This window comes from Streptomyces boetiae (assembly GCF_031845405.1).
Taxonomy (GTDB): Bacteria; Actinomycetota; Actinomycetes; order Streptomycetales; family Streptomycetaceae; genus Streptomyces; species Streptomyces boetiae.
Genome location: NZ_JAVREN010000027.1, coordinates 1 through 57,671, shown reverse-complemented (window position 1 = coordinate 57,671; position 57,671 = coordinate 1). Strand labels below are relative to the sequence as shown.

The following is a 57,671-nucleotide window of genomic DNA, read 5'->3' as shown; positions in this document are numbered from 1 at the left end:
CAGGTGGCCGATGTTGGTCTTCACCGAGCCGAGCGCGACCGGGCCCGCGCCGCTCTCCTTGCGGCCCTCGCCGAGCACGGCGGCCAGCGCGCGCACCTCGATCGGGTCGCCCAGCGAGGTGCCGGTGCCGTGCGCCTCCACGTACCCCACCTCGGCGGGGCGGACCCCGGCGACGTCCAGGGCCTTGCGGATGACGTCCTGCTGGGCGGGGCCGCGCGGCACGGTCAGGCCGGAGCTGCGGCCGTCCTGGTTGGTCGCGGTGCCGCGCACCACGGCCCACACGCGCTGCCCGGACTCGCGGGCCACGTCCGCGCGGCGCAGCACGACCACGCCGCAGCCCTCGCCGCGCACGTAGCCGTCCGCCGAGGCGTCGAAGGTCTTGCAGCGGCCCTCGGGGGAGAGCATCTGCGCCTTGGACAGCGCCACCGTCGTTCCCGGGGACAGCATCAGGTTGACGCCGGCGACGAGCGCGGTGTCGCACTCCCCGGCGCGCAGGGCCTGGGCGGCCAGGTGCAGGGCGACCAGGGAGGAGGAGCAGGCGGTGTCCACCGTCATGCTCGGGCCCTCAAGGCCCAGGGCGAACGACAGCCGGTTGGAGGCCATGTTCTGCGAGCCGCCGGTGGCGGCGTAGGCGTCGATGGCGGACACGTCGCTGGTCGACAGGCGCAGGCGCTCGAAGTCGCTGCCGCCCATGCCGACGAAGACGCCGGTGCGCGAGCCGCGCAGCGAGTCCGGGGCGATGCCGGCGTGCTCCAGCGCCTCCCAGGCCACCTCCAGAACGAACCGGTGCTGCGGGTCGACGCCAACGGCCTCGCGCGGCGGGATCCCGAACAGCCCGGCGTCGAACTCCCGTACCCCGTCGACGAATCCGCCGTGGCGCGAGTACGTCCGGCCCGCGGCGCCGGGATCGGGATCGTAGAAGTCGTCGACCTTCCAGCGGTCGGCGGGCACCTCCACCACGCCCGAGCGGCCGTCCACCAGCAGTTCCCAGAAGGACTCCAGGCCCACCGCGCCGCCGGGGAAGCGGCATCCCATGCCGACCACCGCGATGGGCTCGGTCAGCAGCCGCCGGGCGTCGGCGGCCTCGGCGCGCGCGGCCTTCAGCTCCACCAGGGCGCGGCGCAGTACCTCGGCCGAGCGCCCCGCGTCGGCCGTTTCCGCCGGGGCCGCCGCTTTCGTCGCCTGATTCGTCATGACATCTCCCGTGGGCTCGTCGTGGATTCCTGCGACTGCGACTGCTCCAGCTCCTGGTCGAGCAGGTCGAGGAGCTCGGCCTCGGAGAGGCCGTCGAGGGTTTCACCGGGTGCGGCCGGCTGGTCCGCCGCGTCCTGCGGCAGCGCCAGCACCGTCGTCAGCAGGTAGTCGGTCAGCGCGGCGATGGTCGGGTGCTCGAAGGCGGCGGTGGCCGGCAGGTCGGTGCCCAGCAGCCGGTCGACGCGCTTCTTCAGCTCGACGCTCATCAGCGAGTCCATGCCGGCGTCGGCGAAGCCGGCGTCCCGGTTGAGCCGCTGCTCCTCGTCGCGCCCGAGGACCGCGGCGACCTCCCGCTGCAGCAGGTCCTCCATCAGCCGCACGCGGGCCGCGCCGCGGGCGACCCGCAGGCCGCGCAGCACCTCCTCGTCGGCGGCTGCGGCGGCCTCGCGGCGGGTGCCGAGCTCGGCGAGCAGCGGCCGGCGGCGGCGGGCCTCCAGCACCGGGCGGAAGCGGTCCCAGTCGGCCGGGGCCACCGTCACCTGCCGGTGGTCGTGGGCGGCGAGCAGGCGTTCCAGCGCGGCGAAGCCGACCGGGTCGGGCAGCACGTGCAGGCCCATCGCCTCGAACTGGTGGAGGTATTCGCCGTCCACCAGGTCGCTGCCGCCCCACCAGCCCCAGTCGATGGCGACGCCGGGCAGGCCGCGGGAGGCGCGGTGGTGGGCCATGGTGTCGAGGAAGCCGTTGGCCGCCGCGTAGTGGCCGGCCAGCGCCGAGCCCCAGACGGCCGCGGCCGAGGAGAACATCACGAAGAAGTCCAGCCCGTCTCCGGCGGCGTCGCTGTCGGGGCCGGTCAGGGCGTCGAGCAGCAGGGTGCCGTCGACCTTGGCCCGGGTCATGTCGCGGAAGCGGTCCCAGTCCAGCTCGGCCACCGAGGAGGGGTTGAACGTGCCCGCGGCGTGGACGACGCCGCGGATCGCGGGCCACTCGGCGCCGGGCTCGAACAGCGCGCCCATGGAGGCGGGGTCGGCCACGTCCACGACGGGTGTGTGGACGGTGGCGCCCGCGTCGCGCAGCCGCTGGACGGCGGCGGTCACCGGGTCGGCGGGGTCCTCGGGCAGCGGGCGGCGGCCGGTCAGCACCAGGTGGCGGGCGCCGCGCTCCACCAGCCACTCCGCCACGCGCAGGCCGAGCGCGCCCCGGCCGCCGGTGATCAGGTAGCCGTCGGTGCCGGTGACGGGCGCGGAGGGGGCGGGGGCCAGGCGCTCGATCCGCGACAGGCGGGCGACCCGCCGGGCGCCGGCCCGGTAGGCCACCTGGTCCTCCTCGTCGGCCGCGAGGATCTCCGCGACCACCGCCCCGGCCTCGGCGGCGGGGTCGTTCGTCTCAGGGTCGAGGTCGACCAGGCCGCCCCAGATCTCGGGCTGCTCCAGCGCGACGACCCGGGCCAGGCCCCACACGGGGCTGTGCAGCGTGGCCACCGGGCCGCCGTCGATGCCCATCGCGCCGCGGGTCACCACCCACACCCGGGGCGGGTTGACGGGGTTGACCCGGCGCAGCCCGGAGGAGGCGGCCAGGAGCGGGCCGCAGGAGACGGCGAGCGCGCTCTCCACCTCCCGGCCCAGGTCCTGGCCGGCCGCGCCGCTGTACTCGCCGGCGGCGAGGGTGCCGCAGTGCACCAGGCCGCGCAGCGTGCCGACCTCGGCGACGGCCTCGGCCAGGGCCTGGCGCACCGTCTCCGGCGCCCGGGGGTCGAGCCGGTCCGGGCCGAGGACCACGCACTGCCCGCCGGCGTCGGTCAGCCGCGCGGCGACCTGCCCCGCCAGGCTCTCGCCGGAGGCGCCCTCCCCGGTGCCGTCCGCGACGATCAGCCAGCCGCCGTTCGCCGTCGCGGCGTTCGGGGCGGGCGGCTCGACAGCCGACGGCTGCCAGGTGATCTCGTAGGTGGCGTCGGCCAGTTCGGCCTCCAGCCGCCCGCCGTCCCCGCCCCGCTCCGCCGGCGGCTTCGGCAGCCAGTAGCGCCGCCGCTGCCAGGGGTAGGCCGGCAGCGTCACCCGCCGCCCGCTCGCCTCGGGGTGGAGCGCGACGTGGTCCAGCTCGTAGCCCAGGACGTGGAGCCGGCCCGCGGTGGCCAGCAGCGTGGCGCGGCTGTCGCGGCGGGCCCGCTGCGAGGGCAGGACGGTGTGCGCGGCGCCGGTCTCGGCCAGGGTCTGGGTGGAGGGCGTCGTCAGCACGGAGTGCGGCCCGACCTCCACGACCACCGTGTGGCCCGAGGGGGCGGCGGCCGTGCGCAGGGCCTCGGCGTAACGCACCGGGCGCACCATGTTCTCCGCCCAGTACGTCGCGTCCGGCGCGCCCTCGAACCGCTCGCCGGTCACGGTCGAGCACAGGGCCACCTCCGGCGCGGAGGCCTCCAGGCCCTCCAGCGCCCGCAGCAGTTCCGGCCGGGCCGGGAGCATGCGCCGGGTGTGGAAGGCGTACTCCTCCTGGATCCGCGCCCAGGGCGCGGGGCGCCCGCGGACGGCCGGCTCCAGGGCGTTGAGGGCGCCCGCGTCGCCGGCGATCACCACGCTGCGCGGGCCGTTGACCGCCGCGATCGAGAGCAGGTCGCCGTGGGGCGCGATCAGCTCGGCCGCCTCCTCGGGGGAGAGGCCGACCGCGACCATCGCGCCCGAGCCGCGGGTCGCCGCCATCACCTCGCCGCGGCGCACCACCACCGTCATGGCCTGGGTGAGGTCCAGGCTCCCGGCGGCGTAGGCCGCCCCGATCTCCCCGACGCTGTGGCCGACGACCACGTCGGGCGTGACGCCCCACTCCCGCCACAGCTCGGTCAGCGCTGCCTGCACGGCGACAATGCCGGGCTGGGCGTAGCGCGTGTCGGACAGCAGGGAGGTCTCGGCGGGCGCCCGCAGCGTGTCGAGCAGCGACCAGCCGGCGAGGTCGCGCACCAGCTCGTCGCAGCGGTGCAGCACCGCGGCGGCGGCCGGCTCGGTGAGCAGGCCGGCGCCCATGCCGGCCCACTGGCTGCCCTGGCCGCTGAAGGCGAAGACGAGGCGGCGGCGGTCCTCGGGCACCACCCGGCCGGTGGCCAGGGCCGCGTGCTCCTCGCCGCGGGCGGCAGCGGCCAGCGGCCCGGCGGCCTCGGCGGCCGAGCCGGCGGTGAGGGCCAGGCGCTCCACCATCGGGGTGCGGCGCACCGCGGCGTTGTACGCGACGTCCGCCCAGGCGGGGGCCCCGGCGCGGTCCTCGCCGTCCTCGCCGGCCAGCAGGTCGCCGTAGCGCCCGGCGAGCGCGGTCAGGGCCTCGGGCGTGCGGGCCGAGAGCACCAGCAGGGAGGCGCGGCCGTCCCCGGGGGCGGTCTCGGCCGGCTCGGGCTCCTGGGCGCGGGGCGGCTCCTCCAGCACCACATGGGCGTTCGTCCCGCTGAAGCCGAAGGAGCTCAGGCCCGCCACCCGCGGGGCGCCCTTCGCCTCCCAGGCGGTGGGCTCGGCCGGGATCTCCACCGGCAGCCGGTCCCAGGACACGTGCGGGTTGGGGGTGGAGACGTGCAGGTGGGGCGGGATCTCGCCGTGGTGCAGCGTGAGCGCCACCTTGATCAGGCCGGCCACGCCCGCGGCGGCCTCCAGGTGGCCGATGTTGGTCTTGGCCGAGCCGACCCGCAGCGGAGCGCCCGCCCCGGGCTCCGGACGCAGCACCTCCGCCAGGGCGTTGACCTCGATCGGGTCGCCCAGGGAGGTGCCGGTGCCGTGCGCCTCGACGTAGCCGACCGCGGCGGGCTCGGCGCGCGCGTCGCGCAGCGCCTCGCGGATCACGCGCTGCTGCGCCTGCCCGTTGGGGACGGTCAGGCCCGCGCTGGGGCCGTCCTGGTTGACGGCCGAGCCGCGCAGCACCGCCCAGACGCGGTCGCCGTCGGCCACCGCGTCCCGCAGGCGCTTGAGGATGACCACGCCCGCGCCCTCGCCTCGGCCGTAGCCGTCGGCGGAGGCGTCGAACGTCTTGCAGCGGCCGTCGGAGGCCAGGGCGCCGAGGTTGGCGAGGCTGGTGGTGGTCGACGGGGTCAGCATCAGGTTGACCCCGGCCACCACCGAAAGGTCCGACTCCCCGGCGCGCAGGCTGCGTATCGCGAGGTGGGTGGCCACCAGCGAGGAGGAGCAGGCGGTGTCGACGGCCAGGCTCGGCCCCTGCGTGCCCAGCAGGTACGACAGCCGCCCGGCGGCGACGCTGAAGGGCGTGCCGGTGGCGCTGTAGGCGTCGCCCTCGGTGCTGGGGTCGGCGGCGATCAGCTGGAGGTAGTCCACGGTGGTCATGCCGACGTACACCGAGGTGGGGGAGCCGGCCAGGTCCGTGGCGGGGTAGCCGGCGTCCTCCAGCGCCTCCCAGGCCACCTCCAGCAGCAGCCGCTGCTGCGGGTCCATGCTGCGGGCCTCGCGCGGGGTGATGCCGAAGGCCTCGGCGTCGAACAGGTCCACCGGCACGTCGAGGAAGCCGCCCCGGAAGACCTCGGGGGAAACGCCCGCGGCGCGGGCCGCCGCCGCGGCGACCTCGGCGTCCCAGCGGCCCGGGGGGACCGGCGAGGTAGCGTCGCGGCCCTCGCGCAGCAGGCGCCAGTAGCTGTCGAGGTCGTTGGCGCCGCCGGGGAGGCGGCAGGCCATGCCGACGATCGCGATCGGCTCGGCGGGGTCGGCGGCCGGGAGGGCGGGCGCCGGGGCGGCGGGGGCCGCGTCGGCCTGCGCCTTGCCGTCCGTGGCCTGCTCGCCCTCCAGCGCGACGAGGTACTGCGCCAGCCGGCGGATCGTCGGGTGCTCGAAGACGGCCGTGGCGGGCACGTGCAGGCCGTGCTCCTCCTCGAAGCGGGTGCGCATCGTCATGACCATCGCCGAGGTCAGGCCCAGGTCGAACAGGCCCGCGTCGGCGTCGAGTTCGTCGCCCTCGGGCAGGTCCATCACCGCGGCCAGCTCGTCGCGCAGCAGGGTGACCAGGGCGGTGACGGCCTGGGCGTCGCGGCGGCCCCGGCGCGCGACGGCGGGGCGCCGGGCCTCGCGGGCGGGGGCGTCCGCGGCGGGGGCCTGGGTCGCGGCGGTGCCGTTGGACGGTGCCGTGCCGTTGGTGTGCGCGCTGCCGTTGGAGTGCGCGGCGCCGTTGCTGTGCGCGCCGTTGGCCTGCGCGGGCGTGGCGCCCGGCGCCTGGCCGGGCAGGTCCAGCCAGTACGTCCGCCGCTGGAAGGGGTAGCTCGGCAGCACGGGCAGCGGACCGGCGGGACGCGGGCCGTTGACCCGGGACCAGTCCAGGCCGACGCCCGCGGCCCACACCCGCCCGGCCGCCTCCAGCAGGCCGCGCCGCGTGCCGCCTTCCATGACCACAGACGGGACGCAGACCGGCTGACGCTCGCCGGAGGCGGCGAGGATCAGCGGGAGCAGCCCGCCGGCGCCCAGCTCGATCACCACGCCGATCCGGCGGTCCAGCAGGGTCCGCGCGGCGTCCCCGAAGAGGACCGGCTCCCGGGTGTGGCGCACCCAGTAGTCGGCGGTGGTGACCTCGGGCCCGGCCAGCCGGCCGGTGGTGTCGGAGACGAACTCCGCGGTGGGACGGCGGGCGTTCACCCCCTCGAACGCCCGGGCAAGGGGCGCGAGAACGGGGTTCATCTGCGGGCTGTGGAAGGCGTGGGAGACCCGCAGCCGGGTGCCGCGCACGCCCTCCGCGGCCAGCTCCTCCAGCAGCGCGGTCACGGCCTTCGCCGGGCCGGCGACCACGGTCTCGCGGGCGCTGTTGCGGGCGGCGACGACGACCTCGCCGTCGCGCAGGGCCGCGCGGCCGAGCAGGTCCTCGGCCGGGCGGAAGACCGCGGCCATCGCGCCGTCGGAGGGCAGCTCGCCCATCAGGCGGGCGCGGGTGGCGACCAGCCGGGCGCCCTCCTCCAGAGTGAAGACGCCGGCCAGCACGGCGGCGGCGTAGGCCCCGGCGCTGTGGCCGACGACCGCGGAGGGGCGCACCCCGGCCGACTGCCACCACCGGCCCAGGGCGACGGCCGCGGTGAAGAGCGCGGGCTGGACCACGGAGGTCTCGTGGAGGGCCGCGGCGACGGCCGGGTCCCCGCTGTCGTCGAGCAGCGCGGAGAGCGGCAGCTCCGAGACGGGGCCGACCGTGGCGGCGACCGTGTCCACGACCTCGGTCACCTCGGGCAGCCGGCCGTAGAGCCCGGCGAGCGCGCCGGCGAGGCGCTGGCCCTGGCCGGGGACGACGAAGCCGACGCGGGGCGCGCCGCCGGTGCCGCGGCGGCCCCGGACCACGCCGGGGGCGGGGCGGCCCTCGGCCACGGCCCGCAGGCGTTCGGCGGCCTCCTCCGCGGTGGCGGCGACGACGGCGGCCCGGTCGGCCAGGTCGGCCCGGCCGACTCCGGCGGCCCAGGCCAGGGGGGCCAGCGCGGCCGGGGCGTCCCCGGCCTCCTGCCGGAGGAATGCGGCCAGCCGTTCCGCACCGGCGGCCACCGCGTCCGCGCGGTGGCCGGTGACCTTCAGAAGGAACGGTTCTTCGGTGGCCGTGTCCGAGGCGTCCGCCCCGGCGGCCTGCCCGGTGCCCGCGGCCTGAAGGGGCGGCGGGGACTCGATGACGACGTGGGCGTTGCTGCCGCCGAAGCCGAAGGCCGAGACCCCGGCGAACCGGCGTTCGGCCTCCCAGGGCGTCGGTGCCTTCGGCACGGTGACGGGCAGCCGGTCCCAGGGGATGTGCCCGTTGGGCGTGGTCAGGTGGGGGTGGGGCGGGATCACGCCGCGCTGCACCGTCAGCACGGTCTTGATGAGGGCGGCGATGCCGGCCCCCGCCTCCAGGTGGCCGATGTTGGCCTTGACCGAGCCGAGGGCGACCGGGCCGGCGCCGCTCTCCTTCCGGCCCTCGGCCAGGACCGCGGCCAGCGCGCCGACCTCGACCGGGTCGCCCAGCACCGTGCCGGTGCCGTGCGCCTCGACGTAGCCGACCTGGTCCGGGCGGACCCCGGCGACCTCCAGCGCGCGGCGGATGACCGCCTGCTGCGCCGCGCCGCGCGGGGCCGTGAGGCCGTTGCTGCGGCCGTCCTGGTTGGTGGCGGTGCCGCGCACCAGCGCCCACACCCGCTGCCCGGACTCCCGGGCCGTCTCCGCGCGGCGCAGCACGACCACGCCGCAGCCCTCGCCGCGCACGTAGCCGTCGGCCGCGGCGTCGAACGTGGCGGACCGCCCGGCCGTCGAGAGGAAACGCCCCTGGGAGAACGCCACGGTGACGCTGGGGGAGAGGATCAGGTTGACGCCGGCGACGATCGCGGTGTCGCACTCGCCGGAGCGCAGGGCCTGGGACGCCAGGTGGAGGGCGACCAGGGAGGAGGAACAGGCGGTGTCCACCGCCATGCTGGGGCCTTCGAGGCCCAGGGCGAAGGACAGCCGGTTGGCCGCCATGGTGAGGGCGACGCCGGTGGTGTACGAGCCGTCGATCGCCGTGACGTCGGTGGTCGACAGGCGTAGACGTTCGTAGTCGCTGCCGCTGATGCCGACGTAGACCCCGGTGCGGGAGCCGCGCAGCGAGTCGGGCGCGATGCCGGCGTGCTCCAGGGCCTCCCAGGCCACCTCCAGCACGAACCGGTGCTGCGGGTCCACCCCTACGGCCTCGTTGGGGGCGATGCCGAACAGTCCGGCGTCGAACTCCCGTACCCCGTCCACGAATCCGCCGTGCCGCGAGTAGGTGCGGCCCGGGGTGCCGGGCTCCGGGTCGTAGAAGTCCTCGCTCCTCCACCGGTCGGCGGGCACTTCCACGACTCCCGAGCGGCCGTTGACCAGCAGCTCCCAGAAGGCATCCACGCCCACGGCGCCGCCCGGGAAGCGGCATCCCATGCCCACCACGGCGACCGGGTCGTGCACCGTTCTCTCCGGTGAATGACTCATGCGTGCTCCCAATGCGGAAGAATGGGTAAGGGCGAACCAGGCCGGCATTCGGACGTGATCCACATCAGCCCGGGGCACGGGAACGACGCCGTTGGCGTTTCCGGTTCCAGCGTCATGAAATTCCCGCGCACCGATGTGCTCGGGGGGTGCAGGAATGCGGTGACGTGTGTTTCCATCCTGTCGAACAGGCGTGCATGGGCACACCCCTAACCGGCCCCTAGATGTGCCACGGGGGGCAACCATCCCGGGGCGGGCGCGCGGGCGCGGCCGGGGTGACCTCGGCGCCCGGCCCGTCCCGTACGGCCCTGTTCACCGGGCGGGCCCGAGGCGTTCACGGGGCGCTTGCGGGGGCGCCGCGCCGGGTGGGGCCGGCCGCGGCAGCCCTTAAGGGGTTTCCGCTCCGCCCGATCGGCGCCGCCCCGGGAGCGGCCAAGGGAAAGGGAATGTTGAATTCCAGTAAATTCAGGTAAAGCCTTTGCCGCCGGGGCGGCGGCGCGGATTCGGGTGCGCTCACACAGGGGAAGCCCCGCCGCCTGATCCAGGCGGCGGGGCTTCCTGCGGGCTGATCCGGGGGAAATCAGCCTGCGGTGACGGGCTCCTCAACGGTGGTTGGCGGAGCCTCGGGGTGGCTGACGCGGCGCGGCAGGAGGAAGCTGGCGACCAGCGCCACCGCGACCATGCAGATGGGAAGGATCATCGTGAGGCCGAAGGCGTCGCTCGCCTCCTGCTGGAAGGTCGGCGACATCTCCTCCGGCACCAGGTCGAAGAAGAGCGCGCCGACCGCGGAGACGCCGATCGCCGCGCCGACCTGCTGGACGGCGTTCAGCACGCCCGAGGCGGACCCGGCCTCGGTCACCGGCACGTCCGAGATGGCGTAGTCCACCACGAGCACCAGGGAGAGGCCGCCTCCGATGCCGCCGAGCACCATCGGCAGCGCGAGAATCCCGGAGCCGGCGTCCGGGCCGTACTCGTTCATGACCAGCATCATCGAGAACAGGGCCAGGATCATCACCAGCAGGCCCACCTGGACGACCCGGCGCCCGAAGCGGGGACCGAGGACGTTGAGCGCCAGGCCGCCGAAGATCGGGGCGACCAGGCCCCACCAGATGAGGGCCACGCCGGCCCGCATGATGCTGTAGCCCTCGTAGGTCTGGAGGTAGACGGTGAAGGCCAGGAAGAAGCCGTAGACCGTGGCGAAGCCGAGGACCAGGATCGTCAGGCCGCCGGTGAAGGAGCGGTGCCGGAAGAGCTGGATCGGCAGCAGGGGAGAGGTCGCCTGGCCGCGCTGGTGCATGACGAAGATGGCCAGGGCGGGCAGCGAGAGCGCCATGCAGATGAAGGTCCACAGGGGCCAGCCCTCCTCGTGGCCCACCGCCAGCGGGTAGAGCAGGAGGAGCAGCGCGACCGCGGCCAGGATCATGCCCGTGAGGTCGAGCCGGGTCGCCGTCTCGGACTTGGAGTCCGGCAGGAGGTAGACGGCGGCGATCAGGACGACGATGCCGACGGGGATGTTGACGAGGAAGATCATCCGCCACCCCATCCCGGCGATGTCGCTCTCGGTCAGCAGGGCCCCGAGAAACGGGCCGGTCATCGCGCTGATGGCGTACATCGAGGCGGCCACGGTCAGCGGCCTGGCCCGCTCGTGCGGGGCGTACATCACCTGGATCGTGGCGATCACCTGAGGCACCATCAGCGCCGCCGCGACGCCCTGGGCCACGCGGAAGCCGACGAGCTGCCCGCCGGTCTGGGCCACCGCGGTGAGCAGCGAGGTGAGCACGAAGAGCGCCAGGCCGATGATGAAGATGCGCTTGCGGCCGAAGAGGTCGCCCAGCCGCCCGCCCGTGATCATGCCGATGGCGAAGGGCAACGCGTAACCGGCGACGGTCCATTGCAGCGCCGAGCTGCTGGCGTCGAGATCCGCCTGGATCTCGGGGAGCGCCACGTTGACGATGCTGGTGTCGAGCAGGTCCATCAACATGCCGACGACGAGCACGGTGAGGGCGGCGGCGCGCCGTTTGGCCGGCGCCCCCGCTGTGCCCTGATCGCCCAGTTCTGCCTGTGCCACTGTTACCTCGCGTTCCTTGGTGCGTCGTGCGCCACGGGGATTTCGGGGGGCGGCCGGTGCCCGCGGGGGAGGCCTGGCAGGTCGTTCGGGGACCGCTGCCGGGAGGGCCACCGGTCCGTCACCGCCGCCGGCACTCGGGCTTCGTCGGCCTGTCGACCCCGGTCATTTCTCGCGGACCGGTCCAGCTCAGTCGGGTTGACGGCGTCAACCTAGCAGCCTCGGTTGACGCCGTCAACCCGGGTCATTCGCCCATACCGCGTGGTACCGTCGCCATGTGCCTCCCCCGACACGCAAGCTGCTGATCACTGCGGCGACCGATCTCCTCGACGCGGGTGGGCGAGAGTCCGTCACCCTGCGAGAGGTCGGCCGGCGCGCCGGCGTGTCCCACAACGCCCCGTATAAGCACTTCGCCAACAAGGAGGCGCTGCTCGCCGGCGTCGCCGCGGAGGAGCTGACGAAGCTGAGCGAGTCCCTGGCCGCGCTGCGGGAGGGCAGCCGGCCCGAGGGCGAGGTGCTGCGCGCGGCCCTGGGGGAGTACATCTCCTGGGCGCTGGCCTATCCGGCCCGGTACCGGCTGGTCTTCGGCGTCTGGTCCGCCCCCTTCGAGGACCTGGCCGTGGCCGCCGGGTCCAGCTACCGCACGCTGATGGCCATCGTCGAGGCCGCCCAGCGGGCCGAGCAGCTCCCGCCCGGCGACACCCAGCGGATGACGGCGCTGCTCCAGGCCCTCATCCACGGCGCGATCGACCTGACGATGATCGGGCACCTCGCGATCGGGGGCAAGGGGAACGCCGACGCCGACGGCCTCGTCGACGACCTCCTGCACCACCTGCGCGTCTCCGCCGCGGCCGTTCCCGCCGTCTGACCCCCCTCGGCCGCCCCGCGCCGGCCTGACGTTCCGTCCCGCTTTCCGGAGGCGAACGTCCCGGCTTCCCGCTCGTCCAACGCGCGACGGGCGACCGGGGGTTGATGCCCCCGGCCGCCCGCCGTTCAACGCTCCGGTCACCTCACGCGGTGACCGGCCCCGATTGCGGTCCGCGTGGCCGCCGCCCGCCGGGCCCCTCCGCCCCGCGCTGCCCCGGGCGCCGGCCGGCCGTCACCAGGTCACCGGCAGCCGGTCCAGCCCGCCGATCCAGCGCTCCTCCATGTTGATGCGCAACTCCTCGAGCGGCACGGCCAGTTCGAGGGTCGGGAAGCGCTGGAAGAGCTGGCTGAAGACGGCCCGCAGCTCCGTCCTCGCCAGCGCGTTGCCGACGCAGTAGTGCAGGCCGTGCCCGAAGCCCACGTGGGAGGCATCCGGCTTGCGGAAGATGTCGAAGCGCTCCGGGTCGGGGAAGACCCGGTCGTCCATGTTGCCCACGCTCGTGGAGATCAGGAGGCAGTCGCCCTTCGCGACCGTGACGCCCCCCATCTCGAACTCCTCGCGCGCGTACCGGATGAAGTGGTCGTCCACCGGGCTGCTGCGCCGCAGGATCTCCTCCACGGCCTGGTCCACCAGCGAGGGGTCCTCCACCAGGGCCTTGCGCTGCTCGGGGTGGCGCAGCAGCAGGAGCGTGCCGTAGTCGATCCGGCCCACGGTGGTCTCGTGCCCGCCGAAGACCAGATGCGCCGCCATCTCGGCGATCTCGTGGTCCGTCAGCAGCTCCAGGTTCTCCGCCGCGGCGATGGAGATGAGGTCCGAGACCAGGTCGTCCTGGGGGTCCTTCCGCCGCCGCCCCACCAGGTCGGCGGTGTAGGCCAGCATCTCCATGGCGGCCTGGGCGGCGTCAGCCTGGTCGTTGCTGCCGAAGCGCGCCGACCACCCGCGGAACGTGTCCCGGTCGGGGCCGGGGACGCCGATCAGCTCGCAGATCACCGTGATCGGCAGCGGGATGGAGAAGCGGTCGTGCAGGTCCACCGGGGGCGTGAGCCGTGCCAGCTCCTCCAGCATGGACGCGGCCAGCTCCGTCACGTGCTCCTTCAGCAGGCGCATGCGGCGGGCCGAGAACGCGGGCACCAGCACCTTGCGCTGGATACGGTGGAGGTCGGGCTCCGTCTCGAACTCGCCGTGAGGGCGCCCGAAGAGCAGCGACTCCGAGACGAGCGAGGCGCTCTCGGGGTCGTGGTGCGAACGCCCGAGGCGGGCGTCGCCGAACAGTTGCTTGATGACGTCGTAGCGCGTCGCCAGCCAGGCCTCGTCACCCATCTCGGTGCGGACCTTGACCAGGGGCGCGCGGTCCCGGAGGACCTTGTACTGGGGAGAGATGTCGAGCACGTTGGAGCGCGGTAAGGGAAGCTGCGGTAATTCCGTTTCCTTTGCCATGGTTCACCTTTCGGTGCTCTCCGACCGTTCGTCATGTCGCCCGCGGGCGCGACGACGTTGGGCGCCCGCGTGACACGGGAGGAGAGGGGCGGGTGAAACGGCCGATGCCGGCGAGGCCGGACCGCGCGCCCCGCCGGGCGCGCGCGTTCGGTCCCCTGGACAAGGTGCCCCCAGCGGCCACGACCGCTGTCCCACCGCCCCCCGGCTCCCGGTCCTGCGGCACCTCGGTGCCGCTCCCCTATGCTGCGGGCAGGTCGGGGTCGGGCGGCAACCCCTAGGCGACCCCTGAGCGGGCACTAGGGGAGGTTCCCCCGTGGCCGTTCCGGACGCGAACACGCCGATGGGCGGCAGGGGTTGTCACCCCTGCCGCCCATCGCACGGCGCGCCGGCCGCGTCACTCGATGATCGAGATGGCCCCTCCGGGGCAGCGCGCGGCTGCCCGGCGGGCGCCCTCGCGCAGCTCCTCCGACGGAGACTCCTGGAGGAGCACGACGAGGCCGTCCTCCACACCCTGGTCGAAGACCTCCGCCAGGGTCTGCACGCACTGTCCGGACCCGACGCACTGGTCCTGATCGACACTCACCCGCATGAGACTGTCCTTCCCTCCGGTCACCAGGTCACCGGCAGCCTTTCGAGGCCGCCGATCCAGCGCCGCTCCATGGGGATGCGCAGCTCCTCGAACGGCACGGCCAGTTCGAGGGTGGGGAAGCGCTGGAAAAGCTGGCTGAAGACGGCCCGCAGTTCCGTCCTCGCCAGCGCGTTGCCGATGCAGTAGTGCAGGCCGTGCCCGAACGCCGCGTGGGCGTAATCCGGCTTGCGGAAGATGTCGAAGCGCTCCGGGTCCGGGAAGATCTGGTCGTCCATGTTGGCCACACTCGTGGAGGCCAGCACGCACTCGCCGCGCCGGATCGTCACGCCCTCCAGCTCGAAGTCCTCGCGCGCGTACCGCGGGATCAGGTCGTCCACCGGGATGCTGCGCCGCAGGATCTCCTCCACGGCCTGGTCGACCAGCGAGGGGTCGTCCACCAGGGCCTTGCGCTGCTCGGGGTGGCGCAGCAGCAGGAGGGTGCCGTAGTCGATCCGGGAGACAGTGGTCTCGTGGCCGCCGAAGACCAGGTGCAGCGCCATGTCGGCGATCTCGTGGTCGGTGAGCATCTCCAGGTTCTCCGAGGCGGCGATGGTGATGAGGTCGGTGACCAGGTCGTCCTGCGGGTTCGTCCGCCGGTCGGCCACCATGCCCATCATGTAGGTGATCATCGCCATGACCGCCTCGCCCGCGGCGGCCTGGTCGTGGCCGGTGAACCGGCCCGACCACACGCGGAACTGGTCCCGGTCGGGCTCCGGGACGCCGATCAGCTCGCAGATCACCGTGTTGGGCATCGGGAAGGAGAAGTGCTCGTGCAGGTCGACCGGGGGCGTCAGGCCGGCCAGCTTCTCCAGCATGGTCGCGGTGAGCTGCGTGACGTGGTCCTTGAGCAGGCGCATGCGGCGCGGCGAGAACGCCGGCGTCAGCACCTTGCGGTGGGTGCGGTGAAGCTGCTCCTCGGTCTCGAACTCGCCCGTCGGGCCGCCGAACATGAGGGACTGGGAGACGCGGGCCGCCTTCTCCGGGTCCGGGTGGGAACGCCCGAAGTGGGCGTCGCCGAACACCTGCTTGATGGCGTGGTAGCGGGTCGCCAGCCAGACCTCGTGGCCCATCGCGGTGCGGACCCTGACCAGGGGCGCCTGATCCCGCAGGGGCTTATAGGCCGGGGCGATGTCCAGCACGTTGGGGCGCGGGAACGGCAGCTGAGGCAGCTCCGTGGTCACCGTCATGATTCACCTTTCGCTACGTTCCGACGATCGTCACGTCACCCGTGGGCGAGACGGCAGCGCGCCGCAGTGCCCATCCTGCTGGGACCACCGGGCCGGGCAACCCCTACCGGCCCCCTGGGAGTCCGGTAGGGGAAGCCCTTCCGGCGGGGCCGGCCGGTCTCCGCGCCCTCGCCGTACCCTCACCCCGGCCTCAACGGCCGGCCGTTCTCAGGGAACGTCCCAGTAGTGGCCGAGGAGGAAGGGCACGTCGTTGGAGACGCTGCGCTTCTCGTTCGGCCGGTAGTCGGCCCGGGCCAGGACGCGGAAATCCATGCTGACGCGGCTGATGGGCGTGTCGTTGACGACGTTCCCGTGGAGCTGGTTGGCTCCGTCGAACACCACGACCTCGCCGTATTCGGCGTCCACGTTCTGCTTGTCGATCCAGACGGTGTTGTTGCCGAACGCCCGGGTCATCGGAACCCAGTAGTTCACCTCGCTCGGGTCGTGCCCGAAGTCCTTGTCCCGGTGCCAGGTGCCGACCGCGACGGAGTTTCGCAGGTGCACGCGGAAGGTGGGAACGCGCTGAATGTAGACCTCCTTCAGGCGCTCCTCCCCGAGAAGGGCGGCCACCAGCTTCCGGTATAACGGGTTGATGGCGGATTCGTAGTTCTTGTAGAAGAGCTCGTGGTACCGGGTCTTCTGATCCTCTTCGCGAGTGGCAACCTTGTCACTCACTTCGAGGCCCTCCAGATCCGGTACCCCGAGCACCGTCCGCACGGCCTCGGCCAGCGGGATTTCATTGATGTCGTACTTGAGTTTCTCGTAGTCGGCCATGTGTCGACATTCGCACATGCGCCGTCACGGGGACAATCCCCCTATGGTCCGCGGCCGGAATGGAATAGGGGGAAATAGGGGTCCCGTGCGGGAGGCGATCACGCGCCGTTGCGGCGGGAGCGGTCCTTCCACAGGTCGTCCTGCACGCCGGCCCGCTCCCACAGCCGCTCCACCGCGCCAGGCCCCAGATCGTCCAGCGGGATCCGGAAGCGTTCCGCGAGCGTGGCGGCGAACTCCTCCGCGCTGCCGATCGTCCTCGGCGCCCCGCCGCTCCCTCCGCCCAACCGCCGCAGCGTGCGCGAGAGCAGCACCGAGTGGCCCCCGTCCACGGGCCGCGCCACGATGAGGGTGGAGAAGAAGGGCGAGTCGGGGGAGGTGCTCGCCCAGTCCCCGAGGTCGAGGAAGTCGCTGATCTCGCGCGGCTGGAGCCGGAAGTCGGTGGAGGCGATGCCTCCCTCGGGGTGGTGGCGGAAGCGCCAGGTCTCCGTCTCCGGGGCCGCGTCCAGCAGCTCCAGGCGGAAGACCACCCCCTCCTGCGCGTGCGGCCCCTCGCGCAGCGGCAGCGGCTCGACGAAGCCGTCCCCCATGGCCGCGTCCGCGAACCAGCGCTGCCCTTCGACGTCCACCACCAGCGCGCAGTGGTTGCCCCACTCCGAGTCGCCGCGCTCGGCGACCATCACCCCGGCCTCGACCATCGTCACCGCGAAGCCGGCCAGGCGCAGCAGCCTGGCCAGGACGGCGTTCTGCTCCAGGCACACGCCGCCGCGCCGCCGCCGCACGATCTTGTCGAAGAGCGCCGCGGGGTCGAGGTCCATCTTCCCGCCGAGCTGAATGTCGAGGTTTTCGTACGTCACCGTGCGCCGCCAGGCGCCGAACAGCGCGATGAACGTCGCCGTGTCGGCCGTCACCGGCCCCCTGTGCCCGATCCGCCTCAGCAGCGAGTCTAACTCCCGCAGAGCCACTCTCTTCTACCCCCTCGTTAAAAAGGACGTAACAAACCCTTTCCCCGGGAGACTAGCGAGGGTTGTACTCCTCCCCCAGACCCCTATTACCCCTATTCCCCCCTACGGAATTCCTAGGGGCTTGCCGCCGTCCCGGCCGCTGCCTAGGGTCTCACGGCGTACGGAGTTTCCGCCACATGCGCTTCCGCGAACCCGTCGGCGCCTCTTGAGGAACGAAGGGCCCATGACCCGTATTCTCTTTGCGACACTCTCCATCGCCGGCCATGTCCGCCCGGGTCTTCCGGTCGCGCGTGACCTGGTGAACGCCGGCCACGAGGTCGCCTGGTACACCGGCCGGAAGTTCGAGCCGCTGGTGAGCCGCGTCGGCGCGACATACGTTCCCAACGGCCTCGGTTTCGACGGCGACGTGCTTCACGAGATGACGGGAAACCGGAACGGCATCGGCGGGCTCAAGAGAATCGTCCGCGAGCTCTTCATCGAGCCGATTCCTCACTACGTGAGGGACCTCGGCGCCGTCGCCAAGGAATTCCGCCCCGACGTCATCGTCGTGGACGACTGCTTCTACGCCGGCCCGATATTCGCCCGCCAGCAGGGGATCCGCAGCGTGGCGTACGTCGTGGGCCCGCTGTCCATCTCCAGCGTCGACACGGCCCCCGCCGGCACCGGGATGCTCCCCTCCTCCTCGGCGCTGGGCCGGCTGCGCAACCGCGGCCTGCACTTCCTCACCAGCCGCGTCCTCTTCCGCGACGTGCAGCAGGCGATGCGCCGGGCCTCCACCGCCGCCGGCTTCCCGCCCCTGGACGTCTTCCTCACCGACTGGCCCGTCCGGCTCGCCGACCGCCTGCTGGTCTCCGCCGTCCCGGAGATCGAGTACCCCCGCAGCGACCTCCCGGAGACCGTGGAGTTCGTCGGTCCCATGCTGCCCACCGGCGTCGACGACTGGACGCCCCCCGACTGGTGGTCGGAGGTGCACGACGCCCGCCGCGACGGCCGCCCCGTCGTGCTGCTGACCCAGGGGACGGCCTCCACCGACACCCGGCAGCTCATCCTGCCCGCCATCGAGGCCCTGGCCGGCTCCGACGCCCTGGTGGTAGCCACCGCCCCCGAGGGCCTTCCCGAGAGCGCCCTGGCCGCCCTGCCGCCCAACCTGCGCCTGGAGCGGTTCATCCCTTACACCGAACTCCTGCCGCTGACCGACGTGATGGTCACCAACGGCGGCTGGGCCGGCGTTCAGATGTCCCTGCACTACGGCGTCCCCCTGGTGACCGCCGGCCGCAGCGAGGACAAGATGGAGGTCGGCCAGCGCGTGGCGTACTCCGGCGCGGGCCTGTCCCTGAACACCTCCACCCCCAGCGCGAAGCGCATCCGCGCGGCCGTCAACAAGATCCTCACCGAGAGCCGGTACCGGGAGCGCGCCCAGCGGTTGAAGGCCGCCTACCAGCGCTACCCCGGCGCGCCCCGTGCCACCGAGGTGATCCTCGAAGTGGCCGGCGCCCCCGTGACCACCTCCACCGGCGAGAACGGCCGTCCGGCATGAGCGCCCTCGAGAGTGCGAGAAGCGCCGACGACGCGGAGGACACCGCCGCGCGCCTGGCGAGCGTCACCTGGGACGCCGTCGTCGTCGGCACCGGCATGGGCGGCGGGACCCTCGGCCACGAACTCGCCCGCCTGGGAAGACGGGTGCTCTTCCTGGAGAAGGGCATCACCGACGTCGACCCGGCCTCCGGCGCCATCACCGGCAGCTACGCCGAGCAGACCTTCGACCTCGCCCGCCTCACCGACGAGGAGCACGCCGACCGCCTGGCCCGCGCCGGGCGCAGCTCCGCCTGGTACGAGGACAGCACGCCGGGGAGGAAGCCGAAGCGCTTCCAGCCGATCAGCGGCTCCGGCCTCGGCGGCTCGTCCGCCCTCTACGGCATGGTCACCGAGCGGCTCTTCCGCGAGGACTTCACCCCCCGCGGCAACTTCGCGGACGTCGGCGACTCCACCGTGCCCGAGGCGTGGCCGGTGAAGTACGAGGAGATGGTCCCCTGGTACCAGCGGGCCGAACGCCTCTACCGCGTGCGCGGCACCGCCGACCCCCTGCGGCCCGAGGACGACACCGACACCCTGCTGCCGCCCGGCCCCGTCACCGCCCGCAACGCCGCCCTGGCCGAATTCCTCAGCGGGCGCGGCCTGCACCCCTACGGCCTGCACGTCGCCTGCGAGTACCGCCCGGAGTGCGCCACCTGCGAGACCTTCCTGTGCGCCCGGGCCTGCAAGAACCACGCCGGCAACGTCTGCGTCACCCCTGCCGTCCAGGAGCTGGGCGCCACCGTCCTGGACCGGACCACCGCGGTCCGCGTGGAGGCCACCCGCACCCGCGTGACCGGCGTCGTCGCCCGGCGGGACGGGCAGACCCACACCTTCCGCGGCCGGGTGATCGTCGTCGCGGGCGGCGCGCTCCAGACCCCCGTGCTGCTGCTCAACTCCCGCTCCGAGGACTGGCCAGGCGGCCTGGCCAACGACAACGACCTGGTCGGCCGCAACCTGATGCGCCACTTCATGGACGTCTACCTCTTCCGCACCCCCGTGAAGAAGTCCGTCCCCGGCCAGACCAAGGAGGTCAGCGTCAACGACTTCTACCTGGCCGACGGCGACAAGTACGGCACCCTCCAGTCGATGGGCCACATCCCGCCCTACGAGTTCCTGATGAACTACAGCCGCGAGGGCCGCCGCCTGCTCGGACCCCTGCACGGCCTCGCGCGCCGCCCCTGGCGCACGATGATGCAGGACCGGTTCATCGTGCTGGCCGCCATCATGGAGGACCTGCCCCGCGCCGAGAACCGCGTCCTGCCGGCCGACGGCAGCGGCCCGCGCGGCCCCCTGCTGCAACTCCAGTACAAGGTCAGCGACCAGGACCGCGCCCGGCACCGCAGGTTCCACCGCCGCGTGAGGTCCGCCCTCGGCCGCTACACCGGCTCGCTGCTGCCCCCGGTCCACGTCTCCGGCATCGACATGAACACCGCCCTGGGCCACCAGTGCGGCACCTGCCGCTTCGGCGACGACCCGCGCACCAGCGTGCTCGACCCCGACAACCGGGCCTGGGGCCTGGACAACCTCTACGTGGTCGACGCCTCGATGATGCCGTCCAGCGGCGGCATCAACCCCAGCCTCACCATCGCCGCCAACGCCCTGCGCGTCGGCCACGCCATCCACGACGCGCTCTAGCGGGCGGACGGGAGACGACTGTGACGGACCGCGCTGAGGACGGGCCCGGCGGAACGACCGGGCCCACGGTGCGGATCGGCGTGCTCGGCGCCGCCCGCGTCGTGAAGACGGCGCTGACGGAGCCCGCCCGCGAGGTGCCCGAGGTGACGGTGGCCGCCCTGGCCGCCCGCGACCCCGCGCGGGCACGCGAGCACGCCGCCCGCCTCGGCATCCCCCGCGTCCACGACAGCTACGACGCGCTGCTCGCGGACCCGGAACTCGACGCCGTCTACGTGGCCCTGCCGAACGCCCTGCACGCCACCTGGGGCGAACGGGCGCTGCGGGCCGGCAAGCACGTGCTGGTCGAGAAGCCGGTCACCTCCAACGAGAACGAGGCCCGCCAACTGGCCCGCGCCGCCGAGGAGACCGGCCGCATCGTCTGCGAGGCCATGCACCCCCTCTACCACCCGCTGAACGACCGCGTCCGGGAGCTGCTGGCCGCCGGCACCATCGGGGAGATCCGCCACGCCGAGGCCCACGTCGCCTTCCCCATCCCCTCCGCCAAGGACATCCGCTGGAGCTACGAGCTGGGCGGCGGCGCGCTGATGGACCTGGGCGTGTACGCCCTGGCGCTCCTGCGCAGCTACGTCGGCGCGGGCGGCGAGGAGGAGGCCGCGCTCAAGGACGTCGAGGGCGCCCTGGCCCCCGTCCGCACCAAGGACGTGGACCGCCGCGTCGACGCCCGGCTGCGGTTCGCCGGCGGCGCGACCGGGCGGATCGTCGCCACCATGTGGGGCTGGCCGCCGCTGGCCAGCCGCTGCCTGGTGGAGGGAACGGCCGGACGGCTGACGGTCCTCAACCCGCTGGGCCCGCAGATGTTCCACCGGATCACCGTCACGGCCGGGGGCCGCCGCACCCGCGAGCGCGTCGTCAAGCAGCCCAGCACCTACGCCTGCCAGCTCCGCGCCTTCGCCCGCGCCGTCACCGGCGGCGAGCCCCTGCGCTCGGGGCCCGAGCAGTTCGTGCCCGCGATGGCCGCCATCGACGCCATCTACCGGCGCGCCGGGCTGCCGCCCCGCGGCGCCGGGGCGGAGGCCGGCCGGGTGGCCGGCGAGACGGTCTGAGCCGCGCGCCGCCGTCCCGCCCCCGCCCCGCGCAGCCGCCCCCCGGCCCGGCACTGGATGCCGTGGCCGGGGGGCGGATCGCCTTTCCCTGTCCGTCCTTACGGGTCCGCCTCAGCGGAAGACCGGGGTGCGCGCCAGGTCGCAGGACAGGCGCTGGTCCACGCGGGCGGTCAGCTCCTCGAACAGCGGCTCGGCCAGCTCCTCGGTCAGCAGGCCGTCGCCGTGCCCCAGCCGCCCGGCCAGCCGGGTCAGCGCGGCGGCCAGCCACGGGCGTTCGCCCAGGAAGCCGGTGCCCGACCCGTGCGTTCCGACGCAGGCCGCCGCCGCGAGCAGCACGGCGTAGCGCCGGGCCAGCGCGAAGGACTCGGGGCCGGCCTCCGGGCCCAGCTCCGCCGGGGAGAGCCGCAGGCACTCCTCGCGCAGTCCGGCCAGGTCCGCCGCCGGCAGCCCCTCGGGGCCCTCGCCCGCGGGAACCCCGGCCAGGGTGCCCATCAGCGGGTCGGGGGCCACGCCGGTGACGGACAGCCGGCTGACGTCCAGCCCGGGCAGCTCGGCGGAGGTGTCGAACAGCCCGGCCGGCGGCTCCGCGGCCGACCAGGAGTCCCGGGCCAGTGAGGGGAGTTGCGGCAGGATCGTCAGCAGGCCCGGGGCGGGCCCGAGGCCCGCGAGGCCCAGCAGCGGCAGGTCGCTGTAGAACTTGCTGAACGCCGCGTGACGCCCCGTCCGCAGGTAGGACCGGGCGCCGAGAACGATCGACAGCTCGTGCAGCGCCTCCTCCAGCAGCAGGGGGACCAGGTACCCCACGGCGGCGGCCGGCGCGGAGGCGGCCCCGGGCGCCAGGTGGAGCTGGCGGCTGACGGCCGTCGCCAGGCTGTCGGCGATCAGCACGTCCGTGAAGGCCGCCGCCAGGGTGGCCCGCGCGTGCGGCAGCTCGCTGACGTGGAGGCCGTAGAGCACCCGGTCCGCGGCAAAGTCGTGGGTCAGGTGCAGCGCGGTGTCCAGCACGCCGACCGCCAGGCCCGGCAGCACCGCCCGGGTGACCTGGCACGCCCGCAGCGCGGCCTCCAGGCCCTGGCCGGGGGCGCCCACCAGGGCCTCGGGCCCGACCGGGGCGGCGTCGACCTCGATGCCGCCGAAGGGGCAGGCCCGCAGCCCCGAGGTGGCGAACCGGGGGAGGTGGCGCGCCGAGCCCTTCAGGTCCCGCTGGGAGACCAGCAGCGCCGAGACGGAGTCGGCGCCGGGAGCGTCCTCGCCATGGGCCAACAGGACCAGGGAGGAGGCCCGTTCGACGTTGGCGATCACCTCCTCGGCACCCGACAGGATCAGCCCGTCCCCGTCGGCGCGGGCGGTGAACCCGGCGCCCGGGAGGCCGTTGCCGTGGTGGGGTTCGTGGAACGCGGCGGCGATCCGCTCGCCGGCCAGCAGGGCGTCGGCGGTGGCCAGGCGCTGGGCGGCGGAGCCCGCGGCCCACACGGTGGCCGCGCCCGTCAGCGAGGCGACGCCGTAGCCCAGCCCGAGCGCCGGGTCGCGGCGGAAGACGGGGCGCAGCCGGCGCGTCAGCGCGTCGGTACCGCCCCACCGGCCGCCCAGGGAGCGGGGCACCAGCTCGTGGTTGAACTGCCAGGCGTCCAGCAGGCGTTCGCCTGCCTCCAGGGGCTCGGCCCGCTCGTCGGCGGCCACCACGGCCGCGAAGCCCACGGGGTTGTCCTCGTCGAACGGGTCCCCCAGGCGGGACTCCAGGTCGTCTCCGGGCGCCGCGGCCGGCGTCGGGTGCGTGGTCATCGGGTCACTCCCTCGGCGACGCGGTGCGGCATCAGGGTCAGCGAACGGCCGCTCTCCAGGCGGTCGCGCAGGGCGCGGACCAGCTCCTGGTCCTGCCCGGCGGGCCGCTCGGCGGGCTCGCCCAGCGCGGCCAGGACGCGGCCCAGCGCGGCGCGCTGCCACAGCCCGTCCGCCCACAGCGGGTCGCCCTCGGGCGGGGCGGCGTGGGCGGCGACGGCGAGGACGGCCGCCCCGGCCCAGCACAGCGTCAGGCGGTCGGCCTGGGCGAAGACGTGGCGCGGGACCTTCAGGCCGGGGTGCCGGTGCTCGGCCAGCTCGGCCACCAGCCGCCGGTACTGCCCCAGCAGGCGCGCGGCCAACGGCCCGGCGGGGGTGCCCGCGACGGCGGCGGCGAGGTCGGGCAGGGCGCGCAGCACGCTGCTGCCGGCCCGGGTCGTCAGCCGCAGGGCCGCCAGGTTCAGGGGCGGCAGCGGGCGCCCGGGGTCCGCAGCGGTGCGCAGCGCCTCCTCGTCGTAGGGCGCCTCCGCGTGGCGGGCGAGGGTGGCGAACTCGTTCACCAGCATGTTCAGGTTGACCAGGGTGTTGCCGTCGAAGAGGCCGACCACGCGGTGGTCGCGGGCCAGCTTCTGGAAACGCCCGTCGAGGTCGCCGTCCACCAGCCGCGCCCGGGTGCCCAGGAGCCTGCCCAGGTCCGCGATCATGCGGTCGGCGCGGGTGGGCAGCAGGTACTTCAGGACCGCCGAGACCACCCCCGTCTCCTGCGGGAAGGTGTGGATGCCGCGGCAACCCACCTGCGCGGCGGCCTCGTTGAGCAGGTGGTCCGCGCCCGCGTCGGCGAGGGTGCGCGCCTCCTCGGGCCGCTCCGCCCCGCCGGTCCTCCCCCCGCTGCCGCTGGGAGGTGCCCCCGGCCCGGGGCCCTCCAGGACCAGCCGCAGGGCGTGCTCGCCGGGGCCCAGGGACAGGGCCGAACACAGCGTCCGGCTGAGCTGAAGCCCCTTCAGCATCGTCTCCAGGCCCGTACGGGGGCGCCCCAGCCGGGCCTCGGCGGGGAGGAAGGCGTTGTCGAAGACGATGCCGCTGATGTTGGCGCCGCGGATGCCGTGGGTGCGGAACTTCGGCAGGCACCGGAAGCTCTCCGGGGCCAGGGCCGTCTTGTCCACCATCAGGACGTCGAAGCCCCGGGGGCCGTCGCCGGTGCGGGCGAGGACCGCGATGGTGCGGCAGCGGGTGGCGTTGTTGATCGCCCACTTCTCGCCCGTCAGCCGGAAGCCCCCGGGCACCTCCTCGGCCCGCACCTGGCCCGAGACGAGGTCGCTGCCGTGGGCCTGCTCGGTCAGGCCGGAGCTGATGGCGGCGCCCTCCAGCACCTGCCGGGCCATCTCCTGGCTGGCCGGGTCGGTCGGCGAGACCCAGGCGCCGACCGCGCCGAGGAACGTTTTGGAGTGGCCGATGGCCATCGTCAGGTCGCGGCGCGCGACCGCACGCAGCAGCTCCAGCACGACCGGGACCTCGCCGAGTGCGCCGCCGTACTCCTCGGGGACGTAATGGCGTTGCAGACCCTGGGCGTTGAGGAGCGCGCAGATCTCGTCGGGGAAGGCCTCGGCCTTGTCCAGCTCGTTGCACCGGGCGTAGGAGAAGACGCCGTCGGGCTCCCCGGGGTCGCCCAGCGCCCGGTCGAACGCCTCGACCGCCGGCGCCGTCGTGATCGTCATGACCGCTCCACGGAGGTCGACGGGACGTGTCCCGGAAGCGTTTCAGCCGGACGCACAGGGCCGGTGATGGGAATTGCCGCAAAGAGAATTCGGGTCATGGGCCCTTTTTCCTCACGAGTCGCGGTCGGTTCGCGGAACCGTACGTGCGAAATACCGTACGACGCGCAAAACCCTAGGGAGCGGCTGAGAGAGCGGCAAGCCCCTAGCGCATTACCGGAATTAGGGTAGGGGGCGGCGGGAGTCATAGGGGGTCCGGAAAGGCGGCGGGCCGGACGGCCGTTGAGCGGTCGTCGGGCGGCGCGCGTCGAACCGCCCCTGGTGGGGGAGCGGTTCAACGCGCGTTGATCGAGGTTGCGGCGAGCCGGATCACCGTCCTCTGCCGCGGTCCTGGACGCGCTCCGCGGCGGACGAGCCCGCCGCCTGGAGCCCGACGGGCGCGTACTGGTCGAGGTCGGCCGGCAGGTCCGTGCGCCGGTTGACGCGCAGCTTCCGGTAGACCCGGGTCAGGTGCTGCTCCACCGTGCTCACGGTGATGTACAGCTTGGCGCCGATCTCCCGGTTGGTCAGGCCCACGGCCGCCAGCCCGGCGACGCGTCGCTCCGCCTCGCTCAGCTCGCTGACCTGCCACACCGGCGCGGAGAGCTGCCGGCCCACCGAGGCCACCGCGTCGAGCGTGCCGATGGAGAGGGGGTCGGGGGCCGACCACTCCGCGCCGGACTGCCGGGCGAGCTGCGCCGCGCGTTCGCCGGTGGCGCGGGCGGCGCCGAAGTCGCCCTGGGCCTCCAGGGCCTGGCTGAGCTGCCGCAGCGCGCCCGACAGCTCGAACTGGTCGCCGCTGGCGGTCAGCAGCTCCACCGCCTCCGTCAGCAGGCCCAGGCGCCGCTCCGGCGGGGAGGCCGCGGCGAGGACGCGCAGGTGCATCCCCCGGGTGCGGCCGCCGCCCACGGGCGCGTTGGTGAGCTGCTCCTCCACCAGCGCGCGGGCCGCCTGCCGGTTGCCGACGGCGAGCTGGGTCCTGGCCGCGCCGAGCCGCCAGGGGATCAGCGCCTGGAGATCCAGGTTCCAGCCGCGCAGCAGCTCCCCGCAGCGCGCGAAGTCGGCCATGGCGGCGTGCAGTTGGTCCAGGACCAGGTTGAACAGGCCCCTTTCGTAGAGGTAGAAGAGGCCGAACAGGCTCTGGAACATGGCCTCGGGCACGGGCAGGCGCAGCAGCCTGGACGCGTCCTCGTACTTGCCGGTGCGGGTCGCCACGCCCACCCGCACCGCCAGCGGCAGGCCGATGCCGATGCCCCAGCCCTGGGGGACGAACAGGCCGTGGGCGGCCTGGGCCTCCCGGGCGGCGCCCGACATGTCGCCGCGGCGCAGCAGGGCCAGCGCGTAGACCGCGCCGATGAGCCCCCGCCAGGTCGCGGCGTTCCGGCCGGTGGCCTCGGCCAGCTTCGCCCGGCACAGCTCCTCGGCCTGCTGGTCGGCGTCCACGTGGAAGAGCGTGAACAGGGCGGCCATCTGGACGTCCAGGGTCTCCTCGCCGAGCGGGGCGTTGCCCAGCACGCGGGTTGCCGCCGCGGCGATCTCCTCGCGCGGCCCGCCGGAGCGGAGGCGGTCGAGCAGGCCGACCGCCGTGGACAGGGGGCTGCGCGCCACCTCCCGGGGCCGCTGGGCCGGCACCCGGGCGATGCCCTGGCCCGCCTGCGGGCACACGGAGCGGAACCACGCGACCGCCAGGTCGAAGTTGCCGGCGGTGGCCGTGGCGCCGCAGGCCACGGCGGCGCCGGTGGCCAGCACCTCGCGCAGCCGGTCCATGTGGCCGTACCACAGCAGCCACTTGGCCAGGCGGAACCCGTCCTCCTGGGAGAGGGTCCCGGCCAGCCAGGCCGCCTCCAGGGCCTTGAGGTGACGGGCGGCCGTGGAGGGGCGGTGGGCCCACTCCACCTGCATCAGCTGGCTCAGGATCTCGGCCCGCTCGGTCTCGTCGGCGCTGGCGCGGACGGCGAGTTCGAGCAGCGGGATCGCGGCTTCGGCCCGCCCGTGCGCCAGGTGGTCGTGGGCCGCCTCGCGCAGGACGGTGACCGCCCACGGCCCGTTCACCTCGGTGCCCAGCTGCTCGGCGGCCACGAGGTGGACGCCGATGTCCGCGGCCCTGGCGTCGCGGCGGTGAAGCAGAAGGGCCGCCCGCAGGTGCAGGGCGGCCCGTTCGGAGGCGGGGAGATTGTCCAGCACGGCGCCTCTGACGCGGGCGTGACGCAGCTGGCCGTCCTTCACCAGTCCGGAGGTCTCCAGCACCTCTATCGCACCCTGCACGTCGCCCGGGTCGAGACCCAGCAGGTCGCCCAGCAGCTCGCCGCCGGGCCGGCCCACCAGGACGCCGAGCCCGCAGGCCACGGCGAACGGCAGCGGGCCCCACCGGCGGACGCAGGCGACCACGGCGCGCGCGAACTGCTGGCTGACCGCCATCGTGCCGTCGGTCAGCGGGGTCGCGCTGCGGTGACGGACCGCGCGCTGGTCGTCGACCAGCGCCTTGACCAGCAGCGGGTTGCCGCCGCTGAGGGCGTGGCACTCCTCCGCCAGCAGCTCCGCCATCTCCGGGCCGAGCGCCCGGTCGAGCAGTTCGGTGATGCCGGCGCGGGAGAGCGGGGCGAGCTGGAGGTGAACGGTCTGCAGCGGGCGCACGAGCTCCGAGCGGAAGAGGTCGTACGTGGGGTTGGGCAGCGTCCACTCGGCGAAGACGAGCAGGACGCGGGAGGTCTGGAGCCGTCGCTGCAGGTAGAGCAGGGCGCGCAGCGAGGGCTTGTCGGCGAACTGGATGTCGTCGACGACGATCACCACGGGACGCCGCCTGGCCAGCAGGACCAGGTCACCGCAGAGTTCGTCGAGCATCCCGGCGTAGTCGCTGTCGATGCTGGCCGAATCGGCCGTGGCGCCGGGGGACTTGGCTGATAAATTCGGCAGCCGGAACGGCTCGACGCCTCTGAAGAGCTGCCGCAGCAGGCCGAAGGGCAGCGACTGCTCGGCCTGGGAGCCGGTGGCGCTGAGGAGCATCGCCCCGTCGTTCACCGCCTGTTCGGCGAAGGTGCGGACCAGTTCGGTCTTGCCGCAGGCCACACCTCCGTTGACGACGACGAGTTGTCCCCAGCCGCTCTGACAGGCCGTATACGCTTCGCACAGGACATGAACATCTTGATCACGATCAACGAGAATCATGTTTTCCCCCTAAAGTGCGTGTCTCACGTGGTCAGCGTCAGATTCGGAATACTGCGTTCCGTGATGTGGGTCTGCAGCGTCCGCACCGTCGCTGGAGCCCTGCCTGTATTTGCCGCTCCAGCCTGGGTGAGATTCGGCGATGTGGCAAGCATTCTGAAGTGTGCAAGAATTCCCCCGAGGTCATGTTTCCTCTCGGTGAAATCGCGCCCAAGAGGAGACAAAATCCCGCCTGCCGGCGGGTGCCGAGCCTCGCCGCCCGGCGCCGGGCGGCGAGGCTCAACCGCGGGCTGAACCGGGGGAATTCAGCCCGACGGGAGGAGCTCCGCGGCGCAGGCCGGCGGAGCGGGACGGTGGGTCGCAGGCGGCGATGGCGCGAAAATCCCCGTCGTCGCCCGCATCCGCGGAAGAGCTCTCATCGCGGCAGGTGCCGGTCCGGCCCCGCTTGCCCATGGCGTGGAAGGGCGTGCCGTTCCGGACATTATCGGGTGTCACCGGCAGGCATTCAGGGGTCAATAAGACGTGCCTGCGTACATGGGCGAAGCGGCCCAGCCGTGTGAACATAGAGATGCCACCTGATGATTTGTCACGCCGGGATGGAGCAGACAGCAGACAGGGGAGCGGCGCGGATCGGCCGCTCGACGGGACACATCGCGGCCGCCGCGGACGATGTCGCGTTGGCACTCCCAAACTAATGGCCGGGGTGGACGCCGTCAACCCGCCCCCTTGCCCCACCCCAGGGGCGGGAATGGGTCGATATATACCTTCTTGTGGCCCGGCGTTGACGCCCCCGCCGGCCGCGAACGGAGACCAGGAGCGCCGCTCACGGGCGTTCGCCGCCGCGTCGCCGGCCCGGGCGGCGGGTCATCCCCTAGCCGACCCCTAGCGTGCCGTCTAGGGGATGTCCGTCAGCGGTAGGGGATTCGCGGCGCCCGCCCCGCCACTAGCATCGAGAGGCCCGCAGCGCGCCGAATCCCCGGCGTCATCCGCCCGGAAGGGACCCCACCCATGACCCGGATCTTCCTGGCGACGATGCCGATCACCACCCATGTCCGCCCCGTGCTGCCGATCGCCCGGGAACTCGCGAGAAGGGGCCACGAGGTGCTGTGGCGCTGCGGGCGGACATTCGAGGAGGAGATCACCGCCACCGGCGCCTCGTTCACGTCGATCGCGCCGCATGTGGACTTCGACGAGAACGTGGCCGTGCTGCGGACCATTGACGAACGCAAAGCCGGCGTGCCGAAATTCAAGAGCGTGATCCTGCCGGCCTTTGTCGAATCCATCCCGGGGCACGTGAAGGATATCGCGCCCGTGCTCGACGATTTCCGGCCGGATGTCGTGCTGGCGGACTACAGCCTGCTGGCCGCGCCGGTCCTGGCCCACGCCCGGGGGATCGCGACCGTCCTCCTCGCCGCCGGCCCGCTGCCCCTGGCCGGCGCCGGCGCCCCGCCGCCCGGGGCCGGCCTGTACCCCGCCGCCTCTCCGCTCGGCCGCCTGCGTGACCGGGGCCTGATGTGGCTGGTGGCCAACGTCATCTTCCGCGACGTGCACCGGGCCCTGCGGCGCTCGCTCGCGGGCCTGGGCGCGCCGGAGGTCGACGCCTTCTTCACCAACTGGCCGGTCCGGCTCGCCGACCGCTACCTGGTCATGACGATCCCGGAGTTCGAGTACCCGCACGCCGACCTCCCATCGGTCGTCGAGTTCGTCGGCCCCGCCCTCCCCGAGACGCCCGAGGGGTGGGCCCCGCCGGCCTGGTGGCCGGACGTCGAGCGGGCCCGCGCGGCCGGAACGCCCGTGGTGCTGCTGACCCAGGACGGCCCGACCTCCGACCCCGCCACGCTGCTCCACCCCGCCGTCACCGCGCTCGGCGGCGAGAACGTGCTGCTGCTGGCCGCGACGGGGGACCGCGCCCCCGAGGACGTGCTGCCCGCCGCCCGCCGGCCCGCCAACCTGCGCCTCGCCCCCGCCCTGCCGCCCGCCGAGGTGCTGCCGCTGACCGACCTGACGGTCACCAACGGGGGCTACGACAGCGTGCAGCAGTCCCTCGCCCACGGCGTCCCGCTGGTGGCCACCGGCGTGTGCGACAACCGCACGGAGGCCAACAACCGCGTCCGCCGGTCGGGCGCGGGCGTCTTCCTCAAGACGTGGAAGCCGGGCCCGAAGCGGCTCCACGCCGCGGTCACCGAGGTCCTGCACGACCCGCGCTACCGCACGGCGGCCACCCGCCTGCGCGACTCCTACACCCGCCACCCGGGCCCCCGCCGCGCGGCCGAGGCCGTCCTGGACGCGGCGGGGGCGACCCCCCTGGCCGGGGGCTGAGACGACGCGGGGGGCCGGCGGGCGACGGGCCTGCCATCCCGCGCGGGGGCGAGGAGCTTGATGCGCTGGGCGCGCGGCCTGCCTGGCGGGCGCGGAGCCCGACGGGGCCCTGGGCTCGGCGCAGCTCGCCTGTTCGTGGCAGGAGCGAAGACGCCGTAGCCGGGCGCCGGCGCACGACGGGCCACGGGCCCGCCCTCCCGCGCGGCGGCGAGGGCCTGCTTGCCGGCGGCGGGACGGCTGCGGGCCTCCTGGCGCCCGCCACCCGCGCGCGCCACCCGCGCGCGCCGCGCGGGCGTGGCCGCCGGCCGGGGACGCGACGACGCGGGGGACGGCGGACGGCGCGACAAGGAGCCGCAGTCCTGGGCGCGGAGGCGAGGCACCGTGTGGGCGGGCCGCGCGAGCGCGTGACGCGCTTGGGCCCGGCGGGCCCGGCGTGTTGCCGTACAGGTGCCCGGGCGAGTGCGGGACGGGCCTGGGCCCGGGGCCGGCGGGGCCAGCGGTCGCCGTACGGGTGCCCGGCCGGGCGAGCGCGTCATGGGCCGCGAGGGGCGAGCCCGCGCATGGCCATCCGGTGCCGGGTCAGGGAGTCGGGGGTGGGGCGGGTGACGCCGGCCGGGCGGCAGGGCGTGGCCTGCCCGCCGCGCGCCGCAGGTGACCGACGGCGCGCGCCCATGGCGTTGCCCCGGGGCGGGGTCGCAGCAGGGCCGCCGGGCGGGTACCGGCCCGAAGGAGCAGCGAGCGCAGCTCGCGCCCCAGGCGGACGGCCCGCCCGGGCAGGCCGCGCGCCCAGCGCATCGCGCCACCGCCGAGGACCGCGCGCGGGAGCGCGCGGGCCTCGGACGCGGTGGGGGCCGTAGCCGGGGGCGCGAAGTGGTGCGGGCACACGGCGCGGCTCCCGCCTCAGGCAGCGCGCCGGGCCGGCGCGGGCCGGGCGGCCGGGCCCGTGGCCCGGTCCAGGGAGTGCTTCGTGGCGTCCGGGGCGGGGGAGGGGGCGCCCGGCCTGACCGGCCGCCCGTCCACGCAGCCCCCGGCCTCGGCGCCGCCGTCGACGCGCTCCGGCTCGCCCTCCGGCCCGCCGTCGCCGTCGACCTCGGCCCTGATCCGCTCGCAGGCCCGGCTGAGCAGCCGCGAGACGTGCATCTGCGAGATGCCCAGCTGCTCGGCGATCCTGCTCTGCGTCATCCCGTGGAAGAACCGCAGGTAGAGGATCTGCCGCTCCCGCTCCGGCAGCGCCCGCAGCGGGCTCTTGACCGACTCGCGGTCCACCACCCGGTCGAACCCCGGCTCGTGCTCGCCCAGCGTGTCCAGCAGCGAGTAGTCGCCGTCCGCGCCGGGAAGTTCGGCGTTCAACGACAGGGTGCTGAAGCTCTCCAGCGCCTCCATCCCGGTGCGCACCTCGTCCTCCGTCAGCCCGCTGTGCGAGGCGATCTGCTCGACGCTCGGCCCGCGGTCGTCCAGCCGGTAGCTGAGCTGGCGGGCGGCGGCCCGTACCCGGTTGCGCAGCTCCTGGGTCCGGCGCGGCACGTGCAGGCCCCACATGTGGTCCCGGAAGTGGCGCTTCACCTCGCCGACGATGGTCGGCACGGCGTAGCTCTCGAACGGCCGGCCGCGGCTCGGGTCGTACCGGTGCACGGCCTTCACCAGTCCGAGCGCGGCGACCTGCTCCAGGTCCTCCAGCGCCTCGCCGCGGTCGCGGAAGGTGCGGGCCAGGCGGTCGGCCATCGGGATCCACGCGCAGATCACGTCCCGGCACAGCTGGTCCCGCTCGGGGCAGGGAGGCAATTCCGCGATGCGCTGGAATTGCCTGCTGGTATCCGGGGCGTCGTCGTGCGGATGGCGTTTCTTACGGGGTCGTGCAGGTGTATTCATGGTGCTCTCCCAGCTGAGGGTGGGCGTGCGATTCCGCTGCTCGCCACAGGAAGAGGCCGCTCGTCCCAGTCTGCCCGCAAAGCGCGCAGGCCACATCTCGGGAGGGCCGGGCGAGGTTTTCCCCCGCCCCGGGCGGATACCCGCCGCCGGAGGGCCGAAGGCCCCGCACGAGTCCGAGGAAGACCTCCGAAGAAAGAGCGATACCCGTGGCCTATGACACCTTTCTCGCGACCGTCCGCGACCGGGGCGAATACGCCGCCGACGAGGCGGAACGCATCGTCGAGGCGGTCTTCGCCACGCTGAGCGACCGGCTGCCGCCGGCCTCCGCGGAGCACCTGGCCGACCAGTTGCCCACGCCGCTGGCCGACATCCTCGAAAGCGCCGACGACACCGGCCGTTCCTGGGGCGTGCAGGAATTCATCAACCAGGTCGCCGACCGCGCCGACGAGGATCTTGAAACGGCGGAGACCGATACCCGTGTCGTTTTCTCGGTCATTTCCGAGACGGTCGCCGGCGGCGAGATGAATAAGCTGCTCAGTCAGCTTCCCTCCGGCTACGCCGACCTCTTCGGCTATTCGGAGCTGGCCTGAACACGGCGGACGGGCCCGGGCCACGGGTCGTGGTCGTGGGCGCCACGGGAACGCTGGGCAGCGCCGTGGTGCGCCGGCTGACCGCCGCGTCGGGGGCGGCGGACGGCCGGGCCGGCCAGGTGCTGGGCCTGGCCCGCCGGCGCCCGCCCGGGATGCCGCCCGGCGCCTCCTGGGCCCCTGCCGACATCACCCGCGACAGCACGGCCGACCTGGCCGCCCGCTTCGCCGGGGCGGACGCGGTGATCCACCTCGCCTGCCTCTTCCAGCCCGCCCGCCGGCCCGAGGTCACCTGGCGCACCAACGTCCTCGGCAGCGAGCGGGTGTTCGAGGCCGTGGCGGCGGCGGGCGTGCCCGCCCTGGTGCACGCCTCCTCCGTGGTCGCCTACGCGCCCGCCCCCAAGGGCCGCCGGGTGACCGAGGACTGGCCCACCCACGGCACCCCCACCGCCGCCTACTGCCGCGAGAAGACCTACGCCGAACGGCTGTTGGACGCCTTCGAGCAGCGCCACCCGGAGGTCCGCGTGGTGCGCCCGCGGCCCGCCCTGGTCCTCTCGCGCTACTCCGCCGCCCGCCAACGACGGCTCTTCGGCGGCCCGTTGGTCCCCGCCCACGGCGCGGTGCACGCCCCGCCCCTGCTGCCGGACGTTCCCGGCCTGCGCTTCCAGGCCCTGCACGCCGAGGACGCGGCCGTTGCCCTGACCCGCTGCGCGCTGCGGCCGGTGCGCGGGGCGTTCAACCTCGCCGCCGAACCACCCCTCGACGCAAGGGAGCTGGCCGCCCTGACCGGGGCGCGCGCCGTCCGCGTCCCCTACCGGCCCGTGCGCGCGGCCGTGGACGCGGCCTGGCGGCTGCGCCTGCTGTCCACCCCGCCCGGCCTGCTCGACGCCGTGCTCGCCTGCCCCCTGATGGACACCGGCCGCGCCCGCCGCGAGCTGGACTGGCGCCCGGCCCACTCCGCGACCGAGGCCGCGGCGGCCCTCCTGGCCGGACCCGGAGACCCCCCATGAGCCCGCCCCCTCCCGCACCCCCGCCCCCGACCCACGCCGACGCCGACGCCGACGCCGTCGTGATCGGAGCCGGCCCCAACGGCCTGGTCGCCGCCAACCTGCTCGCCGACGCCGGCTGGCGCGTCCTCGTCCTGGAGGCCGCCGACGAGCCCGGCGGCGCCGTCCGCAGCGACCGCGGCGTCCACCCCGAGTACGTCACCGACCTGTTCAGCTCCTTCTACCCCCTGGCCGCCGCCTCGCCCGTGATGCGCGGCCTCGGCCTGGAACGCTGGGGACTGGACTGGCGCCACGCTCCCGCCGTCCTGGCCCACCCCCTCCCCGACGGCCGCTGCGCCGTCCTGCACCACGACCCCGAGCGCACCGCGGCCGGACTGGAGGCGTTCGCCCCCGGCGACGGCGACGCCTACCTGCGGATGCTCGCCCGCTGGGACCGGGTCGGCGAGGACCTGTTCGACGCGCTGCTCGGCCCCTTCCCGCCCGTCCGCGCGCTGCCCGGCCTGCTGGCCCGGACGCGCGCCGCCGGCGGCCTGCGGCTGCTGCGCACCCTCACCCTGCCCGCCCGGCGGCTCGGCGAGGAGGAGTTCACCGGCCCGGCCGGGCCCGCGCTGCTCACCGGCTGCGGCCTGCACGCCGACCTCTTCCCCGAGTCGCCCGGCAGCGGCGCGTTCGGCTGGCTGATGGTGATGCTCGGCCAGCGCCACGGCTGGCCCGTGCCCGCCGGCGGCGCCGGGGCCCTGACCTCCGCGCTGGTGCGCCGGCTGGCCGACCGCGGCGGCGAGGTGCGCTGCGCGACGCCCGTGTCCGGCGTGGTCGTGGCCCGCGGCCGGGCCCTGGGCGTGCGCACCGCGGGAGGAGAGGCCGTCCGCGCCCGCCGCGCCGTCCTCGCCGACGTCCCGGCCCCCGCCCTCTACGGCGGCCTCGTGGACTGGCGGCACCTGCCCGCCCGCCTGCGCTCCGACCTGCGCCGCTTCCAGTGGGACTACCCGACCCTCAAGGTCGACTGGGCCCTGGCCCGGCCGATCCCGTGGGCGGCCGAGGAGGCCGCCGCGGCCGGAACGGTCCACCTGGCCGACTCCGTCGATCACCTCACCCGCTACACCGCCGACCTCGCCACCGGCGCGATCCCGCAGGACCCCTGCGGCGTGCTCGGCCAGATGACCACCGCCGACCCCGGGCGTTCCCCGGCGGACACGGAGGCCGCGTGGGCGTACACGCACCTGCCGCGCGACGGCTCCCGGGAGCCCGGCGAACGCCTCGCCGACCGTCTTGAGGAGGCCGTGGAACGCCGCGCGCCGGGCTTTCGCGCCACCATCCGCGACCGGCGCGTCCTGGCGCCCGAGGACCTCCAGGCCCTCAACCCCAGCCTGGTGCGCGGGGCCCTCAACGGCGGCACCGCGGCCGTTCACCAGCAGTTGATCTTCCGGCCGACGCCCGGTCTGGGCCGCCCCGAGACGCCCGTGGCCGGGCTCTACCTGGCCTCGGCCTCCGCCCACCCCGGCGGCGGCGTCCACGGCGCGTGCGGCGCGAACGCGGCCCGCGCGGCGCTCCGGGCGCCCCGCCTGCCCCGGCTGACGCACCGGGACGGCCGAAGGAGGGAGTGACCATGGCCGTTCGCCCCGTCCTGATCCGCCGGCCTCCCGAGGAGGTCTGGGCCGTGCTGTGCGACGGCCGCCGCTACGCGGAGTGGGTCGTGGGAACGCACGCCTCCCGGCCCCTGGACGAGCGCTGGCCGCAGATCGGCACGGCCATCGCCTACGTCATCAGGGCCGGCCCCTGGGAGCTGCGCGGGCGCACGGTGGTGCGCGACCACCGTCCCGGCCGCCGCCTCGAACTGGAGGCCTGTACCCGGGCGCTGGGCTCGGCCCGCATCAGCATCGAGGTCCGCCCCTGGGGGGAGCACGCCCTCGTCACCCTCGACGAGCACCCCCTGACCGGCCCCGGCGGGCGCCTCCACACCGTCGTCAGCGAACTGGTCCTCCAGGCCCGCCACCGCTGCATGACCAAGCGCCTGGCCCACGTCGTGGAGAACGGCGCCCGCGGCTGACGCCCCGCCGAGCGCACTTGCCGGGGGATGCCGCGCCCACGATCGAGGCATTCCGGCTCGCCGCACCCCCGGCGGCGGTACAAACGGGGCCGCCCACCTCCCCGCCGAGAGGACCCGTCATGGCGCTCCTGACCCGGCAGCGGCCCGCCGCCAGCCCGGCCCCGCCGCCCCGGCCCCGCCGCCCGGGGGCGGTCGTCGTCTCCTGGCTGACCACCACCGACCATAAGCAGATCGGGTCCCTGTACCTGATCACGTCCTTCCTCTTCTTCCTGGCCGGCGGCGCCCTCGCCCTCGTGATGCGGGCCGAACTCGCCCGCCCCGGCATGCAGGTGCTCTCCGCCGAGCAGTACAACCAGGCGTTCACGATGCACGGCACGATCATGATGCTGCTCTTCGCGACGCCCCTCTTCGCCGGCTTCGCCAACTGGATCATGCCGCTCCAGATCGGCGCCCCGGACGTGGCCTTCCCCCGGCTCAACGGCCTGGCGTACTGGCTCTACCTCTTCGGCGGCCTGCTGGTCATCGGCTCCCTGCTCACCCCGCAGGGCGCCGCGGACTTCGGCTGGTTCGCCTACGCCCCGCTCAACTCCGAGGCGTACTCGCCCGGCATCGGCCCCGACATGTGGGTGATGGGCCTGGGCCTGTCCGGCTTCGGCACCATCGTGGGCGCGGTCAACTTCGTCACCACCATCGTCTGCATGCGCGCCCCCGGGATGACGATGTTCCGGATGCCGATCTTCACCTGGAACATCCTGCTCACCAGCGTCCTGGTGCTGCTGGCCTTCCCCGTGCTGGCCGCCGCGCTGTTCGCGCTCGCCTCGGACCGGACGTTCGGCTCCCACATCTTCGACGCGGCCAACGGCGGGGCGCTGCTGTGGCAGCACCTCTTCTGGTTCTTCGGGCACCCCGAGGTCTACATCATCGCGCTGCCGTTCTTCGGCATCGTCACCGAGATCATCCCCGTCTTCAGCCGCAAGCCGATCTTCGGCTACCTGGGCCTGGTCGGCGCGACCATCGCCATCACCGGCCTGTCGATGACGGTGTGGGCGCACCACATGTTCGCCACCGGGGCGGTGCTGCTGCCGTTCTTCTCGCTGCTGTCGTTCCTCATCGCGGTGCCCACGGGCGTGAAGTTCTTCAACTGGATCGGCACGATGTGGCGCGGCTCGCTGTCCTTCGAGACGCCGATGCTGTGGTCCGTCGGCTTCCTGGTCACCTTCCTCTTCGGCGGGCTGACCGGCGTGCTGCTGGCCTCCCCTCCGCTGGACTTCCACGTCACCGACTCCTACTTCGTGGTCGCCCACTTCCACTACGTGGTCTTCGGGACGGTCGTCTTCGCGATGTTCGCCGGCTTCCACTTCTGGTGGCCGAAGTTCACCGGCCGCCGCCTGGACGAGCGCCTGGGGAAGATCCACTTCTGGACCCTCTTCATCGGCTTCCACGGCACGTTCCTCGTCCACCACTGGCTGGGCGCGGAGGGCATGCCGCGCCGCTACGCCGACTACCTGGCCGCGGACGGCTTCACCACCCTGAACACGATTTCCTCGATCGCCGCCTTTCTACTCGGCCTGTCCACCCTCCCCTTCCTCTACAACGTCTGGCACACCGCCCGCCACGCCCCCGCCACCCCCGAGGACGACCCCTGGGGCTTCGGCCGCTCCCTGGAATGGGCCACCTCCTGCCCCCCGCCCCGCCACAACTTCACCACCCTCCCCCGCATCCGCTCCGAATCCCCGGCCTTCGACCTCCACCACCCGGCGGTCAAGCCGGCCGACCAGGCGGCCCGGACGGGGCGGAGGGACGTGGTGGAGGACTAGCCCCGGGCGGCCTCGTCGGCGCTCTGCCGCGCGGCTTCGGCCTCCGGCTCGGCGCCGGCTTTGGCGTAGGCGGTGGCGGCTTGGTGCCAGGCGGCGACGACTTGGTCGCGGTCCGCGCCGGCCGCCGCCCGGATCTGCGCGAGCCTCCTGTATGCCATCCCGGTCCGGAAGGCATCGTTGAGCTCGGTCAGGATTCGGCTGGCCGACGCGACGTACTTCTCCGCCTCGTCCAGTCGCCCCTGTCCCTGGAGCGCGACGCCGATGTCGTACTGGACGATTCCCTGCCCCTGTGGGTCTGTGTGGCCCTTGACGAGCTGGTGGGCGTCCCGCGCAGCATCGAGTGCCTCGGCATAGCGCCCCAGTTCGCTGAAGATGATGCTGAGGGAGTGAAGGCTGATCGCGCGGCCTCGGTGGTCCCCGATGTCCTGGTGGATGTCGTGCGCGCGCTGGGCGGTCTTGAGCGCTTGGTCGTGGCGACGCAACTCCTTCCAGGCGTTGCTGGCGGTGGTGAGGGCATCGGCCTGGCCCTCCCGGTCGCCGATGCCCGCGCAGATGTCGTGGGCCTCTCGTGCGGCCTCAAGCGCCTCGTCGTGGCGGCGCAGCTCATTGAGAGCGATGCTGAGGAGGACGAGGGCGGATCCCTGCCCCAGGGGCATCCGGAGATCCCGGTAGATGTCGTGGGCGACCGCGCTGACGCTGCGGAACTCGTCGTGGCGCAGGCGGAGGTTGAGGTAGCGGCCGAGGTCAAGGGCGAGGCCGGCCGCCCGACATCCGTTGGTAGCCCGGCCGGCGTGGACGGCGGCGATCAGCGTGGGGCGTTCGGCATCGAACCACTTCAGCGCCCCTTCCAGGTCGGCAGGCTCTCCGCCTGCCCCGTAGATCTTCAGCGACTTGGCGCCCGCTCCCGCCCTGCGCACGTAGTACCTCATCAACCGGTCCCGCGCCTGCGCGTAGCGGCGGCGGATGTCCCGCCCGCGCTCCGCGTGGGCCTTGGCCTGTTCCGCCGCGTAGTCGCGCAGCAGGTCGTGCATCTGCCAGCGGTCCCGCACGTCAGCGGGCTCGATGAGGTGGGCGCGGACAAGGGCGTCCAGCAGCATCCGGGTTTCGTGCTCGGTCCGGTCGGCGAGGAGCGAGGCCGCCTTGGTGGAGATGCTGGGGCCCGGGTTGAGGCTGAGAAGGCGGAAGAGGTCTGCCTGCTGTGGCGGGAGGCGGTGCAACAACTGGTCGAAGACCGAGCGGACGGTGCGAGCGCCGTCGTCCAGCCCTACGAGTCGGTTGCTGTCCATGGAGGTCAATTGGGCGGCGCGCTCGGCCATCGCCTGGCCGGGCGCGCCGATCAGCAGGGCTGCGGCGATGTGCAGTGCCAGCGGCAGGTAACCGCAGGCAGCGGCGAGGGCGAGGGCCGCTTCCGGTTCCTCCTCGATCCGGCGGTCCTCGGGGTCTGCCACGTGAAGGGCCTGTCGCAGCAGATCGACGGCCGCTTCCGGCTCCAGCGCGCGGAGCTGCACAATGCGGTCCCCCAGGCCGGTGAGCGTGTGCCGGGAGGCGACCAGGACCCGGTGGTGGGGCGTTCCCGGGAGGAGCGGGGATATCTGGCCGGGGGCCGAGGCGTTGTCGGCCACGATGAGGAGCCGGTGGCCCTCGGCGGCGAGGGCGGCCAGGCGGGAGCGGTAGAGGGCCTGGCGTTCCTCCAGGGTCGGCGGGATGTACGCGGGCTCGACGCCGAGAGAGCGCAGCAGGGCGTCCAGGGCCTGGGCCGGCTCGGTGGGGGACTGGTCGTAGCCGCGCAGGTCGATGAACTGGGTGCCCGCGAACCAGCCGTTGTCCTGAGCCCTTCGCCCTGCGGCGACGGCCACCGTGGTCTTGCCGACGCCGGGCAGGCCGGACACCACGGCGGCGGACGGCGTCGAGGCGACGGCGTCCGGGTTCAGAAGCGCAAGCAGCGCGTCAGTCTCCTGCTCGCGGCCCGTGAACTCCGGTGGCACGGGCGGCAGGGAGTCCAGAGCCCTTGGGGCACTGGGCGCGGACATCGCGTTTTACGTGATGTTCTGCGTGCCGCCACCCTGCACCGGGCCGCCGAAGCCGCCGCCCCGGAAGTCGTTCCCCGGTCGGCCCCGCCCGGCCTTCTTCTGCTTCCGGGCAGGCTTGCCCTTCTTCCCGCTCACCGGCCCCCTGCCCCTCCCGAGCGACCAACGGCACGAGGGCACCACCCTACGGCTCCACCAGGACAACAACGCCCCGTGCTGGGTACTCGGCCCGGCGGACGGACCAGAGAGCCGAAGACGGAGAGGCGAGGCGGCGATGAAGGCAGTCGTGTGGCGCGGGAAGCGGGATGTGCGGGTGGAGGACGTTCCGGAGCCCCGGATCGAGGAGCCGACGGATGCGGTGGTGCGGATCACCTCCACCGGGCTGTGCGGGTCGGATCTGCATCTGTACGAGGTGCTGTCGCCGTTCATGACGCCGGGTGACGTGCTGGGGCACGAGCCGATGGGGGTCGTGGAGGAGACGGGGCCGGAGGTCACGGAGCTGGCGCCGGGGGACCGGGTGGTGGTGCCGTTCGGGATCGCCTGTGGGGCCTGTTTCATGTGCGAGCGCGGGCTCCAGACGCAGTGCGAGACCACGCAGGTCAAGGAGCAGGGCAGCGGCGCGGCCCTGTTCGGCTACACCAGGCTGTACGGGTCGGTGCCGGGCGCCCAGGCCGAGTACCTGCGCGTTCCCCAGGCCCACTACGGGCCGGTGCGCGTGCCGGAGGGGGTGCCGGAGGACCGTTATCTGTTCCTCTCCGACGTGCTGCCCACGGCCTGGCAGGCGGTGGCCTACGCCGACCCGCCCAAGGGGGGAACGCTGGTGGTGCTGGGCCTGGGGCCCATCGGGGACATGTGCTGCCGCATCGCCAGGCACCAGGGCGTGGCGCAGGTGATCGGGATCGACCTCGTGCCGGAGCGGCTGGCCAGGGCCCGGTCACGCGGCGTGTCCACGCTCGACCTCACCGAGAGCGACAACATCGTCAACGCCGTCCGCGACCGCACCGAGGGCCGGGGCGCCGACGCGGTGATCGACGCCGTGGGGATGGAGGCGCACGGCAGCGCCGCGGGCAAGCTGGCGCACGACCTGAGCGGGCTGCTGCCGGCCCGGCTGGCCGAGCGGATCGCGCGCAGGGCGGGCGTGGACCGGCTCTCCGCGCTCTACCTGGGCATCGAGCTGGTCCGGCGCGGCGGAACGCTCTCGCTCAGCGGCGTCTACGGCGGCATGAAGGACCCGCTGCCGATGCTGAAGCTCTTCGACAAGCAGATCCAGCTCCGCATGGGCCAGGCGAACGTCCGGCGCTGGGTCCCCGAGATCCTGCCGCTGCTCGGCGAGGACGACCCGCTGGGCGTGGACGACTTCGCCACCGACCACGTGCCGCTGTCGGAGGCGCCGGAGGCGTACCGGAGGTTCCAGCACAAGGAGACCGGCAAGGTCGTCCTCCGCCCCTGAGCGGCGCGGGAGGCGTGAACCACGCCACGTGAGGGAGGGCACGAGGGGCCCGCGGGCCAGGCGCCCCAAGGGAAACGGGAGCCGGCGCGGGCCCGGGAACGATCTTGGTCTTCCCGGCGGGGAGCCCGCTTGTCATGGTGGGGTGCGTTGTCCGGCGCGCTGCGGCGCGTGGCCCCCTCTCCCCCCTCAGGCGCATGTCTGCTCTCACCGCTGCGAAGACGTCCGAGAAGACCCCGACGGCCGAGGCCGCCTCCCGGCGCAGCCCCTGGCGTTGTCTGCGCTACCCCAGCATGCGCTGGTGGTCCGTGGCCAACCTGGTCTCCAACGCCGGCACCTGGATGCAGCTCACGGTCCAGAATCTGCTGGTGCTGCACGTCACCGGCTCCGCCGCCATGACCGGCCTGTCGCTGGCCGTGCAGGCCGGGCCGGGCCTGGTGCTCGGCCTGATCGGCGGCGCGGCCGTGGACGCCTGGCCGCGCAAGCTGACGGCCACGCTCAGCCAGGCCGCCCTGGGCCTGGTGGCCTTCGCGACCGCCGCGCTCGTGGCGTTCGACATGATCAACGTGCCGGTGCTGATGGCCCTGGCCGCGATCACCGGGGTGGTCGCCACCGTGGACGCGCCCGCGTGCGCGCTGCTGGGCAACGACCTCGTCCGGACCCGGGACGTTCCCTCGGCCATCGCGCTGGGCTCGGCCGTGCACAGCGTCGGCCGCCTGGCCGGCACCGCCCTGGCCGGCGGCGCGGTGGTGCTCTTCGGCACCTCATCGGCGTTCCTGGCCAACGGCCTGTCCTTCGCCTTCGTCGCCTCGGTGATCCCCTTCCTGCGGCTGGTGGACCACACCAGCGACCCCGACCGCGCGCCGGCCCCGGCCGCCGCGGCGGAGGCGCCGCGCCCGTCGGCGGACCCGCGCGAGGGCCTGCGGTACTTCCTCGGCCGCCCCCGCCTGGTCGCCCTGGCCGCGATCACCGGCCTGAGCGCGGTCTTCGGCCGGAACTACGCCCTGACTCTGGCGGTCCTGGTGACCGGCCCGCTGGCGGCCGGCGCGGGCGCCTTCGGCACCGTCTCCACCGCCCTGGCGATCGGCGGCATCGCGGGTGCGCTGCTGGCCGGCGTGCTCCAGCGGCCCTCCGTCCGCCTGGTGGCGGCGATGGCCGGCGCGGGCGCCGTGCTCCAGATCGCGGCCGGCCTGACGCCGAGCCTGGCGCTGCTGATCCTGCTGGTCGTCCCGATGGCCATGGTCGAGTCGGTCTCCGACACCGCGGGCACCACCGTGCTGCAGACCGACCCGCCGCCGCACATGCGCGGCCGGGTGCTGGGCGTGTGGCGCAGCCTGAGCACCGGCTGGGGCCTGGTGGGCCCGCCCGCGATCGGCCTGCTGATGGAGGTCGCCGGCGCCCGCGGCGCGCTGGTCCTGGGCGGTGCGGTCATCGCCCTGACGGCGACCGCCGGCCTGCTCCTCCAGGGACGCGCGTCCGCTACCGCGGGTCAGGCCGCCGAGGCTCGCCCGGTCCGTGCCGCCGCCCTGTCCGCGGCGGCCTGAGGCGGGCGGCACGCCCGCGCCGCGCGGGGCTCCCGCGCGGCGCGTCAGCGACGACGGCCCGGTCCCGCCACCCCGCAGGGGCGTGGGACCGGGCCGTCGCCGGTTCGGGCCGTGCCGGTACGTGCCCGTCCGTCGCGCCCGCCGCCCTCGCGGGCGGCGACCGCACCGGCCCCCGGCCGGGAAGAACCCGGTCGGGGACCGGAGATCATGCTCCGGGCCCCCGGGCTGCGCCGCGTCGGCACGTCCCGGGACAACGTCCCCGGACGGCGCCCGGACCGGCGCCCGGCAGCGTCCGGGGCGGCCACCTGGGCAAGGCGCGGGGGCGGCGCGGTCGCGGGGCCCGTCCCACGAGGTCCGTGGCGGAGGCCATGGACCGCTCAGTGACCGAAGATCGCCTTCTCGACGTCGTTGGGGCCGTCGAAGCGGTCCTGGCGGAGGCTGCCGATCTCCTGGACCAGCGACTTGTCGGCGCCGTTCTTCCTGGCGGTCTTCATCAGCGCCTGCTTATCGCTCGGGTAGCCGGCGTTCTTCAGCGCCTTCTGGACCTCGATGGGGTTGGTCTTCCCCATGGTGTCCTCCCGTGTGCTCGGGTTCGTCCGTCCTTGACCGGACGCGGGTACCCGCGTCCTCAGGGCTCATGCGCGGCCGGGCCGACCAGCTCGGAGAGCACGTCCTCCATGGTCACGAACCCCAGCAGCGCCCCCGAGGGGCCCGTCACCGCCGCCAGGTGCGTCACCCGCGAGCGCATCGCCGTCAGCGCGTCGTCCAGCGGCGTCTCGGGCCGCACCCGCACCACGGGGTGCAGGGCGTTGCGCGGGAAGGGCCGGTCGCGGTGCGCGGCGCCCAGCGCGTCCTTCACGTGCAGGAAGCCCAGGACCGTGCTGCCGGGGCCCGTCACGGGGAAGCGGGAGTAGCCCGAGCGGGCCGCGGCCAGCTCGAGCTGCCGGGGCGTGACCCGGTGGTCCACGGTCACCATCCGGCCCGGCGGCACGACGATCTCCGCGACCGTGCGGCTGCCCAGCTCCAGCGCGTCCCGCAGCCGCTCGCTCTCGGCCGCCTCCAGCAGCCCGGCGTCCGAGGAGTCCTGCACCAGCCGCGCCAGCTCGTTGTCCGTGAACACCGAGGCCACCTCGTCCCGGGGCTGGACGCGCAGCAGCCGCAGCAGGCCGTTGGCGCAGGCGTTGATCCCCAGGACCACGGGGGCCAGCGTGCGGGTAAGGGCCACCAGCGGGGGCCCGAGCAGCAGGGCGGTGCGCTCCGGGGCGGCGAGCGCGACGTTCTTGGGAACCATCTCGCCGATCAGCATGTGCAGGTAGGTGGCGACGGCCAGGGCGACGGCGAAGGCGATGGGGTGCACCAGCCCGTAGGGGACGGCGACCGCGTCCAGCAGGGGCTCCAGCAGGTGCGCGACGGCCGGCTCGGCCACCGCGCCCAGCACCAGCGAGGAGACGGTGATGCCGAGCTGCGCGGTGGCCATCATCGGCGACAGGTGCCGCAGCGCCCACAGCACGGTCCGCGCTGGCCGCTCCCCGGCCTCGGCGCGCGGCTGGATCTGGTCGCGCCGCACGGAGATCAGGGCGAACTCGGCGCCGACGAAGAAGGCGTTGACCAGCACGGCGAACGCGCCCAGCGCGAGCTGCACGACGGTCACGGCGCGACCGTCCCGCCACGGGGGGAGGCCCCGGGCGCCGTCAGCCGCACCCGTTCCGCCCGGTGCCGGGCCACCTCCAGCACCGTCAGCCGCCACCCCCCGACCGTCACCTCGTCGCCACGCGCCGGGATGCGCGCCAGCTCCGCCGCCACCAGGCCCGCCACCGTCTCGTAGGGGCCGTCGGGGACCGGCAGGCCGATCGCGGCGAGCCGGTCGCGGCGCACGCCGCCGTCCGCTTCCCACACCCGCGCGCCCCGCCGGGCCAGGCCCGGCGACTCTTCGGGGTCGTGCTCGTCGCGGACCTCGCCGACGACCTCCTCCACGATGTCCTCCAGCGTGGCCACGCCGGCCGTTCCGCCGTACTCGTCCACGACCACCGCCATCGAGCCGGAGCCGCGCAGCCGCTCCAGCAGCTCGTCCACGGGAAGGCTGGCCGGTACGCGCACGGGCTCCCTGGCCAGGCGCGCCACGGGCGTCGCCCCGCGTGCGCCCTCCTCCAGGGCGAGGACGTCCTTGATGTGGACCACGCCGCGCACCTCGTCCAGCGAGCCCTCGTAGACCGGGAAGCGGGAGAGGCCGGTGGCGCGGGTCAGCTCCGCCGCGCGGCCGGCCGTGGCCGAGGCCGGGAGCGCGTGCACGTCCACGCGGGGCGTCATCACGCTCTGCGCGGTCAGCTCGGCCAGGTGCAGGGTGCGCAAGAACAGCTCCGCGGAGTCCGAGGGCAGCACGCCCTCCTCGGCAGAGTGGCGGGCCAGGGCCACCAGCTCCTGCGGGGTGCGCGCGGAGGCCAGCTCCTCGGTGGGCTCCAGGCCCCCGGCCCGCACCAGCCGGTTGGCCGTCTCGTTCAGGTGCCGGATCAGCGGGGCGAAGGCGGCGGTGAACGCCCGCTGCGGGCCGGCGACCGCGCGTGCCACCCGCAGGGGCCTGGCGATGGCCCAGTTCTTGGGGACCAGCTCGCCGATGACCATCAGCAGCACCGTGGACAGGGCGACGCCCACGGCCAGCGCCGCCGAGGAGGCGGCCGACTCCGGCACCCCGGCCGCCCGCAGGGGCCCGCGCAGCAGCGCGGCCAGGGACGGCTCGGCCAGCATCCCGATCACCAGGGAGGTGACGGTGATGCCCAGTTGCGCCCCCGAGAGCTGGAACGTCAGCGCCCGGGCCGCCTTCAGCGCCCCGCCCGCGCCCGCCTCGCCCGCCGCCGCGGCCCTCTCCAGCTCCCCGCGCTCCACCGTGGTCAGCGAGAACTCCGCCGCCACGAACACGGCGCAGGCCAGCGTCAGCCCCACCGCCAGCAGCAGGAGCAGCACCTGCGTCACCACGCGCCCGCCTCCCTCTCCGGCTCGTCCACGTCCTGCGTCATGTCCTGAGTCACGTCCTGAGTCACGCCCTCGGCCACGTCCCGGGTCCGCGTCCCGGTTCGCGGCCTCGCTACGCCCGGTCCCACGGCCTCGGCCGCGCCCCCGGTGGTCGCGGCCGGGGAGCCACCACCGGTTCCCCCGGACGCGGGACGTATGCCCGCGTCCCCTGCTCACGTCATCGGCCGGGGCGTCGCCCGCCTTGAGACGACGGCCCCGGCCGCCCCGGGCGTTTCCCCCGGTGGGCCGGGGGTACCCGTCGCTCCCCGCGACGACCCGGACGCGGTGGGAGGAGACGCGATGGCCTACCGGACGGCGGCCCCCGAGACGGCCGACCACACCGACCCGTACGCGTCGGCCGAGCCGGGCGACGCGGACGGCGAGCTGCTGGTCGCGCTGGGCTCGGGCCGCACCGTGCGGCTGACGTGCACCGTCCCGGCCGAGGGCGTGCTGCGGCTGCGCCAGTCCGGCGTGCCCGACCGGGGACTCGCCGTGCTGCCGGGTGTCTCGGACCGGCCCGCGCGGCTGACCCGGCTCCCGGACGGCGGCGGGGTGTCCCTCACCGGCCCCGGCGTGGACGCGCACTGGGCCGGTCAGGGCCTCAGCTTCGGGGCGTACCGGCGCTTCGCCCGCCCCGAGGCCGACACCGTGCCCTACCGCGCCGGGCTGCGCCCGCCCACCCCCGGGCACCCGGCGGGAAGCTGGGTGGAGACCGTCCACCTCAGCCCCGGCGCGGCCGTCTACGGCGGCGGCGAGAGCTACCAGGGCATCGACCTGCGGGGCCGGATGCGGACCCTGCGCAACACCGAGGAGAACCGCGCCGCCGGCCGCGACACCGCCTACCTCAACATCCCGCTGCTGTGGTCCGACGCCGGGTGGGGCCTGTTCGCCCACACCGGCGGCTCGGTGGAGGCCGACCTGGGCGCCACGCACTCCGAGGCCGCCGCCGTCGAGATCGGCGGCCCGCACCTGGACCTCTTCCTCATCGACGGGGACGGCCCCACCATCCTGGAGCGGTACCTGAGTCTCACCGGCCGGCCCCGCATGCTGCCCGAGTGGGCCTATGGCGTGTGGCTGAGCCGCTCCTCCTACTTCACGGCCGGCGAGGTGCTGCGCAACGTCGAGGAGATGGAACGCGCCGGCGCCCCCGTGGACGTGGTGCACGTGGACGAGTGGCTGGAGGAGTCGGTCCTGGCCGACGCCACCTGGAGCGCGGGCCCGGACCGCTCGCGTTTCCCCGCCGGGTGGAGCCGCCCGCTGGCCGACCGCGGGGTGCGCACCAGCCTGTGGATCAACCCCTACGTCAAGACCGGCACCCCGCTGGCCGACGAGCTGGCCGCCCGCGGCTACCTGGTCAGCGACGCCGACGGCAACCCCGTGCCCACCGCCCACAACCCGGCCTGCCTGGTCCTCGACTTCACCAACCCCCAGGCCAGGGCCTGGTGGACCGCCCGCCTGGCCCGCACCCTGCGCGAGGAGGAGAACGCCGCGGTGCTGGCCGACTTCGGAGAGGAGATCCCCGACGAGGCCGTCTTCGCCGACGGCACACGCGGCGGGGAGCGGCGCAACGCCTACGCCCTGCTCTACCAGACCGCCGTCCGCGAGACCGGCACGCTGGTGCGCGACGGCGACTTCGTCGCCATCTCCCGCTCCGGAACGGCCGGTTCGCAGCGCGAGCCCGCCCACTGGGCCGGGGACCTGCCCTCCTCCTGGACCGGCCTGGTCTCCACCCTGCGGGCCGTGCTCTCCCTCTCGCTCAGCGGCTGCTCCCTCGTCACCCACGACGCCGGGGGCTACTGGACGCCCGAGTCCTACCGGCTCGCCAAGGAGTTGCGCACCACCATGAGCCCGGACCGGGTCTTCGCGGACGTGGAGCCGGAGCTGTACGGGCGGTGGGCGCAGTGGGCGGCGTTCAGCCCCCTGATGCGCTTCCACGGCGTGGGCCGCCGCGAGCCCACCGCCTACCCCGAGCCCTACCGCTCCGCCGCGCTGGACGCCTGCCGCCTGCGGCGGCGGATGCGGCGCTACGCCGCCGGGTCGGCGGCCGACGGGCTGCCGCTGATGCGGCCGATGCCGCTGGCCCTGCCCGGCGACCGGGCCGCGCGCGCCGCCGGGCTCCAGTACTTCTTCGGGCCCGACGTGCTGGTCGCGCCCGTCCTGGAGCCGGGCGGGCGGTGCGCCCTGTACGTGCCCGAGGGGGAGTGGACCCCGCTCCTGGGCTGCCCGCCGCTGACCGGTCCCGGCTGGCACGAAGTCACCTGCGGGCCAGGGGAGTTCCCCGCCTACGTGCGGGCCGGGCGCGGCGTCGCCACGGTCCTGCGCGACTGACCCCGCCGCGCGGGCCGGCCGGCCGTGACCACCCGGCCCGCCCGCGCGGCGGACCTTCGCCCCGGAGCCGCCGCCGCTGCCGGGCGCCCCGGGCGCCGAACGCGGGCGCACAGGGACCCTGGCACCCCGCCCCGTGCTTCGGGTGCCCCGGGGCGCTCCGTACGCGGGCCGGGGAACGGCGGGAATGGCTGCCTCGGCAACGTCCTCGCACGCGGCTCGCGGGCGGCCTCCCGCTTCCGGGGCAGTGAACGCCCGGGCGGCCCGGCATTTTCGCGGACCTGCCCTCCCTCGTGGAGACGGGACACGTGATCTCCGAGACCCTGCGGTTGCGCCCGCCCGGCTGGCTGCTGACCCGCGTCACCACGGCGGAGGCCGAACTCGCCGGCGTCCGCCTGCCGGCCGGCACCACGGTCGCGTCCCGCTGGGAGCCGCGCCCGCTGGACGGCCGGGCTCTGCGGCCCCCGCCGGCGAACGTTCCCCGGCCGCGCCGCCTGCGCATACGGGTCAGCGCCCGGCGCGGGGCCTGAGGCGCCGGGGACCGCCCCGGCCCGGCCGGCGCCCGGCGTGCCCGGTCACCGTTGCCGGGGCACGCTCCCCGCGCGCGGGCGCGGCCGGCCCAGGAGCCGCGTGCCGGGGCGTTCGACCGTGACGTAGAGGAGCCAGGCGACGCCGAGCGCCAGGGGGAGCGCGAGAGCGAGGACCGGGCCGGTTCCCCAGCCCCGGTCGCCGAGGAGGTGGTGGGTGACGATGAGGACGTGGCAGTGCGTGAGGTACAGCGCGTAGGAGATGCCGCCCAGGAGGACCGGCACCCGCGCCCGCAGGAGGGACGGCCGTCGGCGCAGGTCGAGACCGGCGACGGCGTGGACCAGGAGGGCGAGCGGCAGAGAGGTGGCCGCGGACCACAGGAAGGCGTCGGGGAGCCAGCGGGCGCCGGCGGTCATGGCGGCGACCAGGAGCGCCGCGGCCGGGAGGACACCGATGCGGGGCAGGCCCGGCGCGGCGTACGAGAGGCGAGCCGCGACCATGCCGAGGAGAAACAGGGGCAGTTGCGTCGGGGGAAGCGCGGCCAGAAACCAGTAGGCGTCGAACTGCTGAGGGTCCTGGAGGGTTTGCGGGTCGACGATCAGCTCGCTGAGCAGCGGAAGCGTCCAGAGGACGGCCAGCGACAGCGCGGCAGCCGCCAGGCATCCTCGCGGGGTCAGGCGTCCGACCGGGCGAGCCAGGACGGGAAAGAGCAGGTAGAACAGGGCCTCGGCGGCCAGGGACCAGCACACCGTATTGCCGGCCGACGTGTATTCGGCGGAGGGGATCCAGGTGTGCACCAGGAGGAGCGCAGCCGTGTCGGCCAAGGCCCCGCTGTCGGCCTGCGTGATGCTCGACCCGACGGCCGCGGTGACGACCAGGGCGCTGCACCAGGTCAGCACATGGCCCGGCAGGATCTTCGCGGCCCGGCGCCGCCAGAATCGCCGCGTGGTGTCCTCCGGCCGCCGGGAGCGCATCATCACGTAGCCGCTGAGGACGAAGAACAGCGCCACGGAGTTCCTGCCCACCCAGACCGTCACGCCGGACGGTGACGAGGTGGCCGGGTCCTGGAAGACCAGTGCGTGCACGCAGACGACGCCGCCGGCCGCCGCGAACCGCAGCCCGGTCAGGGAGGGCAGCCGGGCGGGCTGTCCGCTCTCCCCCGCCCCGGCTCTCGCGCCGCCGGCCGCGGCCGGCGGCGGCCCGGGGGCCGCCGCCACGCCGAGGACGCGATCCTCGCTCACACGGCCTCCTCTCGGACACGGTCGCGGGAACGCCGGACCGGCCCCTCGCGCGGGCGTCGGCCCGAGACGGGATCTACCCGTCGCCACCAGTGCCGTCGCGAGCCGGCGGTTTCTCTCACCCGTAAGGGGGACGGCAGAGGCGCGCCGGCGGGCGCGAGACCCTACGGCCGGCCCCGAACGCTCGCCTTGTGCTCCCCGTCGGCCTCCGGCAGGTGGAAGGTGACCTGCGGCGCTCCCGTGGCCGGGTTCTCGGCGACCTCGGCCCGCGCCCCGTAGACCTCCGAGAGCAGCGCGGCGTTCAGCACCTGGCGCGGCGGTCCCGAGGCAGTCACCTTCCCGGCGCGCAGGAGGCAGAGGCGGTCGCAGAAGCGGGCGGCGAGGTTGAGGTCGTGCAGGGCGACCAGCGAGGTCGCCGGGAGGCGGCGGAGCAGGGTGAGCAACGCCAGTTGGTGGCGGACGTCGAGGTGGTTGCCCGGCTCGTCCAGCACCAGCAGGGCCGGCTCCTGGGCCAGCGCGCGGGCGATCAGCACCCGCTGCCGTTCCCCGCCGGAGAGCGAGGCGAACGGCCGTTCCGCCAGGTCCGCAGCCGCGACCCGCTCCAGGGCGTCGGCCACCACCCGCCGGTCGTGGGCGGTCTCGGGCCCGAATGTCCGCTGGTGCGGGGCCCGTCCCATCGCCACCACCTCGCGGACCGTCAGCTCCAGGTCCCCGGCGGGCTCCTGCACCACCGCCGCCACCGTGCGGGCCACCTCCCGCACCGGCGTGGCGGCCACCTCCCGGCCGTTCACCAGCACCCGGCCGCGCTCCGGGCGCAGCGCGCGGTAGACGGTGCGCAGCAGCGTGGACTTGCCGCTGCCGTTGGGGCCGACCAGGCCGACCACCTCGCCGGGCACGGCATCCAGGGACACCCCGTCCAGCAGGCGGCGGGCCCCGGCCGCCACGGCCACCTCCTGGGCGGAGAGCGCGGCCCCGGAGGCCGCGCAAGGTCCGCTCACCGGATCCTCCCGCTCTTCCCCGGGCTCCGCCTGGGGGCACCTCCCGCTCCACCCGCGCGGCACAGCCCGGGCATCGTCCATGTCGGCGGCCCGGCAGCCGCGCTGGGGGCACCTCCCGCTTGCGGGGGAGCGTCGCTCACCGCGCCGCCCTCCGTCCGTCGCGGCGCATCAGCCACAGGAAGAACGGCCCGCCGCACAGCGAGGTCAGGACCCCGACGGGGATCTCCTGCGGCGCGGCCACCGTGCGCGCGGCCAGGTCGGCCAGCACCAGGAACGCCGCCCCGCCCAGCGCGGCGGCCGGAAGGACCCGGCGGTGGTCGCCGCCGACGACCAGCCGCACGGCGTGCGGCAGCATCAGCCCCACGAAGCCGATCGGCCCGGCCGCCGCCACCAGCACGCCCGTCACCAGCGAGAGGGCCACGAACAGGCGGGTGCGGAAGCGCCCCACGTCCAGGCCCATCGTCCCGGCCGCCTCCTCGCCGGCGAGCAGCAGGTTCAGCGGGCGGGCGCAGGCCGCGAGGGCGGCGAGCGCCGCGCCCAGCACCGCCGCCGGGAGCCAGAGGGTGTCCCAGCGGGCGCCGCCGAGGCCGCCGAGCATCCACGCCAGCACCTCGCGGGCCTCGTTCCCGCGCTGGGTGAGCAGCAGCAGGCTGGTCAGCGCCGAGAGGACCGAGGCGACCGCGACCCCGGCCAGGACCAGCCGCAGCGCGGTGATCCGCCCGGCGGCGCGGGCCGTTCCGTAGACCAGGACCAGCGCCAGCAGCGCCCCGGCGAACGCCCCCAGCGGCAGTGCGTACATGCCCGCGAACGTCACGCCGCCGACGATCACGGCCACCGCGCCCAGCGAGGCGCCCGAGGAGACGCCCAGCAGGTAGGGGTCGGCCAGCGGGTTGCGCACCAGCGCCTGCATGGCGGTACCGAGCACCGCGAGCCCGGCCCCCACCACCGCGCCCAGCAGCACCCGCGGGGCCCGCACCTCCAGCACGATCGTCTCCCGGGGCCGGGACCACCCGGCCTCGGGCCAGGGCAGGCCCAGGCCCCCGCGCAGCAGGATGCCCCACACCTCGCCGGGCGGAACGGCCACCGAGCCGGCGGTCAGCCCGGCGGTGACGGAGGCCAGCAGCACGGCCGCCAGGCCGGCCAGGACCAGCGGGAACGGCGGCCGGCGCCGGGCGTTCTCCCGCTCCGGCGCCGCGGCCCTCACCGGAACCGCTCGGGGTGCAGCGCGCGGGCCAGCTCCTCCACCGCGCCCGGGGCGCGCACGCCCACCAGGGTCGCGGTCAGCGGCAGCACCACGAACCGCTCCTCGCGCACGGCCGGCAGGCCGGCCAGCGCCGGGTGCGCGCGCAGGAAGTCCCGCTTGCGCGCGACGTTGCCGCCGTCCTCGTCGCCGTAGTCGTAGATGACGATGACGTCGGGGCGGCGCTCCACGACCTGCTCCCAGGAGCCGTCGGCGAAGACCGCGTCGAGGTCGCCGAAGACGTTCTCGCCGCCGGCCCGCCGGATCAGGTCCTGACCGAGGCCGAGGCCGCCCGCGGTGAACGGCGCGGACTCGCCGCTGTCGTACACGAACACCCTTACCGGATCGGCGCCTCGCACCGCCTCGGCAGCCGCGTCGGCGCGCCCGGCCAGCTCCGCGACCAGCTCCTCGGCGCGGTCGGGGACGCCGAAGATCCGCCCTACGGTGCGGATTTCCTCGTAGGCGTCCTCCAGCGTGACGGGCCCGTCCTCGCAGTACTCGCGGTTGAGGTGGGTGGCGATCCCGGCGTCCTCGAAGGCCTGGCGGGAACGGCCCTCCCGCTCCGCGAAGGCGCTGCCGTAGCCGCCGTAGACCAGGTCGGGCTCCGCCTCCAGCACCTGCTCGAACGAGGGCTCTTCGGCGGCGAGTTCGGGTATCGCCTCGTACGCCTCGCGGTACTCGGGCAGCACGGCGGAGTCGGGGTAGGCGGTGCCGGCCATCGCGTCCTGGAGACCCAGGGCCAGCATCAGCTCGGCAGGGTGCTGATGGATCGTCACCACCCGCTCCGGCGGGGCCTCGTAGGTGGTGCTCACCCCGCAGTTCTCGACGGTGACGGGGAAGCCGGCCGCGGCCGGCCCGCCGGAACGGCCGGGGTCGCCGCCGTCCCGGCCGCCGGAGCCGCAGGCGGCGAGGAGGGCCAGAACCGCGGCGAGCAGCGCCGCCGCCAGGGCGCGGGGCAGCGCGCCGTTCAGAAAGCGGGGGGCGCGCCGTCTGGGGCGCGCGGGGAAGCGGACGTGCATGGGAGACCTCCTGGGGGGTCCACGCCCCTCGGACGGTGGCGACGGGTCAGTCTCCTGACTCCCGGATCGGCGCCTTCCCCGACCTTCCCGCGGGCGCGTGCGCCCGCAGTGGTCCGCGGTGGGGTCGGCTCCCCGGTCACAGTGGCGGGACCGTGCCGGATTCGCACCGGCTTCCTGTCTCCCGTCGCCCTGTTGACGCCCGCAGCCTACGCCCCGCCCCGGCCGCCCTCGGTACCGGGGCCCCCGGGGCCGGTCGGGCGCCCGGGCGCGGCCGTGCTCCCTCCGCCCGCCCCCGGGCCGGAGAGCACGCGGTCGCAGCGCGCGCGGGAGCGTTCCACCATCGCGGCGTTGGGCCGGTCGTTGCCGTCCACCCGGGCCCGGGCCGCCGCGGGCCGGTCGCCGTGCGCGGTGTGCCGGGCGAACAGCCGCGCGTCCCGCAGCGCGGGGGGCGCGTCCACGTACCAGACCTCGGCCATGCACGCCCGCGCCTCGCGCCAGCCGGGCAGGTCGCAGGCCAGGTAGTTCCCCTCGGTGACGATCAGCCGCGCCTCCGGGCGCACCCGGTGCCGCGCGGCCACCGGCTCGTCCAGCGTGCGGTCGAAGTCCGGGACGTAGATGTCGTGTCCGGCCTGCGCCGGGTCGAGCAGCCGGTGCAGCAGGGCCACGTAGCCCCACACGTCGAAGGTCTGCTCCGCGCCCTTGCGGGAGCGCAGCCCGAGCCGGTCGAGCTGGGCGTTGGAGAGGTGGAACCCGTCCAGCGGCACGTACGCCGCCGGCACGTAGATCGCGCGCGAGCGGAGCGCGTCCACCAGCGCGCGGGCCAGCGTGGACTTCCCCGCGCCCGGCGGCCCGGCCAGGCCGAGCACGGCCCGCGCCCCTCGCCGCGCGGCCAGCGCGGCGGCCTCGGCGGCCAGTGCCCTCGCGTCCATGCCCGCAGCCTACGGCGGCGGCAAAGCCACCGACTCCGGGTCCCGGTCCAGGCGCAGCCCGCGCCAGGAGGGCTGGCGCAGCCGCCTGTCGCCCGTCCAGCGGCGGAAGGCCACGTCGGCCACCAGCCGCGGCTCCACCCACCGGGCGGTGCGGGCGTGTTCGCGCGGGACCGGCTCGCCGAACGGGCTGGTGGCGCGCGCCAGCGGGGCCAGCCGCGCGGCGAGGTCGGCGAGCGTCGCCGCGCCCAGGCCGCTGCCGACGTGGCCGATGAAGCGCAGGGTGCCCTCCGCGTCGTGCGCGCCCAGCAGCAGGGAGCCGACCCGGCCCGCGCGCCGCCCCGCGCCCGGCTGCCAGCCGCCGATGACCGCCTCCTGGGTGGACACCAGCGGCTTCTTCACCCACAGCGGGGAGCGGCGGCCCGGGTGGTAGGGGGAGCCCAGGCGCTTGGCGACCAGGCCCTCCAGCGTGTGCTCGGCGGCCACCCGCAGCAATTCCTCGGGGAAGGCTCCGGGGCCGGAGTAGTGCGGCGGGACCGCCAGCCGGGCGGCGGCCGGGTCGGCGGCCGAGCCGATCTCCGCCAGCAGCGCGCGCCGCTCCTCGTAGGGGGCGCGCAGCAGCGGGTGCCCGTCCAGCCGGGGCAGGTCGAAGGCGAAGAAGGTCACGGGCACCCCGGCGAGCCGCCCGGGGGAGGGGGCGCGCTGGTGGCGGCGCTGGAGCAGGCCGAAGTCGGGGCGGCCCGCGTCGTTCAGCGCCACGATCTCGCCGTCCAGCACGGCGTCCCGGCCGCGCAGCGCCTCGCGCAGCGCCCCGCCGGCCAGCTCGGGGTAGACGGCGGTGAGGTCGTTGCCGTTGCGGCTGGTGAGCCGGGTGCCGCCGTCGGCGGCCACGCGCAGGCAGCAGCGGTAGCCGTCCCACTTGAACTCGTACGCCCAGGCGCCGGTGGGCAGTTCGCCGTCCACCGCCAGTATCGGCGGCACGGCCTCGGGGACGGGGGCGGGGCGGGGGGCGGTCGCTGGCACCATGCGCCCAGTGAACGCCGCCGCGCGCCGCCACCCCCGCAGCCTCACCGCAACGGCCGACACCCGCGCGTTGCGAGGGCCTGCGGCCGGCAGACGGGACGCCCCCGGCCGTCGGCGTTGGCGAGGGATGCCCCGGTCCCGGCGACGGCCCGTGGTGCGAACGGCCCGGGGCCGGCGCCCGCAGGCGGTCGCCCTGCGCGCGAGCGGTGGCGCGCCGCGCGCCACCGTGGTCGCCGCGTCCCGGCCGCGGAATGCGGCGCGCTCAGGCCGGCTTGCGCGCCACCCCGCAGTACATCGCGACCTCGCGGTCCGCGACCGCCGGGCCCTGGGCCGGGTCGGGCCGCCACCGGTGCGCCTGGGTGACGCCCGGGCCGACCAGCTCCAGACCGTCGAAGAACCGCGCGACCTGGTCCGCCGAGCGCAGCACCATCGGGATGCCCCGGGAGTGGTAGACGGCGGCGGCCCGGCCGACCTCCTCGGGCGCGAAGTCCCCGGTGGCCGTGGACAGCGCGAGGAAGCTGCCGGGCGGCAGCGGCTCCAGCAGGCGCCGCAGGAGCCCGCGCGCCTCCTCCTCGCCCTCGATGAAGTGCAGGATCGCCAGCACGGTCACCGCCACCGGGCGGCCCAGGTCCAGCGTTTCCAGCAGCTCCGGCGAGCCGAGGATCGCGGCCGGGTCGCGCAGGTCCGCCTCCACGTAGGCGGTGCGGCCCTCCGGGGTGCTGGCGAGCAGGCCCTGGGAGAGCGTCAGCACGATGGGGTCGTTGTCGACGTAGACCACGCGTGCGGCGGGCGTCTCGGCCTGCGCGATCTCGTGGAGGTTGGGCGAGGTCGGGATGCCGGTCCCGATGTCGAGGAACTGCCCGATGCCCTCCTCCCGCGCCAGGTGGCGGACGACCCGGTGCATCCAGTCGCGGTTGGCGCGCATGCTGACCGGCAGGGAGGGCCACTCGCGGCGCAGGGCCTCGCCAGCCTCCTGGTCGGCCCGGTAGTGGTCCTTGCCGCCGAGCAGGTAGTCGTAGATGCGGGCGGAGTGCGCGCTGCCGGTGTCGATCCGGTCGGCCGGCCAGCCGTTCTCTGACATGTGCGTCCTTCCCTTCCCTCTCCGGGCCCGCCCCGGCGGGCCCCGGTCACAGCTCCTGGCGGATCTCCGCGAGGACGGCGGCCGTCCGGCGGCCGGGGGCGGCCTGGGCCGAGAGGCGGTCCAGCGTCTCCCGGCAGACCAGGACGTCCTCCGGCGCGTCCAGGTAGCCGGCGCCCGTGGGCGTGGCGTGGTACACCACGTCCGGCAACTCCGGGGAGCGCAGCCGGAAGTGGTGGAACGCCCCGATGCGCATCGCCGGGTGCGAGCCCCGGTCGAAGCGCAGCACCTGCACGGTCACGTGCGGCCGTTCGTTGAGCGCGACGAGGTGCGCGATCTGCTCGGCCATCACCCCGTCGCCGCCGACCGGGCGGCGCAGCGCGGCCTCGTCCAGCACCACCCACACCCGCGGCGGGTCGGGGCGGCGCAGCAGCTCCTGGCGCCGCATCCGCAGCCCGAGCCGCCGCTCGACGAGGGCGGGCGGCAGGTGCGGGCCCTCCGCCGCGATCTGCGCCCGGGCGTACGCCTCGGTCTGCAGCAGCTCGTGCACCACCTGGGCCTCGTACGCCCTGATCTGCCGCGAGGCCTGCTCCAGACTCAGGTACGCCGCGCCCCAGGTGGGCATCACCTCGCGGTAAGAGTGCCACCACCCGCGCTGGTTGGCCTCACGCACCGTCTCCAGGAACGCGGCGATCTCGGCCGGGTCGCTGACCCCGTACGTCCGCAGCAGCTTCTCCACGACGGGCGCGCGCAGCCGCGCCACCTTGGCCGCCTCGATGCGGCGGATCGTCGAGTGGCTGGCATCCAGGGCCTCGGCCGCCTGGTCGTAGCTGAGTCCGGCCCGCCGGCGCAGGGCCTGCAACTGCTTGCCGAGGATCATGCGCAGTACGGCGGGCGCACCCGCCCAGTCGGTCGTCGCGGCCACCTGACGCCTCCTCAGCCTCGGCCGTCCCGGTCGCAGTGTGTCACGCCGGCCGCCGCATGGTTACTCCGCATCTGGCGATCTGCAATTTTCAAGTTACCTATTGCGAGGTGTAGTTGGCAGTGTCATAGTGAAGGGGACGGGTCTCAGCCGGGGATACGGGAGCGCGCGGGTTCCCGCAGACGAAAGGCGGCAGCATGGCCACCCCCGCCATCGCACCTCGTTCTACGCGCGCAACACCAGCACCCCGGCCCCAAATCGACGACGCAGCCCTCGCCTTCCGGCTCCCCGCGCTCGACCGGTCGGTCCGGGTCGCCCGGGCCCGCACCCGGGAGGCCCTGGCCGGCTGGGGCCTGTCCGCCCCGGCAGTGGAGAACGCCGAGCTGGTCGTCTCCGAGCTGGTCACCAACGCCGTTCTGCACACCGGCAGTCAGGCCGTCGTCTGCACGCTGCGGGCCGGGGAGGGCCTGGTGCGCGTGGAGGTGGCCGACCAGCGGACCACGGCCCCGCACCCGCCCGGGGGCTCCGCGCGGGCCCGCGCGGCGCGGGCCGAGGACGAGCGCGGGCGCGGCCTGATCCTGGTGGAGGCGCTGAGCACGGCCTGGGGCGTCAGCCCCGGACCCGACGGGCGGGGGCGGCGGGGG

Annotated in this window: 38 protein-coding genes, 1 pseudogene and 1 riboswitch (1 of these 40 running past the window's edge); of the genes and pseudogenes, 15 read left to right on the top strand and 24 right to left on the bottom strand. The window is 74.8% G+C overall.

Translation table 11 applies throughout. The features are described from left to right. The 3 genes from RM780_RS18190 to RM780_RS18180 all read right to left on the bottom strand — a co-directional run. Nucleotides 1–1,194 carry the 5' portion of a thioester reductase domain-containing protein gene (locus tag RM780_RS18190; RefSeq protein WP_311631815.1) on the bottom strand. Its footprint begins 3,909 nt before the window's first position, so the window shows 1,194 of its 5,103 coding nt (coding positions 1–1,194); the start codon lies at nt 1,192–1,194; the stop codon falls past the left edge of the window. Further along, nucleotides 1,191–9,098 carry a type I polyketide synthase gene (locus RM780_RS18185; protein ID WP_311631814.1) on the bottom strand — a complete coding sequence of 2,636 codons (7,908 nt, stop codon included), beginning with the start codon at nt 9,096–9,098 and terminating at the stop codon, nt 1,191–1,193. Before RM780_RS18185 ends, RM780_RS18190 begins: the two co-directional genes overlap by 4 nt. Before the next feature lie 577 nt (nt 9,099–9,675). Further along, nucleotides 9,676–11,163: an MFS transporter gene (locus tag RM780_RS18180; protein ID WP_311631813.1), complete on the bottom strand. Its 1,488-nt coding sequence runs from the start codon at nt 11,161–11,163 to the stop codon at nt 9,676–9,678. A 274-nt stretch (nt 11,164–11,437) separates the two neighbouring features. Between RM780_RS18180 and RM780_RS18175 the strand changes: the two genes are divergently transcribed. Then, nucleotides 11,438–12,028 (top strand): TetR/AcrR family transcriptional regulator, encoded by a 591-nt coding sequence (locus RM780_RS18175; protein WP_311631812.1) that lies wholly within the window; start codon nt 11,438–11,440, stop codon nt 12,026–12,028. 231 nt (nt 12,029–12,259) lie between these two features. Here the strand turns inward: RM780_RS18175 and RM780_RS18170 are convergent, their stop codons facing one another. The 5 genes from RM780_RS18170 to RM780_RS18150 all read right to left on the bottom strand — a co-directional run bounded on the left by RM780_RS18170 (nt 12,260) and on the right by RM780_RS18150 (nt 17,001). Beyond that, nucleotides 12,260–13,465 carry a cytochrome P450 gene (locus RM780_RS18170; protein WP_311631811.1) on the bottom strand — a complete coding sequence of 402 codons (1,206 nt, stop codon included), beginning with the start codon at nt 13,463–13,465 and terminating at the stop codon, nt 12,260–12,262. A gap of 394 nt (nt 13,466–13,859) precedes the next feature. Continuing rightward, nucleotides 13,860–14,048, bottom strand: coding sequence for a ferredoxin (locus RM780_RS18165; RefSeq protein WP_394813005.1), 189 nt, complete (start codon nt 14,046–14,048; stop codon nt 13,860–13,862). A gap of 26 nt (nt 14,049–14,074) precedes the next feature. Continuing rightward, nucleotides 14,075–15,280: a cytochrome P450 gene (locus tag RM780_RS18160; protein WP_311631809.1), complete on the bottom strand. Its 1,206-nt coding sequence runs from the start codon at nt 15,278–15,280 to the stop codon at nt 14,075–14,077. A 207-nt stretch (nt 15,281–15,487) separates the two neighbouring features. Then, a complete protein-coding gene (locus tag RM780_RS18155) occupies nt 15,488–16,111 on the bottom strand; it encodes a streptomycin biosynthesis protein StrG (RefSeq protein ID WP_311631808.1) in 624 nt (207 codons plus the stop codon). An 80-nt stretch (nt 16,112–16,191) separates the two neighbouring features. Then, nucleotides 16,192–17,001 carry an arylamine N-acetyltransferase family protein gene (locus tag RM780_RS18150; RefSeq protein ID WP_311631807.1) on the bottom strand — a complete coding sequence of 270 codons (810 nt, stop codon included), beginning with the start codon at nt 16,999–17,001 and terminating at the stop codon, nt 16,192–16,194. Between the two features lie 277 nt (nt 17,002–17,278). Here RM780_RS18150 and RM780_RS18145 point away from each other — a divergent pair, with 277 nt between their 5' ends. From RM780_RS18145 to RM780_RS18135, 3 genes are read left to right on the top strand one after another with little or no spacing between them, the layout of a single operon-like run. Next, the gene (locus RM780_RS18145) at nt 17,279–18,592 is read left to right on the top strand and encodes a glycosyltransferase (RefSeq protein ID WP_311631806.1); all 1,314 of its coding nucleotides are present in this window, start codon (nt 17,279–17,281) and stop codon (nt 18,590–18,592) included. Beyond that, nucleotides 18,589–20,265, top strand: coding sequence for a GMC family oxidoreductase (locus tag RM780_RS18140; RefSeq protein WP_311631805.1), 1,677 nt, complete (start codon nt 18,589–18,591; stop codon nt 20,263–20,265). Before RM780_RS18145 ends, RM780_RS18140 begins: the two co-directional genes overlap by 4 nt. Before the next feature lie 20 nt (nt 20,266–20,285). Beyond that, a complete protein-coding gene (locus tag RM780_RS18135; RefSeq protein WP_311631804.1) occupies nt 20,286–21,368 on the top strand; it encodes a Gfo/Idh/MocA family protein in 1,083 nt (360 codons plus the stop codon). Nucleotides 21,369–21,479: 111 nt separating this feature from the next. Here the strand turns inward: RM780_RS18135 and RM780_RS18130 are convergent, their stop codons facing one another. From RM780_RS18130 to RM780_RS18120, 3 genes are all read right to left on the bottom strand, one after another. Further along, nucleotides 21,480–23,150: an acyl-CoA dehydrogenase family protein gene (locus RM780_RS18130; RefSeq protein WP_311631803.1), complete on the bottom strand. Its 1,671-nt coding sequence runs from the start codon at nt 23,148–23,150 to the stop codon at nt 21,480–21,482. Then, a complete protein-coding gene (locus RM780_RS18125; RefSeq protein ID WP_311631802.1) occupies nt 23,147–24,862 on the bottom strand; it encodes an acyl-CoA dehydrogenase family protein in 1,716 nt (571 codons plus the stop codon). The genes RM780_RS18130 and RM780_RS18125 overlap by 4 nt, the downstream gene beginning before the upstream one ends. 366 nt (nt 24,863–25,228) lie before the next feature. Next, the gene (locus RM780_RS18120) at nt 25,229–28,063 is read right to left on the bottom strand and encodes an AAA family ATPase (RefSeq protein ID WP_311631801.1); all 2,835 of its coding nucleotides are present in this window, start codon (nt 28,061–28,063) and stop codon (nt 25,229–25,231) included. 1,005 nt (nt 28,064–29,068) lie between these two features. Here RM780_RS18120 and RM780_RS18115 point away from each other — a divergent pair. Further along, a complete protein-coding gene (locus RM780_RS18115; protein ID WP_311631800.1) occupies nt 29,069–30,379 on the top strand; it encodes a glycosyltransferase in 1,311 nt (436 codons plus the stop codon). 1,077 nt (nt 30,380–31,456) lie between these two features. On the opposite strand, the pseudogene RM780_RS18110 reads toward RM780_RS18115, so the two are convergent. Further along, a pseudogene (locus RM780_RS18110) lies at nt 31,457–32,248 on the bottom strand (SigB/SigF/SigG family RNA polymerase sigma factor); the annotation flags it as partial. A 206-nt stretch (nt 32,249–32,454) separates the two neighbouring features. Between RM780_RS18110 and RM780_RS18105 the strand changes: the two are divergent. The 5 genes from RM780_RS18105 (at nt 32,455) to ctaD (ending at nt 37,706) form a co-directional block, all read left to right on the top strand. Beyond that, nucleotides 32,455–32,838 (top strand): DUF2267 domain-containing protein, encoded by a 384-nt coding sequence (locus RM780_RS18105; RefSeq protein WP_311631799.1) that lies wholly within the window; start codon nt 32,455–32,457, stop codon nt 32,836–32,838. A gap of 35 nt (nt 32,839–32,873) precedes the next feature. Further along, nucleotides 32,874–33,845: an NAD-dependent epimerase/dehydratase family protein gene (locus RM780_RS18100; protein WP_311631797.1), complete on the top strand. Its 972-nt coding sequence runs from the start codon at nt 32,874–32,876 to the stop codon at nt 33,843–33,845. Beyond that, nucleotides 33,842–35,446 carry a phytoene desaturase family protein gene (locus RM780_RS18095; protein ID WP_311631796.1) on the top strand — a complete coding sequence of 535 codons (1,605 nt, stop codon included), beginning with the start codon at nt 33,842–33,844 and terminating at the stop codon, nt 35,444–35,446. The genes RM780_RS18100 and RM780_RS18095 overlap by 4 nt, the downstream gene beginning before the upstream one ends. Before the next feature lie 2 nt (nt 35,447–35,448). Then, nucleotides 35,449–35,889 (top strand): SRPBCC family protein, encoded by a 441-nt coding sequence (locus tag RM780_RS18090; protein ID WP_311631795.1) that lies wholly within the window; start codon nt 35,449–35,451, stop codon nt 35,887–35,889. Nucleotides 35,890–36,008: 119 nt separating this feature from the next. Continuing rightward, nucleotides 36,009–37,706 carry an aa3-type cytochrome oxidase subunit I gene (ctaD, locus tag RM780_RS18085; RefSeq protein WP_311631794.1) on the top strand — a complete coding sequence of 566 codons (1,698 nt, stop codon included), beginning with the start codon at nt 36,009–36,011 and terminating at the stop codon, nt 37,704–37,706. Here the strand turns inward: ctaD and RM780_RS18080 are convergent. Next, nucleotides 37,703–39,736 carry a tetratricopeptide repeat protein gene (locus RM780_RS18080; protein WP_311631793.1) on the bottom strand — a complete coding sequence of 678 codons (2,034 nt, stop codon included), beginning with the start codon at nt 39,734–39,736 and terminating at the stop codon, nt 37,703–37,705. The genes ctaD and RM780_RS18080 overlap by 4 nt on opposite strands. Nucleotides 39,737–40,007: 271 nt before the next feature. On the opposite strand from RM780_RS18080, the gene RM780_RS18075 reads away from it, so the two are divergent. Together RM780_RS18075 and RM780_RS18070 are read left to right on the top strand one after the other, a co-directional pair. Continuing rightward, on the top strand, nt 40,008–41,183 hold the full coding sequence (locus RM780_RS18075) for a zinc-dependent alcohol dehydrogenase (protein WP_311631792.1): 1,176 nt from the start codon (nt 40,008–40,010) through the stop codon (nt 41,181–41,183). Between the two features lie 290 nt (nt 41,184–41,473). After that, a complete protein-coding gene (locus RM780_RS18070; RefSeq protein WP_311631835.1) occupies nt 41,474–42,724 on the top strand; it encodes an MFS transporter in 1,251 nt (416 codons plus the stop codon). A gap of 377 nt (nt 42,725–43,101) precedes the next feature. Here the strand turns inward: RM780_RS18070 and RM780_RS18065 are convergent, their stop codons facing one another. The 3 genes from RM780_RS18065 to RM780_RS18055 are packed head-to-tail and all read right to left on the bottom strand — an operon-like array spanning nt 43,102 to nt 45,691. Continuing rightward, nucleotides 43,102–43,293, bottom strand: a complete 192-nt coding sequence (locus RM780_RS18065) for a DUF2795 domain-containing protein (protein ID WP_311631791.1) — start codon at nt 43,291–43,293, stop codon at nt 43,102–43,104. 59 nt (nt 43,294–43,352) lie between these two features. Then, nucleotides 43,353–44,375, bottom strand: coding sequence for a hemolysin family protein (locus tag RM780_RS18060; RefSeq protein WP_311631790.1), 1,023 nt, complete (start codon nt 44,373–44,375; stop codon nt 43,353–43,355). Next, a complete protein-coding gene (locus RM780_RS18055; protein ID WP_311631834.1) occupies nt 44,372–45,691 on the bottom strand; it encodes a hemolysin family protein in 1,320 nt (439 codons plus the stop codon). Before RM780_RS18055 ends, RM780_RS18060 begins: the two co-directional genes overlap by 4 nt. A gap of 339 nt (nt 45,692–46,030) precedes the next feature. Here RM780_RS18055 and RM780_RS18050 point away from each other — a divergent pair, with 339 nt between their 5' ends. Then, nucleotides 46,031–48,058, top strand: coding sequence for a glycoside hydrolase family 31 protein (locus RM780_RS18050; RefSeq protein WP_311631789.1), 2,028 nt, complete (start codon nt 46,031–46,033; stop codon nt 48,056–48,058). 266 nt (nt 48,059–48,324) lie between these two features. After that, a complete protein-coding gene (locus RM780_RS18045; protein WP_311631833.1) occupies nt 48,325–48,585 on the top strand; it encodes a cytochrome P450 in 261 nt (86 codons plus the stop codon). A gap of 45 nt (nt 48,586–48,630) precedes the next feature. Here RM780_RS18045 and RM780_RS18040 read toward each other — a convergent pair whose 3' ends face one another. The 8 genes from RM780_RS18040 to RM780_RS18005 form a co-directional block, all read right to left on the bottom strand. Continuing rightward, nucleotides 48,631–49,824, bottom strand: a complete 1,194-nt coding sequence (locus tag RM780_RS18040) for an acyltransferase family protein (RefSeq protein ID WP_311631788.1) — start codon at nt 49,822–49,824, stop codon at nt 48,631–48,633. Between the two features lie 161 nt (nt 49,825–49,985). Further along, nucleotides 49,986–50,819: an ABC transporter ATP-binding protein gene (locus RM780_RS18035; RefSeq protein ID WP_311631787.1), complete on the bottom strand. Its 834-nt coding sequence runs from the start codon at nt 50,817–50,819 to the stop codon at nt 49,986–49,988. 136 nt (nt 50,820–50,955) lie between these two features. Then, a complete protein-coding gene (locus RM780_RS18030; protein ID WP_394813004.1) occupies nt 50,956–52,023 on the bottom strand; it encodes a FecCD family ABC transporter permease in 1,068 nt (355 codons plus the stop codon). Beyond that, the gene (locus RM780_RS18025) at nt 52,020–53,078 is read right to left on the bottom strand and encodes an ABC transporter substrate-binding protein (protein WP_311631786.1); all 1,059 of its coding nucleotides are present in this window, start codon (nt 53,076–53,078) and stop codon (nt 52,020–52,022) included. Before RM780_RS18025 ends, RM780_RS18030 begins: the two co-directional genes overlap by 4 nt. A 47-nt stretch (nt 53,079–53,125) precedes the next feature. Then, a riboswitch (cobalamin riboswitch) is annotated at nt 53,126–53,255 on the bottom strand. A gap of 29 nt (nt 53,256–53,284) precedes the next feature. Continuing rightward, the gene (locus RM780_RS18020; protein WP_311631785.1) at nt 53,285–54,007 is read right to left on the bottom strand and encodes a nucleoside/nucleotide kinase family protein; all 723 of its coding nucleotides are present in this window, start codon (nt 54,005–54,007) and stop codon (nt 53,285–53,287) included. Nucleotides 54,008–54,016: 9 nt separating this feature from the next. Next, nucleotides 54,017–55,030, bottom strand: coding sequence for a non-homologous end-joining DNA ligase (gene ligD, locus RM780_RS18015; protein WP_311631784.1), 1,014 nt, complete (start codon nt 55,028–55,030; stop codon nt 54,017–54,019). Nucleotides 55,031–55,289: 259 nt separating this feature from the next. Next, nucleotides 55,290–56,108: an SAM-dependent methyltransferase gene (locus RM780_RS18010; protein ID WP_311631783.1), complete on the bottom strand. Its 819-nt coding sequence runs from the start codon at nt 56,106–56,108 to the stop codon at nt 55,290–55,292. 46 nt (nt 56,109–56,154) lie between these two features. Next, nucleotides 56,155–57,030: a helix-turn-helix domain-containing protein gene (locus RM780_RS18005; RefSeq protein ID WP_311631782.1), complete on the bottom strand. Its 876-nt coding sequence runs from the start codon at nt 57,028–57,030 to the stop codon at nt 56,155–56,157. Nucleotides 57,031–57,224: 194 nt separating this feature from the next. Between RM780_RS18005 and RM780_RS18000 the strand changes: the two genes are divergently transcribed. Next, a partial coding sequence (locus RM780_RS18000) for an ATP-binding protein (protein WP_311631781.1) occupies nt 57,225–57,671 on the top strand: 447 nt, incomplete at its 3' end.

Coding starts and splice junctions, on each gene's coding strand:
- RM780_RS18130 (WP_311631803.1), bottom strand. CDS start 23,150: ATGACCACGCACCCGACGCCGGCCGCGGCGCCCGGAGACGACCTGGAG.
- RM780_RS18080 (WP_311631793.1), bottom strand. CDS start 39,736: ATGTCCGCGCCCAGTGCCCCAAGGGCTCTGGACTCCCTGCCGCCCGTG.
- RM780_RS18155 (WP_311631808.1), bottom strand. CDS start 16,111: ATGTGCGAATGTCGACACATGGCCGACTACGAGAAACTCAAGTACGAC.
- RM780_RS18185 (WP_311631814.1), bottom strand. CDS start 9,098: ATGAGTCATTCACCGGAGAGAACGGTGCACGACCCGGTCGCCGTGGTG.
- ctaD (WP_311631794.1), top strand. CDS start 36,009: ATGGCGCTCCTGACCCGGCAGCGGCCCGCCGCCAGCCCGGCCCCGCCG.
- RM780_RS18075 (WP_311631792.1), top strand. CDS start 40,008: ATGAAGGCAGTCGTGTGGCGCGGGAAGCGGGATGTGCGGGTGGAGGAC.
- RM780_RS18170 (WP_311631811.1), bottom strand. CDS start 13,465: ATGGCAAAGGAAACGGAATTACCGCAGCTTCCCTTACCGCGCTCCAAC.
- RM780_RS18020 (WP_311631785.1), bottom strand. CDS start 54,007: ATGGACGCGAGGGCACTGGCCGCCGAGGCCGCCGCGCTGGCCGCGCGG.
- RM780_RS18090 (WP_311631795.1), top strand. CDS start 35,449: ATGGCCGTTCGCCCCGTCCTGATCCGCCGGCCTCCCGAGGAGGTCTGG.
- RM780_RS18025 (WP_311631786.1), bottom strand. CDS start 53,078: ATGCACGTCCGCTTCCCCGCGCGCCCCAGACGGCGCGCCCCCCGCTTT.
- ligD (WP_311631784.1), bottom strand. CDS start 55,030: ATGGTGCCAGCGACCGCCCCCCGCCCCGCCCCCGTCCCCGAGGCCGTG.
- RM780_RS18065 (WP_311631791.1), bottom strand. CDS start 43,293: ATGGGGAAGACCAACCCCATCGAGGTCCAGAAGGCGCTGAAGAACGCC.
- RM780_RS18115 (WP_311631800.1), top strand. CDS start 29,069: ATGACCCGGATCTTCCTGGCGACGATGCCGATCACCACCCATGTCCGC.
- RM780_RS18050 (WP_311631789.1), top strand. CDS start 46,031: ATGGCCTACCGGACGGCGGCCCCCGAGACGGCCGACCACACCGACCCG.
- RM780_RS18095 (WP_311631796.1), top strand. CDS start 33,842: ATGAGCCCGCCCCCTCCCGCACCCCCGCCCCCGACCCACGCCGACGCC.
- RM780_RS18145 (WP_311631806.1), top strand. CDS start 17,279: ATGACCCGTATTCTCTTTGCGACACTCTCCATCGCCGGCCATGTCCGC.
- RM780_RS18010 (WP_311631783.1), bottom strand. CDS start 56,108: ATGTCAGAGAACGGCTGGCCGGCCGACCGGATCGACACCGGCAGCGCG.
- RM780_RS18120 (WP_311631801.1), bottom strand. CDS start 28,063: ATGATTCTCGTTGATCGTGATCAAGATGTTCATGTCCTGTGCGAAGCG.
- RM780_RS18125 (WP_311631802.1), bottom strand. CDS start 24,862: ATGACGATCACGACGGCGCCGGCGGTCGAGGCGTTCGACCGGGCGCTG.
- RM780_RS18070 (WP_311631835.1), top strand. CDS start 41,474: ATGCGCTGGTGGTCCGTGGCCAACCTGGTCTCCAACGCCGGCACCTGG.
- RM780_RS18140 (WP_311631805.1), top strand. CDS start 18,589: ATGAGCGCCCTCGAGAGTGCGAGAAGCGCCGACGACGCGGAGGACACC.
- RM780_RS18160 (WP_311631809.1), bottom strand. CDS start 15,280: ATGACGGTGACCACGGAGCTGCCTCAGCTGCCGTTCCCGCGCCCCAAC.